Annotated in this window: 56 protein-coding genes and 1 pseudogene; 32 read left to right on the top strand and 25 right to left on the bottom strand. The window is 45.0% G+C overall.

The genetic code is table 11. The features are described 5' to 3' along the window. Positions 1 to 10: 10 nt before the first annotated feature. The 6 genes from QZV86_RS03375 to QZV86_RS03350 form a co-directional block, all read right to left on the bottom strand. Positions 11 to 250 (bottom strand): glycosyltransferase, encoded by a 240-nt coding sequence (locus tag QZV86_RS03375; RefSeq protein ID WP_295624035.1) that lies wholly within the window; start codon positions 248 to 250, stop codon positions 11 to 13. A 75-nt stretch (positions 251 to 325) separates the two neighbouring features. Continuing rightward, a complete protein-coding gene (locus tag QZV86_RS03370) occupies positions 326 to 916 on the bottom strand; it encodes a protoglobin domain-containing protein (RefSeq protein WP_295624033.1) in 591 nt (196 codons plus the stop codon). Positions 917 to 1,101: 185 nt separating this feature from the next. Continuing rightward, on the bottom strand, positions 1,102 to 2,517 hold the full coding sequence (locus QZV86_RS03365; RefSeq protein WP_295624031.1) for an FGGY family carbohydrate kinase: 1,416 nt from the start codon (positions 2,515 to 2,517) through the stop codon (positions 1,102 to 1,104). Beyond that, on the bottom strand, positions 2,490 to 4,079 hold the full coding sequence (locus QZV86_RS03360) for a glycerol-3-phosphate dehydrogenase/oxidase (RefSeq protein WP_295624029.1): 1,590 nt from the start codon (positions 4,077 to 4,079) through the stop codon (positions 2,490 to 2,492). Before QZV86_RS03360 ends, QZV86_RS03365 begins: the two co-directional genes overlap by 28 nt. Further along, positions 4,076 to 4,837 carry a glycerophosphodiester phosphodiesterase gene (locus QZV86_RS03355; RefSeq protein WP_295624027.1) on the bottom strand — a complete coding sequence of 254 codons (762 nt, stop codon included), beginning with the start codon at positions 4,835 to 4,837 and terminating at the stop codon, positions 4,076 to 4,078. The genes QZV86_RS03360 and QZV86_RS03355 overlap by 4 nt, the downstream gene beginning before the upstream one ends. A 15-nt stretch (positions 4,838 to 4,852) precedes the next feature. Beyond that, positions 4,853 to 5,953 (bottom strand): ankyrin repeat domain-containing protein, encoded by a 1,101-nt coding sequence (locus tag QZV86_RS03350; protein WP_295624025.1) that lies wholly within the window; start codon positions 5,951 to 5,953, stop codon positions 4,853 to 4,855. 299 nt (positions 5,954 to 6,252) lie between these two features. On the opposite strand from QZV86_RS03350, the gene pgeF reads away from it, so the two are divergent. From pgeF to QZV86_RS03325, 5 genes are all read left to right on the top strand, one after another. Further along, positions 6,253 to 6,999 (top strand): peptidoglycan editing factor PgeF, encoded by a 747-nt coding sequence (gene pgeF, locus QZV86_RS03345; RefSeq protein ID WP_295624023.1) that lies wholly within the window; start codon positions 6,253 to 6,255, stop codon positions 6,997 to 6,999. Between the two features lie 74 nt (positions 7,000 to 7,073). Then, on the top strand, positions 7,074 to 7,874 hold the full coding sequence (locus tag QZV86_RS03340; protein WP_295624021.1) for a ZIP family metal transporter: 801 nt from the start codon (positions 7,074 to 7,076) through the stop codon (positions 7,872 to 7,874). A 45-nt stretch (positions 7,875 to 7,919) separates the two neighbouring features. After that, complete coding sequence (locus QZV86_RS03335) at positions 7,920 to 8,336, top strand: DUF4019 domain-containing protein (RefSeq protein WP_295624019.1); 417 nt, start codon at positions 7,920 to 7,922, stop codon at positions 8,334 to 8,336. Between the two features lie 246 nt (positions 8,337 to 8,582). Continuing rightward, the gene (locus QZV86_RS03330; protein WP_295624017.1) at positions 8,583 to 9,851 is read left to right on the top strand and encodes an OFA family MFS transporter; all 1,269 of its coding nucleotides are present in this window, start codon (positions 8,583 to 8,585) and stop codon (positions 9,849 to 9,851) included. Between the two features lie 343 nt (positions 9,852 to 10,194). Next, positions 10,195 to 10,659 carry a hypothetical protein gene (locus tag QZV86_RS03325; protein WP_295624015.1) on the top strand — a complete coding sequence of 155 codons (465 nt, stop codon included), beginning with the start codon at positions 10,195 to 10,197 and terminating at the stop codon, positions 10,657 to 10,659. A 14-nt stretch (positions 10,660 to 10,673) separates the two neighbouring features. Here the strand turns inward: QZV86_RS03325 and QZV86_RS03320 are convergent, their stop codons facing one another. Then, entirely contained in the window at positions 10,674 to 10,814 is a 141-nt protein-coding gene (locus QZV86_RS03320) for a hypothetical protein (protein WP_295624013.1), read from the bottom strand. A gap of 1,259 nt (positions 10,815 to 12,073) precedes the next feature. Between QZV86_RS03320 and QZV86_RS03315 the strand changes: the two genes are divergently transcribed. Then, positions 12,074 to 13,678, top strand: coding sequence for an ABC-F family ATPase (locus tag QZV86_RS03315; RefSeq protein ID WP_295624011.1), 1,605 nt, complete (start codon positions 12,074 to 12,076; stop codon positions 13,676 to 13,678). A 1,266-nt stretch (positions 13,679 to 14,944) separates the two neighbouring features. Here QZV86_RS03315 and folE2 read toward each other — a convergent pair. From folE2 to QZV86_RS03295, 4 genes are all read right to left on the bottom strand, one after another. Further along, on the bottom strand, positions 14,945 to 15,751 hold the full coding sequence (gene folE2 / locus QZV86_RS03310; protein ID WP_295624009.1) for a GTP cyclohydrolase FolE2: 807 nt from the start codon (positions 15,749 to 15,751) through the stop codon (positions 14,945 to 14,947). Between the two features lie 65 nt (positions 15,752 to 15,816). After that, a complete protein-coding gene (gene dxs, locus QZV86_RS03305) occupies positions 15,817 to 17,661 on the bottom strand; it encodes a 1-deoxy-D-xylulose-5-phosphate synthase (RefSeq protein ID WP_295624008.1) in 1,845 nt (614 codons plus the stop codon). A gap of 41 nt (positions 17,662 to 17,702) precedes the next feature. Beyond that, positions 17,703 to 18,596 (bottom strand): polyprenyl synthetase family protein, encoded by an 894-nt coding sequence (locus QZV86_RS03300; RefSeq protein ID WP_295624006.1) that lies wholly within the window; start codon positions 18,594 to 18,596, stop codon positions 17,703 to 17,705. Beyond that, positions 18,586 to 18,849, bottom strand: a complete 264-nt coding sequence (locus QZV86_RS03295) for an exodeoxyribonuclease VII small subunit (protein WP_295624004.1) — start codon at positions 18,847 to 18,849, stop codon at positions 18,586 to 18,588. The genes QZV86_RS03300 and QZV86_RS03295 overlap by 11 nt, the downstream gene beginning before the upstream one ends. Before the next feature lie 551 nt (positions 18,850 to 19,400). Between QZV86_RS03295 and QZV86_RS03290 the strand changes: the two genes are divergently transcribed. The 11 genes from QZV86_RS03290 to QZV86_RS03240 all read left to right on the top strand — a co-directional run bounded on the left by QZV86_RS03290 (position 19,401) and on the right by QZV86_RS03240 (position 30,817). Next, positions 19,401 to 19,871: a hypothetical protein gene (locus QZV86_RS03290; RefSeq protein ID WP_295624002.1), complete on the top strand. Its 471-nt coding sequence runs from the start codon at positions 19,401 to 19,403 to the stop codon at positions 19,869 to 19,871. Between the two features lie 92 nt (positions 19,872 to 19,963). After that, positions 19,964 to 21,115 (top strand): N-acetyltransferase, encoded by a 1,152-nt coding sequence (locus QZV86_RS03285; protein ID WP_295623999.1) that lies wholly within the window; start codon positions 19,964 to 19,966, stop codon positions 21,113 to 21,115. After that, positions 21,112 to 21,924, top strand: coding sequence for a nucleotidyltransferase family protein (locus QZV86_RS03280; protein WP_295623997.1), 813 nt, complete (start codon positions 21,112 to 21,114; stop codon positions 21,922 to 21,924). Before QZV86_RS03285 ends, QZV86_RS03280 begins: the two co-directional genes overlap by 4 nt. Next, positions 21,921 to 23,003 (top strand): LPS export ABC transporter permease LptF, encoded by a 1,083-nt coding sequence (lptF, locus tag QZV86_RS03275; RefSeq protein ID WP_295623995.1) that lies wholly within the window; start codon positions 21,921 to 21,923, stop codon positions 23,001 to 23,003. The genes QZV86_RS03280 and lptF overlap by 4 nt, the downstream gene beginning before the upstream one ends. Next, entirely contained in the window at positions 23,003 to 24,061 is a 1,059-nt protein-coding gene (lptG, locus tag QZV86_RS03270) for an LPS export ABC transporter permease LptG (protein ID WP_295623992.1), read from the top strand. Before lptF ends, lptG begins: the two co-directional genes overlap by 1 nt. Before the next feature lie 65 nt (positions 24,062 to 24,126). Continuing rightward, positions 24,127 to 24,780, top strand: coding sequence for a TrkA family potassium uptake protein (locus tag QZV86_RS03265; RefSeq protein ID WP_295623990.1), 654 nt, complete (start codon positions 24,127 to 24,129; stop codon positions 24,778 to 24,780). 2 nt (positions 24,781 to 24,782) lie between these two features. Beyond that, positions 24,783 to 26,147 carry a TrkH family potassium uptake protein gene (locus QZV86_RS03260; protein ID WP_295623988.1) on the top strand — a complete coding sequence of 455 codons (1,365 nt, stop codon included), beginning with the start codon at positions 24,783 to 24,785 and terminating at the stop codon, positions 26,145 to 26,147. Positions 26,148 to 26,249: 102 nt separating this feature from the next. Then, positions 26,250 to 27,482, top strand: a complete 1,233-nt coding sequence (locus tag QZV86_RS03255) for a CDP-alcohol phosphatidyltransferase family protein (RefSeq protein WP_295623986.1) — start codon at positions 26,250 to 26,252, stop codon at positions 27,480 to 27,482. 26 nt (positions 27,483 to 27,508) lie between these two features. Beyond that, positions 27,509 to 29,503 carry a diacylglycerol kinase family protein gene (locus QZV86_RS03250; RefSeq protein WP_295624041.1) on the top strand — a complete coding sequence of 665 codons (1,995 nt, stop codon included), beginning with the start codon at positions 27,509 to 27,511 and terminating at the stop codon, positions 29,501 to 29,503. A gap of 62 nt (positions 29,504 to 29,565) precedes the next feature. Beyond that, a complete protein-coding gene (locus tag QZV86_RS03245) occupies positions 29,566 to 30,210 on the top strand; it encodes a DUF2959 domain-containing protein (protein WP_295623984.1) in 645 nt (214 codons plus the stop codon). Positions 30,211 to 30,280: 70 nt separating this feature from the next. Continuing rightward, positions 30,281 to 30,817: a YaeQ family protein gene (locus QZV86_RS03240; RefSeq protein ID WP_295623982.1), complete on the top strand. Its 537-nt coding sequence runs from the start codon at positions 30,281 to 30,283 to the stop codon at positions 30,815 to 30,817. 95 nt (positions 30,818 to 30,912) lie between these two features. On the opposite strand, the gene QZV86_RS03235 is transcribed toward QZV86_RS03240, so the two are convergent. Both QZV86_RS03235 and QZV86_RS03230 read right to left on the bottom strand, forming a co-directional pair. After that, complete coding sequence (locus tag QZV86_RS03235; RefSeq protein ID WP_295623980.1) at positions 30,913 to 31,266, bottom strand: DUF488 domain-containing protein; 354 nt, start codon at positions 31,264 to 31,266, stop codon at positions 30,913 to 30,915. A gap of 77 nt (positions 31,267 to 31,343) precedes the next feature. Beyond that, entirely contained in the window at positions 31,344 to 31,739 is a 396-nt protein-coding gene (locus tag QZV86_RS03230; protein ID WP_295623978.1) for a surface-adhesin E family protein, read from the bottom strand. A 383-nt stretch (positions 31,740 to 32,122) separates the two neighbouring features. On the opposite strand from QZV86_RS03230, the gene QZV86_RS03225 reads away from it, so the two are divergent. From QZV86_RS03225 to QZV86_RS03205, 5 genes are all read left to right on the top strand, one after another. Then, positions 32,123 to 32,770 carry a MotA/TolQ/ExbB proton channel family protein gene (locus QZV86_RS03225; protein ID WP_295623975.1) on the top strand — a complete coding sequence of 216 codons (648 nt, stop codon included), beginning with the start codon at positions 32,123 to 32,125 and terminating at the stop codon, positions 32,768 to 32,770. Next, entirely contained in the window at positions 32,757 to 33,158 is a 402-nt protein-coding gene (locus QZV86_RS03220) for a biopolymer transporter ExbD (protein ID WP_295623973.1), read from the top strand. Before QZV86_RS03225 ends, QZV86_RS03220 begins: the two co-directional genes overlap by 14 nt. Positions 33,159 to 33,168: 10 nt before the next feature. Further along, a complete protein-coding gene (locus QZV86_RS03215; protein ID WP_295623971.1) occupies positions 33,169 to 34,047 on the top strand; it encodes a hypothetical protein in 879 nt (292 codons plus the stop codon). Positions 34,048 to 34,198: 151 nt separating this feature from the next. After that, complete coding sequence (locus QZV86_RS03210) at positions 34,199 to 35,542, top strand: HD-GYP domain-containing protein (protein WP_295623969.1); 1,344 nt, start codon at positions 34,199 to 34,201, stop codon at positions 35,540 to 35,542. Positions 35,543 to 35,572: 30 nt separating this feature from the next. Then, positions 35,573 to 36,874 carry a bifunctional diguanylate cyclase/phosphodiesterase gene (locus tag QZV86_RS03205; protein ID WP_295623967.1) on the top strand — a complete coding sequence of 434 codons (1,302 nt, stop codon included), beginning with the start codon at positions 35,573 to 35,575 and terminating at the stop codon, positions 36,872 to 36,874. Between the two features lie 280 nt (positions 36,875 to 37,154). Here the strand turns inward: QZV86_RS03205 and QZV86_RS03200 are convergent, their stop codons facing one another. Continuing rightward, positions 37,155 to 37,676 (bottom strand): hypothetical protein, encoded by a 522-nt coding sequence (locus QZV86_RS03200; RefSeq protein ID WP_295623965.1) that lies wholly within the window; start codon positions 37,674 to 37,676, stop codon positions 37,155 to 37,157. After that, a complete protein-coding gene (locus QZV86_RS03195; RefSeq protein WP_295623963.1) occupies positions 37,673 to 38,275 on the bottom strand; it encodes a glycoside hydrolase family 19 protein in 603 nt (200 codons plus the stop codon). Before QZV86_RS03195 ends, QZV86_RS03200 begins: the two co-directional genes overlap by 4 nt. 94 nt (positions 38,276 to 38,369) lie before the next feature. Between QZV86_RS03195 and mutL the strand changes: the two genes are divergently transcribed. The 5 genes from mutL (at position 38,370) to QZV86_RS03170 (ending at position 42,065) form a co-directional block, all read left to right on the top strand. After that, positions 38,370 to 40,163 carry a DNA mismatch repair endonuclease MutL gene (gene mutL, locus QZV86_RS03190; RefSeq protein ID WP_295623962.1) on the top strand — a complete coding sequence of 598 codons (1,794 nt, stop codon included), beginning with the start codon at positions 38,370 to 38,372 and terminating at the stop codon, positions 40,161 to 40,163. A 332-nt stretch (positions 40,164 to 40,495) separates the two neighbouring features. Then, the gene (locus QZV86_RS03185) at positions 40,496 to 40,912 is read left to right on the top strand and encodes a hypothetical protein (RefSeq protein ID WP_295623960.1); all 417 of its coding nucleotides are present in this window, start codon (positions 40,496 to 40,498) and stop codon (positions 40,910 to 40,912) included. Between the two features lie 58 nt (positions 40,913 to 40,970). After that, positions 40,971 to 41,279 carry a hypothetical protein gene (locus QZV86_RS03180; protein WP_295623958.1) on the top strand — a complete coding sequence of 103 codons (309 nt, stop codon included), beginning with the start codon at positions 40,971 to 40,973 and terminating at the stop codon, positions 41,277 to 41,279. Between the two features lie 27 nt (positions 41,280 to 41,306). Then, a complete protein-coding gene (locus tag QZV86_RS03175; protein ID WP_295623956.1) occupies positions 41,307 to 41,510 on the top strand; it encodes a hypothetical protein in 204 nt (67 codons plus the stop codon). A 165-nt stretch (positions 41,511 to 41,675) separates the two neighbouring features. Further along, entirely contained in the window at positions 41,676 to 42,065 is a 390-nt protein-coding gene (locus QZV86_RS03170) for a surface-adhesin E family protein (protein WP_295623954.1), read from the top strand. A 242-nt stretch (positions 42,066 to 42,307) separates the two neighbouring features. On the opposite strand, the gene QZV86_RS03165 is transcribed toward QZV86_RS03170, so the two are convergent. After that, positions 42,308 to 43,765, bottom strand: coding sequence for a catalase (locus QZV86_RS03165; protein WP_295623952.1), 1,458 nt, complete (start codon positions 43,763 to 43,765; stop codon positions 42,308 to 42,310). Between the two features lie 385 nt (positions 43,766 to 44,150). Here QZV86_RS03165 and QZV86_RS03160 point away from each other — a divergent pair, with 385 nt between their 5' ends. Beyond that, positions 44,151 to 44,354 carry a cold-shock protein gene (locus QZV86_RS03160; RefSeq protein ID WP_106705663.1) on the top strand — a complete coding sequence of 68 codons (204 nt, stop codon included), beginning with the start codon at positions 44,151 to 44,153 and terminating at the stop codon, positions 44,352 to 44,354. A gap of 186 nt (positions 44,355 to 44,540) precedes the next feature. Here the strand turns inward: QZV86_RS03160 and QZV86_RS03155 are convergent, their stop codons facing one another. Both QZV86_RS03155 and QZV86_RS03150 read right to left on the bottom strand, forming a co-directional pair. Continuing rightward, positions 44,541 to 45,461, bottom strand: a complete 921-nt coding sequence (locus tag QZV86_RS03155) for a sulfotransferase domain-containing protein (RefSeq protein WP_295623949.1) — start codon at positions 45,459 to 45,461, stop codon at positions 44,541 to 44,543. Between the two features lie 138 nt (positions 45,462 to 45,599). Next, the gene (locus tag QZV86_RS03150; RefSeq protein WP_295623947.1) at positions 45,600 to 46,025 is read right to left on the bottom strand and encodes an acyl-CoA thioesterase; all 426 of its coding nucleotides are present in this window, start codon (positions 46,023 to 46,025) and stop codon (positions 45,600 to 45,602) included. A 176-nt stretch (positions 46,026 to 46,201) separates the two neighbouring features. Here QZV86_RS03150 and QZV86_RS03145 point away from each other — a divergent pair, with 176 nt between their 5' ends. The 3 genes and pseudogenes from QZV86_RS03145 (at position 46,202) to QZV86_RS13775 (ending at position 47,918) form a co-directional block, all read left to right on the top strand. After that, positions 46,202 to 46,447, top strand: coding sequence for a hypothetical protein (locus QZV86_RS03145; protein ID WP_295623945.1), 246 nt, complete (start codon positions 46,202 to 46,204; stop codon positions 46,445 to 46,447). Between the two features lie 231 nt (positions 46,448 to 46,678). Next, entirely contained in the window at positions 46,679 to 47,497 is an 819-nt protein-coding gene (locus QZV86_RS03140; protein ID WP_295623942.1) for an ATP-binding protein, read from the top strand. A gap of 32 nt (positions 47,498 to 47,529) precedes the next feature. Next, positions 47,530 to 47,918: pseudogene (locus QZV86_RS13775) on the top strand (DUF455 family protein). On the opposite strand, the gene QZV86_RS03125 reads toward QZV86_RS13775, so the two are convergent. The 6 genes from QZV86_RS03125 to QZV86_RS03100 all read right to left on the bottom strand — a co-directional run bounded on the left by QZV86_RS03125 (position 47,915) and on the right by QZV86_RS03100 (position 52,737). Then, positions 47,915 to 48,493 (bottom strand): plasmid pRiA4b ORF-3 family protein, encoded by a 579-nt coding sequence (locus QZV86_RS03125; protein WP_295624037.1) that lies wholly within the window; start codon positions 48,491 to 48,493, stop codon positions 47,915 to 47,917. The pseudogene QZV86_RS13775 and the gene QZV86_RS03125 overlap by 4 nt on opposite strands. Before the next feature lie 5 nt (positions 48,494 to 48,498). Next, a complete protein-coding gene (metW, locus tag QZV86_RS03120; RefSeq protein ID WP_295623938.1) occupies positions 48,499 to 49,116 on the bottom strand; it encodes a methionine biosynthesis protein MetW in 618 nt (205 codons plus the stop codon). A gap of 23 nt (positions 49,117 to 49,139) precedes the next feature. After that, positions 49,140 to 50,267: a homoserine O-acetyltransferase gene (locus tag QZV86_RS03115; RefSeq protein WP_295623937.1), complete on the bottom strand. Its 1,128-nt coding sequence runs from the start codon at positions 50,265 to 50,267 to the stop codon at positions 49,140 to 49,142. Positions 50,268 to 50,346: 79 nt separating this feature from the next. Continuing rightward, entirely contained in the window at positions 50,347 to 52,074 is a 1,728-nt protein-coding gene (ptsP, locus tag QZV86_RS03110; protein ID WP_295623935.1) for a phosphoenolpyruvate--protein phosphotransferase, read from the bottom strand. Beyond that, the gene (locus tag QZV86_RS03105; protein WP_293008895.1) at positions 52,071 to 52,340 is read right to left on the bottom strand and encodes an HPr family phosphocarrier protein; all 270 of its coding nucleotides are present in this window, start codon (positions 52,338 to 52,340) and stop codon (positions 52,071 to 52,073) included. Before QZV86_RS03105 ends, ptsP begins: the two co-directional genes overlap by 4 nt. Continuing rightward, a complete protein-coding gene (locus QZV86_RS03100) occupies positions 52,330 to 52,737 on the bottom strand; it encodes a PTS fructose transporter subunit IIA (RefSeq protein WP_295623933.1) in 408 nt (135 codons plus the stop codon). Before QZV86_RS03100 ends, QZV86_RS03105 begins: the two co-directional genes overlap by 11 nt. A 255-nt stretch (positions 52,738 to 52,992) precedes the next feature. Between QZV86_RS03100 and QZV86_RS03095 the strand changes: the two genes are divergently transcribed. Next, entirely contained in the window at positions 52,993 to 54,231 is a 1,239-nt protein-coding gene (locus QZV86_RS03095; RefSeq protein WP_295623931.1) for a diguanylate cyclase, read from the top strand. 147 nt (positions 54,232 to 54,378) lie between these two features. Here QZV86_RS03095 and QZV86_RS13770 read toward each other — a convergent pair whose 3' ends face one another. Next, positions 54,379 to 54,561 carry a PilZ domain-containing protein gene (locus QZV86_RS13770; protein ID WP_366925682.1) on the bottom strand — a complete coding sequence of 61 codons (183 nt, stop codon included), beginning with the start codon at positions 54,559 to 54,561 and terminating at the stop codon, positions 54,379 to 54,381. Positions 54,562 to 54,903 lie beyond the last annotated feature (342 nt).

The raw sequence follows: 54,903 nt of genomic DNA, 5'->3' as shown, positions 1-54,903 counted from the left end.
AGATTTCCACTTAAAATATGGGAAAAACTGTCCAATCAAGTGTGACCACCTCTATCGGCTCAAATACCACTGTCGCGCCGGCTTGTGTAGCGAGTTGTGCCGTTTCGTCAGTTGAATTGTTATCGACGACGATGATCTCATAAGTGAAACCGGACTCTAGGTTTGACCTGATGGACTCTTGGATAGAATTTAAACAATCCAGAATCAGCTGCTCTTCGTTAAAAGCAGGAATAACGATGGATAGGCGCATGTGCCAACAGAATTTTTAAGAAAAAATTTTAAGTGCATCTTTCATGGAGAGTGAAAAAACACTCTCCATGAAAGATTAGAACTCGCCTGATTTGATGTAAGGTTGTGACCATAGAATTACTTGCATCAGCACCGATTTGCGCCATGCATCTTGCATGCGATCTACATCATCACGAGAATGGCCATCTTTTTCCAAGAACGGACGTAGCGTAGTAGTAATCGGAATCAGTAACGCAAAAATATAATGGATATGAATGATGGGGACGGATTTTACGTTGTCCGTGGTATTTTTCTTCGAACTGTGGTGACGTAATCCGATTTCATATTGATAATTGAGCCAGTCTTGATTGTACTCGGCATTGGCGGTATCGAGAATCCATTGTCCAAAGCGTTTGCGTACACCACCCAGGTAATCCATGTTGGGCTGACCGTCGGCCGCATTGGTAAAATAGTGCAACAGGAAAGGGGTTGAGCCGACAAAACCATACCATACATCCAGGATTTGCTCGACCTGATCCTTCAGCACGTCATGCGACATTTTTAGATAACGTATGTCATCATCGCCAAACAGACTGGCTTGTTTCAGCTTGGAAAAATCATCTATGGATACGGGAGATTTTTGCAGCGAAGCGCTGCCATAAGTATAACCAGGTATATTGACTGTCATAAGACTTCCTTTTGAAATGCAAAACATCATCGCACAAAACAATCAACTTTAATGCTATATGATTGATAGCATGCGACTATGCAATGAATGATAATAAATTACAAATAATTTGATTGCGTATAAAAGTGACACTCGCGATGCGGATTTTACAGGATTGGTTATTCATTCGGGTAGACTTTCTAGGATTAACCACGGGGAATTCTTAATAAAGCATCCAACCAATCTTTCCAACGTCGATATTTTTTCAAGAGCGCGATGTTTGTTTGCTTACTTTCTACTTTATGCATTTCTCGGTGGCAGGTTACTTTAAATCCATAGGTCAACACGGCAGTACCTTGCAGACTCGTTTCTTTTTGTTGCAGGTGATAAACCGGAAAGGTAGTACATTGTGCGATGCCATATTGCAAACAGGGTAACTCGGATAAGCCCCCAGACAAATAAGCTCGAGTTAACGGCGCATACTGGTGAAATTCTTCTAGGATGCGCACAACCCGGAAAACAATCGCTTCGAGCAACAGTGAAGCAACTTGCCGTGAGGTAAATCCGGTGACAGGTTGAGAAAAATGAATACCCCAATCCTTGCAAAAATAAGGCGCGCCTAAACCACTGGGTTCAGCCAAACAAAAAATATCGTTGCCTGCCAGATCTTCAAAGCGACACTCATTTACCGGATAAGATGCAAGCGCGGCAGCAATAGAGTTGAGCGTACCTTCAATAGCAAATTGCACGTACTGGTTTTCGTTTTGATAAACCAATGTTTGCAAATAACCATCAAATGCTACTTCCTTTTTACCAAGCGAACGAATCACAAAACCGCCTGTGCCAAGATTGACCAAAGCGTCGCTCTGACTGTTAGCCAAACTGGCAATCAGGGCCGCCGATTGATCGCCAACACTGGCTTTTAAGATTAAGCCATTATTTAAAAGCAGACTCAATCCTGTTGAGGGTCTGATTTGCGGCAAAATTGAATAGGGAATATCGAATAAATGACATAAAGCATTTGACCACTGCTGCTGATAAATATCCATCAGCAGCGTGCGTGCAGCCATAGATGCATCGGTGACAAAATGCTCTTTGTCTGTCCAGCGCCAAATCAAAAATGTATCCAGCGTACCGGTTAGCCATTCGCCTTGAATAAGCTTATCTCGCCATACCGGATTTTCCCGCAACAATACACTCAATTTAGTTGCAAAATAATAGGGTGTTAACTGCAAGCCGCTGAGTTTGTGAATGGTGTCTGACGATGCCTGCAAGTGATCACAACAGCTTGCACCTCGGTCATCTTGCCAGGATATTAATGGCGTTACTGGTTCACCGGTGGTTTTATTCCAGAGCAGGAAAGATGAGCGTTGGCTGCATAATCCTAACGGCGGTTTGTCACGCGTTAGTGCAAGGCATTCTTTGAGTACCCGCTCAGCAGTCGCAACATAGTGTAGCGCATCGCTTTCGTATCGCCCATTCCAATTATCGATGACAGGTGCCGGGTAAGTGACAATGTGCTGGAGCATCCCTTGTTGATCCATTAGGGCAGCTTTGATGGATGTCGTGCCCAAGTCGAGCGCAACTGCCACGGTCACTGCATGCTCCGGTATCTGTCGCAACGCGTAATTTCCTGCGCAATTTGCGTGCTGCTCCAATTCAAAATACCAGCTATGTATTGAGCAATTTTTAGCAATTGATCTTCGGTAATTTTTGACAATATAAGTAAAGGCATGCGACGGCGCAGCAAATCATCCAGATGAATCACCATCTCGGTTGCTGCACAGTGCATCAAATCAGCACGAAGAAATGGTAACGAAGGAATAATGCGTTGCGCCAAATCGGATTCCATTTCGATACGTTGGAAAATTTCTACGCTATGCACACCGTGGCGACGCAACAACCAGTGTGCGCTTTCCGCATCAATGCCTAGTTGTGCCGCTTGGTCAGACATACGGGCAGACCAAACCGTGAAATTTTCTTGCGGCGCCCAGGGGAACAAACGATCCTGAGTTGCACAAGGCAGTGAAACACCCAGCTGTGCGCATATTGCATCAACGATACGCGTAGCGTCCTGGCGCGACGAAGTGATTTTTCCGCCAATGGCATAATGTACGCCGTTGGGCGCGGATTTTAATTCCCAATCGCGGCTAACAGCTGAAGGTGAACTGGAGGAAACTGTCGATATATTTTGTTTAAAAACCCGAACACCCGCAAAGCTACCGATGATATCGCTGCGCGTCCACGGTGTGTTCAGATAACTATTGACAGCGGCGAGCAAATAATCAATGTCGCTGTCTTCAGCCGTAACTTGTTCCACATCGCCTTTGAAATCGGTATCGGTTGTTCCAAGTAGCGTTAAACCATACCACGGAACCATAAAAAATACGCGCCCATCCGATTCGGCGGTCAGTAACAAAGCTTCAGCATTCAACAAAGCAGGCATGACAAGATGAACACCCTTAGCGAGACGACACCATGCACTGCTTGGTGCTTCCTCAGTCAGCCACTGCCCAGTCGTAAAAACAATTTGTTTAGCATCGATCCTTTGTTTATTTTGGGTCAGTTGATCTTGAATGATCGCGCCATCGGCTTTGCCATCTGTTTCCGATAGTTGTATCAATCGACAATAATTGACGCAACAAGCGCCGGCTGTTTGGGCACCTGCAATCAATTCCAAGGTCAACCTTGCGTCATCCGTTTGTGCATCAGCGTAGGTAAATCCTCCTTTCAGGCTATCTTCTCGGATCATAGGAAAATACGCGTTAAATTGCTTGGCATCATAATAACGGTGACGCATGGACGCACTTGTATCGCTGGCCAAATAATCATACAACGACAAGCCCAGCTTCAATTGCAATCGGTTGATGCGCTGTTGTGCGTAAACCGGAACGCCAAAGTGCAGCGGCCATACACGGTGAGGCGCAACGCGCAGCAGCATAGTTCGTTCCTGGAGTGATTTCCTCACTAGCTTGAAATCGTATGTTTCCAGGTAACGCAAACCGCCATGAATCAACTTGGTCGATGCTGAAGATGTCCCGCTGGCCCAATCGTTTTGTTCGATGATAGCCACCTTCAAACCGCGAAGTGCAGCATCATACGCTGTCCAAGCACCGTAAATGCCACCGCCACAAATCAAAAGATCGAATGATTGAGCAGATAATGCTGCCAAATCACGTTTCATTGATCGCGCAGTATCAGTGCTTTGTCAGGTAAATCGCTAATCAAGATATCAACCTCTAGCTGCAAAGCTTTAGTGATTTCAGCCTCACTATTGCAGGTATATACACCAACACATTTACGTTGATCATGCAACAAATTGACCATTGCTTGATCAGTGCTTGCAATCGGCAGACAAAAACCATACAGAAAATCATGGGTAGTCAGTAATTGGCGTGCATCGACGATGGTTTGCTCGATTTCAAAGTTATAAACCAATGGAATCTCTGGCCGATAGCGGTAGGCATATTCCAGACTCGCAAGATTGAAGGAGGAAACCAGTATGCCTTGCTCAGGGTTGTTGCCAATCAAGTCCAGCGTTTGGCGCATTTTTGTTTGGTGACGAGTAGGCGGTTCCCAGTCACGGTTTTTGACTTCGATCAATAAGTGGCAGGATTTGCGATAAGTGATTAGAAAGTCCTGCAGAGTCAGGATGCCTTCATTTTCAGAACTTGAATTAATCAACGTTTGTAGTTGCTGATAATCAAAATCATCAATGCGCTTATCGTTCATTCTGATTTTATCGAGAAAACGATCATGCCACAACACAGCGACTTCGTCCCGGCTCAATTGCACATCGGTTTCAATGCCATCAATAGCATATCGTAATGCTCTGTCAAAAGCATTACGGGTGTTTTCCATAGCTTCCCGATTTGCGCCACGATGCGCAAACACCATACTTTTTTTAGGCAAGGAGTAGTTATGCTCGGACATCGTGTTCATGAGTGGTATTGCGCTTTATTGAGTGGCTTGCAGCAACTCGATGATGGCAGGATCTTTGGCAAGTTCAACCGCGGTTTTTCCGGTTTTGCTTTTAATCTTTATGTCAGCGCCTTTGACCAATAATACTTTTACCGCATCGGCATGGTCGTGCAAGCCTGCCCACATTAATGCGGTTACACCATCGTCATTTTGCTGATTAATATTAGCGCCGCTATCCAGTAAGATTTCTATGACCGGCGCGTGTCCGTTTTGCGCGGCCAGAATCAACGGAGTGAATCCATTATTGGCTTGATGATTCACCGTAGCGCCATGCTTGATAAGAGCTTCTACTACCTCAGCGTTACCCATTAATGACGCCAAAATCAGGGGCGTCGCGTCATTCTCGTCTTTTGCGTCAACTTTAGCGCCCTTTACCAGCAGAGCATTGACAATATCAAGGTGGCCATTTTGTGCAGAGACATACAATGGCGTAGTATTGTTAACCGCTATCAAATCAACAGGGGCGTTTTTTGCTAATAAGGTTTCAACAATTGCCGTATGTCCGTTTCTTGCAGCCATGTATAGTGCGGTAGTATTGTCGGACGCCTGCACATCAATTTTTGCGCCTTTAGCCAGGAGCTTGTCGACGATGGCGCTTCTGCCTTCCAGGGCGGCAATGATTAAGGCCGTAAGTTTTTCCTGAGTTTGCAGATGGATATCCGCACCTTTTTCAAGCAGCGTATCGACGATCGCTTCATGGCCTTTTTGTATTGCCAGCATCAGCGGTGTAATACCATCGGTAGTTTGCGCATTAATATCCGCGCCTTTGGCTAACAGCATATCAACGATGTCAGCATAGCCATTTTTTGCAGCAACGGTCAATGCAGTTACATCACCCGCATTCTTAATAGTTACATCAGCATTTTTTTCCAGCAATTGATCGACAATATCGCCATGTCCAAATTGGGAAGCCACAATGAGCGCAGTAAATCCCATTTCGTTTTGGTAATTAACATTGACGCCTTTTTCCAATAATTGCTTAATAGCTTCTATATTTCCAGAGAATGCAGCTTTAAGAAATTCGCTTTCATCTTCGGTTGAAGCATGGACAAAGGATGTCAATAAAAAGATGAGCATGATTGCGCACACGAAAATTTTGTGCACTGTATTAATTGAGTTTTTTATATAATTCATTGATTACACCTATATTGGACTTGTTATTATCAACTATCGGGGTTATTAACGGGATTCAGTAATCAATGCAACACGCATTGAAATAGATTGTGACCTCATTGATAATATTTTAACTCAGAAATATCTATTTTTAGGTTTAATTCGTTGTGAGCAGGCGTTCTAATTATTACAATTTAATGGCTGCGAGAACTACAAATGATGCCTCTCGATACTTTTCTGAATAATGGTTAAATTCGATAACTATGCATGATTGGATCGTTCCTGATTGGCCTGCGCCCAGCAATGTGAAAGCACTATTTACAACTCGCACAGGCGGTGTGAGCCACGGCGCAAATGGTATTTATGCTTCGCTGAATCTAGCTACACACGTTAATGATAATTTGGCCGACGTTACAAAAAATCGGACTTTATTACGCCGCTACTTACCGGCCGAGCCTAGGTGGTTAAAACAGGTGCACGGGACAGCACCGATCTCGATAGATCAGACGACAACGGAAATTCCAGAAGGAGATGCAGTTTTTAGCCGTAAGCGAAAAACAGTTTGCGCTGTAATGGTCGCCGATTGCTTGCCGGTATTATTATGTAATACAGCGGGCACTACCGTGGGTATCGTACATGCAGGTTGGCGCGGCTTGGCTGGAGGAATTATTGAAAAATCCATCCAAGCTATGCAAGCGGATCATGGTGAGCTGATAGCATGGCTGGGGCCAGCAATTGGCCCGAATCACTTTGAAGTCGGCACGGACGTCTACGAAGCTTTTGTTCAGCATGACCCACAGGCGAAACAAGGATTTGTAGCCAAGAGCGGGCAGAAAGGGGGAAAATGGCTCGCGGATATCTTTCTGTTGGCACGCCAACGCTTGACAAGCAGTGGCATTGCTCAGATTTATGGTGGAGAGATCTGTACTTTCAGTGATTCTGAGCATTTTTTCTCGTATCGTCGGGATGGTGTAACCGGACGCATGGCCGCTTTAATCTGGTTTGAGTAAAACTCTCTTTCTTAACTTGTTATTTATTGCATTGCAACAGCGTATAATCCCGCCTTTCTTTTTTAATTCGTGCTATGTCAACGCTTACCTGGATTATTGCTGTCAGTTTCCTGGGCGGCATATTGAGTCTGTTGGTTGCCGCAATATTGGCATTCAACGCCCGTGTGTCATGGCTCTCAGTACTCATATCCTATGCCATTGGTGCACTATTAGGCGTTGCCTTTTTAAATACCTTGCCCGAAGCGCTTGAGCATTCAGATAATCCAACGCAAGTAACCATCTTTGTATTATTCGGTATCTTAGTTTTTTTTATCCTGGAGAAACTGGTGTTATGGCGACATTGCCATTTAGAGGATTGCGAAGCGCATGATCCGCTACATGGTGTTGCGGCAACCCCGGGCAACCTTCATGAGCATGATCATGGGCGCAGCGGAATGATGATAATCGTAGGGGATACCTTTCATAATTTTGTCGACGGCATTCTGATTGCAGCTTCATTCATGGTCGATGTGCAATTAGGTATTGTGACATCGATTGCAATTATTGCTCACGAAATACCGCAAGAAGCGGGAGACTTCATTATTCTTCTGAATTCTGGCTATACGCGCCGCATGGCATTTTTATTAAACTTAGTGTCCAGCTTAGCTACTTTGGTAGGCGGTGTGCTAGCGTATTTTATGCTGAATGAAATGGATTATTTGATCCTGCCATTACTTGGAATTGCTTCGGCGAGCATGATTTATGTAGCCATGTCGGATTTGATTCCAAGTTTGCATAAACGCCCTGAGATTCATGCCACCATCCAGCAAGTTATTCTTATCTTATTAGGAATTTCTTCTATCTGGCTAATAGGAAATATCTTTCCCCATGCCTAGTCAAGCGAAGTGACAACATCACACGAGAAATTTTAGGAATTTTTTATGATAAAACGATTATTTGCGATATTTTTGTTACTTTTATATATCAATACGGTGCATGCCGAAAAGGGTGATATTCTTGAAAAGGTTGAGAGCAGTGCACGCTCTTGGTTAGGATCGGTTGATCGTGGGCAATATAAAGAAAGCTGGGAAAGCTCATCTCCTCTATTAAGAGCTAAAACACCCGAAGCGGAGTGGATCAAATCAATAACTGCAATTAGGTCATCGCGTGGTGCCATGAATGCTCGATTTATTGCGACGGCAAGTGCAGCAAAATCATTATCAGGATTTCCTGACGGAGATTATGTAATCTTACAGTTCTATACCACTTTTACTGAAAAAGGTTTGATTATGGAGACAGTAACGCTGGCCAAGACTCAAGATGGAATATGGCAAGTTTCTGAATATGCGATCAAATAAATAACCCTAGGGCAAAACCACGGGAAATCGCACGTCTAAAATGTAATCCAAAACCATTAAGCGTAGTTTTTTTCTTCAACAATTTAAGTGTATCTGCGTTCATCCAATGGATTTACGTATTAAATAAATCGAACTCAGGCACAACTGCGTTCCACCCAGTTATCATCCCGATTAAATTCCTGTAAAAAGCAAGCACAACGGTAAGATCACGGCAAAAATCCACGCACTAACTGAAAAAGCAACCTGATGGACAAAGACAGAAATGCGGAACGACAATTGATAATACTGGGCATGGCCGCAGAAAAAGGCAGGTGGCTACTCGTTTCAGTTGGATTTTTGATCAATGTTTGCTTAGGCTCCATTTATGCATTCAGCATTTTCAGAAAACCATTGGAGACCTTGTGGGGAATCACTTCGAGCCAAAGCGGCTATCCGTTTATGGTTTTTCTGGCAGTATTTGCAGTAGCAATGCCGCTGGCAGGCAATCTGATCGCACAATGGGGACCGAAAAAGACCGCAATGCTAGGCGGCATGCTGGTAGCGATAGGATGGATTGCTGCAAGTTTCTCTCCGGATATCTTTACCCTGACCATTTTGTACGGAGTAATCGGCGGCGCTGGGGTCGGCATCGTTTACGGCTGCCCGATTGCGGTAATCGCGAAATGGTTCCCTCAAAAAAGCGGTCTAGCGATTGGTTTAACGATTATGGGATTTGGCGTCTCGGCGCTAGTCACAGCACCCCTCTTGAAAGCGATGATCGACAATCCGGACATAGGGATCATGAACACATTTCTTTATTCAGGGATAGCATTTGGCGTAATCATTATGCTTTTGGCGCAGTTATTGAGTTTTCCACCAGACAAATGGGCTTCTGCAGAATCTGAAGCAATTTCTTCTGCTCATGCAACCGCTACATTGCCAACTTTGAATTTCTCCAGACAAGCAATGCTAAAAACTCCCAGTTTCTATGCGTTATGGGCTACCTACACAATCGGTTGTTTGGCTGGATTAATGGCGATTGGCATAGCATCCCCGGTGGGTACAGAAGTAGCCAAACTGGATGCAACGATGGCGGCGCTGGCTGTTTCACTTTTTGCGGTATTTAATGGCCTGGGACGACCAATATTTGGCGCCATTACCGATAAATTGGGTCCGAAACATAGCGCGATGCTTTCATTTATCCTGATTTTTGCAGCATCCTTAATGATGTCCTTTTTTGGGCAAGAAAACGCAATGCTGTACTTAGTCGCATTCTGCATATTATGGATGTGCCTGGGCGGATGGCTTGCACTGGCGCCCACTGCAACTGGAATTTTCTTTGGAAAGCAGTACTATGCGCAGAATTACGGGATCGTGTACACGGCCTATGGCGCCGGTGCCATCCTGGGAACACTGATATCGGGCAATATCAAAGACATCACCGGTAGCTATTTGGATGCATTTCCCATTGTGGCAGGGTTGGCGCTGCTTGGAATGATCATCGCCGCGATTGGATTGAATCCCGTCAAGCGCTAATAAACCGGCTGAAATACGATTTGGTAAATTGCTATCGTTAGCGTATAAACAGATACAACTATAGCCGATCCGCACATGCCTATCCCCTTCGAATATTGGTTGCATCACGGAATTTTCTACGCATTATTATGCGTGCGGATTACTTGTCATTCATCGAAATTTCAAAGTTAACTACACGCGCAAAATCAATCATTTCGCATTTTCCTTTCTTCCGACTTTACTATCATCCGTCATTGAATACCCCTATAGCGCAACAACATTTTTCATTGATATCATCTGCGTATTCATTTTTCTGACATTTTTTATCGCACCCTTACGCAATAGGATCAGGGTACTTTTTGTGATGTTTTGCTCGTTTGACAGGCCGGAAGATAGACCATTCACATTGATCTGGCTTTACACACAGTTTATCGCCAGCTACTTTATACTCATCCCGTTGCTGGCTTACTTCGAAAGCCGCGACATGCTACCGCTCGTCATGATCATCATTATTGCCAATGGCGTCGGTGACGGTCTGGCGGAACCCGTCGGGATAAGATTCGGCACAAGAAAATATACGACTTATGCGCTGTTTACCCAGCAAAAGTACGTTCGTAGTTATATGGGCAGCGCATGCGTATGGATAACGACGGTTATTGCCATACTGGCATTTCACCCCTATTTCAATTCCGCTCAGTTAGTCGCCGCACTACTGCTAATGCCGATCGTGATTACCTTAGCGGAAGCTTTTTCTCCTCATACCTGGGACAGCCCGCTCATCTATGCCACTGGAGGCATCTCATTGATCGGTATTTTTCATTATTTGTAATTCGATAATCGTCATTAAGCCACAGCGTGAATTATTTCGGATCGTACCGGATAGGAATACGTTAGAACGATGTTGGGATTCTCAATGTCATCCTCACTAACCGTGATGATTCTGATGACAGGTATTGATTCAAGACCCGCTACCTTGGTTGCCATGACACAACCACCTCAGTACGTCTTCTGCTCCAGTGTAATGCCCGTGATTTGAGCATATATAACTTCCGCCTTACGCGAGTTATGCATTTTTACCAGCCTCTTATTGAACGCAACTTAGCTTGCAATGACGTTGATAAATCAGCAAGCCCTTCGCCATTTGGCAAATAACGGATATGGCGTAAGTGGCGAAGGTCAAAAGGTATATCATGCTCAGATTGAGTTATTAGTATCACTTCTTTGCCTATTGCATGAGCAATGCCCGCCTCATAGAAAACATTAGGATTTTTTCCCGAGCAATCGCAAACCACAACCTTGGCTCTAGCAATGATGTTTACGATATCCTGAATTATTGCATGGTGCTCCCAAATATCATTTGCCCGTATGCAAGAAAAGCCTATTGAGGTTGTTGCTTGCTGCAGGGCTACGTATACAGGATTAAATCAGCACTAAAGGGCATCATTATAGAAACAAGGTTTTCATCCTGCGCGTATGCAGCTTCTAGAGAAAATACCTTTGGACTAACAACCCTTTTTTGTTGGTTCTGTAGTAGCAGCTTATATAAGTCAACATCACATACGCTCCAACATGTATGCGATAAACCGAAACGCCCTAGACGTAACTCAACCGAGTGGCCTTCCAACTCAGCGTTGGAGATTAGAAAAATACTATTATCAACTGCGTACTGAATTGATACCTCTGAGCGTCCGAACGTAACATTTATGATATGAGCCACTTTGGCAAATTATGGCCCACTCCCCCCCCGTTTCAGTAACTAAAAGTGCAGGATATTGTTTTAGTTTCTCTAGATTAAGTTGACCGTTTGAACAAAACCTACTGCCAACAGGATCGTCTTCTCTAATATAAAATCGGCTCGTTGACAATGTTCCACCAGAATCTGGCCACCCCTGATAAGCAACTAGCAAATGAAACATATTTCTATTCAATATTCCTATGGCTCATGGTTTTTTGTGCATAACTATATTTAGACGTTGCTAAATGATATAAATATTACGTCAGATGTAATAACTAGCTCTACAGAATTCATTCTATATCATTATTTTTTATAATATTTCTACTGTTTTTAGCTTCATCGCCGGAAGATATTAGATCCATTCCAAAAATTCCATACTTGCAAAGCATACCCTTCAACCTCAGTTTTATGCAATTGATATTAACATCCACCATAACCCAGCAAACCTGTTGAAAAACGTTTAGAATATGCCCCCCTTTGTTGCAACCATCATCCTCAGGTACCTACTTTGATTACAACCGCCAATATCACCATGCAATTCGGCGCCAAGCCGCTCTTTGAAAATGTTTCCGTAAAATTTGGTAACGGTAATCGCTATGGTTTGATTGGCGCCAATGGTTGCGGCAAATCGACATTCATGAAGATTCTAGGCCGAGATCTTGAACCCACTTCCGGTAATGTCGCGGTTGATAGCGGCGAGCGCGTGGGAAAGCTGCGCCAGGATCAATTCGCTTTTGAAGATTGTTTGGTGATTGATACGGTGATGATGGGACACGCGGAATTATGGCACATCAAGCAGGAACGTGACGCCATTTATGCCAACCCGGATGCCACCGAAGAAGAATATATGCATGCTGCCGAGCTTGAGTCGCAATTCGCCGAGCTGGATGGCTATTCGGCGGAGGCGCGCGCCGGAGAACTATTGCTTGGGGTGGGCATTCCCTCTGACCAGCATCAGGGATTGATGAGCGCGATTGCGCCGGGATTCAAGTTGCGCGTATTATTGGCACAGGCGTTATTTTCCAATCCGGATATCTTATTACTGGATGAACCCACCAATAATCTCGATATTAATACGATCCGCTGGCTGGAAGATGTCATCAATACCAGCAAAAACACCATCATCATCATCTCGCATGATCGGCATTTTCTGAACAGCGTGTGCACGCATATGGCTGATCTGGATTACGGTGAGCTACGAATCTATCCCGGCAACTATGATGACTATATGACTGCATCGACCCAGGTGCGCGAGCGCATGTTGGCGAATAATGCCAAGAAAAAAACACAAATTGCCGATTTGCAGTCGTTTGTCAGTCGTTTCTCCGCCAATGCGTCGAAAGCCAGACAGGCAACCAGTCGCGCACGGCAGATTGAGAAAATCAAACTGGAGGATGTCAAGCCATCCAGTCGCCAATATCCTTTTATCCGTTTTGAAGTGGATGACAGGGATAAACTGCATCGTCTGGCCGTTTCCATCAAAGCAATCAGCAAGAGTTTCCCTGGATTGGATAAACCCCTATTCGATTGCTTAAGCCTTGACATCGAAGCTGGCGAAAAAGTCGCCATCATTGGCCCCAACGGCATCGGAAAAACCACGCTGCTACGATGCCTTGCCGGTGATCTGATGCCGGATTCCGGTGAGATCAAATGGCCCGATAAGGCGCGCCGTGGCTATTATGCGCAAGATCATGCGGCTGATTTTGAAGAAGAATTGCCATTGACCGAATGGATGGATCAATGGCGACAAGGTAATGATGACGATCAAACGATACGCGGCACCTTGGGTCGGTTACTATTCTCAGGCGATGACATCAAAAAATCCACCCGTGTGATTTCCGGTGGAGAAAAGGGGCGCATGCTTTTTGGCAAGTTGATTCTGCGAAAACCGAATATTATGCTGATGGATGAGCCGACCAATCATCTGGACATGGAATCCATCGAATCACTGAATAGCGCACTGGAGAAATTTACCGGTACCTTGGTTTTTATTTCACACGACCGTGAATTCGTCTCTTCACTGGCGACGCGGATTCTTGAAATGAAGCCGGATGGCATTAATGACTTCAAAGGTAATTATGAAGATTATCTGAGATCACAGGGGATTGATTAATTTACGATACATTCCAATTTCTCATTGGTTTTCCATATTTGTCTTGTAGATAGCCCTTCGCTTGTGCGCGAAGATCTCAGACGAATTAACCACAAAAAAACTTAATCAAGTGACTATGAAGTGAAAATTTAAGAAATGAAGTTACAGCTAGTGCAAGAAACATAAAAAGAAGAATAAGAATAAACAACATATCACCAGCCCCATGAAATCCAGCAGTGACATTTCTATGAACCTCCCTCCATTGCGGCGGGAAATAATCATCAATTAGGTATTTCCTGAGAATGTTGATGCGGGATGAATACAATAATAAGTAATATAGAAAAAAAATAAAAACAAAAAATGCAAACATTAACAACGGAAAAATGTATAGGGATGCGCTCTGTGACTCATCTTTCGTTGCCATGACTCCGGCAATAAAGAAACCCATAATAGTGATATACCAAGATACGCACTTGTGATGGAATTCTTTGTAATACTTTTCCATATCCTCCACAGATTTACGATCGGCATTCTTTTTATGGTTTTCGAACATAGGCTATTAATTATTTAACCATGATTAAACTTCCAGAGTTCAGTAATCCTTCATAGCACTTGTCAATGCTGATAAAGGCATGCCCATTAAACTTTATCATATCAAACTTCATCAACCCCACAATAAGCACCAATACAATTCGCAACGATCAGTCACTATACTTCCATCACAATATGATATTTCGCGCAATCAATCGAACGGAATTCTAATTTCTGATAAAGCCGTAAGCGCCTTGATTGGCATGCAGAACTCTCAGGCACAGTGGTAAATAGTGTATGTGCGCTCTGATGATCAATCACCTAATCATTTCGGCGCCATGCCTTCACGAACAAGCCCAATTCCTCGTTATCATCCTAGTCACTGAACTCTTCAGAAAAACAGTTCCAGCCGTAAGACTTTGTGAATCATCCTGCTGCGATGATTCCAGTTCATGCATGCATGAGACAAGCAGAATCACGCTTTACTCAAAAAACTACAGTACGATTTGCCGCCGTTATTAGGGAAATTCGAAACGATCAATGATGAAATGTGAATACCTGAATCGCACACACAAAGACAGGAAAAATTCCATTGATGACATACATTATTCGACGCAGGGAGGCCAATTTTTTGGGAACCGCCTGTTCTTACTGAAAAAAGGTGGTCAGCGTTTTGTGGAAGTTTTACTGATCGGATAAAATTTTTGAAGTTGCGCAAAAATCGGCTGTTAGCTTAGTGCAACCACGACGCCATTACTACCCACGCTGCTTCTTGTCGTTCTCAATCAACGCATACGCGGAATGGTTATGAATTGACTCAAAATTCTCCGACTCCACAACATACGCATCAATCCGTTCATCATGATTCAGCACTTCCGCAATATCTCTTACGATATCCTCAACAAACTTTGGATTATCGTATGCCTTCTCGGTCACATATTTTTCATCTGGCCTTTTCAGCAAACCGTAAAGCTCGCATGATGCATTATTCTCAGCAATCTGGATAATATCTTCAATCCACACAAAACTATTAGTACGCACAGAGATGGTGACATGCGAACGTTGATTATGCGCGCCATAATTGGATATCTTCTTGGAGCAAGGGCATAGGCTGGTGACAGGAACGATGACTTTCATGGTAAATAGATATTCACCGTTTTTAATCTCGCCTATGAATGTCACTTCATAATCCAGTAAGCTTTTAACTTGTGAAACAGGCGCCGACTTATTGATGAAATAGGGAAAAGTCATTTCGATATGACCAGAATCCGTCTCCAGCTTTGTAATCATCTCCTGTAAGATGATTTGAAATGACTCTACCGAGATTTCCCGCTCGTGACTATTGAGGATCTCAACAAAGCGAGACATGTGCGTGCCTTTGAAATTATGTGGCAAATTAACATACATGTTAAAAACCGCCACAGTATGTTGCACACCATCATCTTTATCGGCCACAACCACAGGGTGACGGATCGCCTTAATCCCAACTCGATCTATTGCTATGCGCCGGGTGTCCAATGAGCTCTGCACATCGGCGATTGGCATATCTATCTGTTTATTCATATTCCCTCCTGTACGACCAAGTGTTCCTGCTAACAGCAAATCAAGCAACTGATCGATTGTAATGATTATTCAGGCAATACTGCTCGTACTGATTTGATAATGCCGCCGCTGTCTAATCCGCAGTCTGCGAGCATCTGCGCATGATCGCCCTGTTCAATAAAAATATCCGGCAATCCAAGTTGCAGCAATCTGACTTGGATCTGCTGGCTGCTAAGCGATTCTATAACAGCACTGCCAGCACCTCCCATCACGGTATTTTCTTCCACCGTCACCAACAAATCATGACTGGCAGCCAGCGATGCCACAAGATCATCATCCAGCGGTTTAATAAAACGCATATTCACCACTGTGGCATTCAGTTCATCTCCTGCAGCTAAGCAAGGTGTCAACATGCTGCCAAAAGCCAACAAAGCAATTTTTTCCCCTTGACGTCGGATCTCTCCCCGTCCTATAGGCAATGCCTGCATGTCCTTTTGAGCCTGTACACCCGCACCAGTTCCCCTGGGATAGCGAACGGCCGTTGGCGTGTCCAGTTTAAAGGCCGTATACAACATTTGCCTGCATTCATTTTCATCTGCAGGCGCCATCACAGTCAGGTTCGGAATACAGCGCAAATAGGTTAAATCAAAACTGCCCGCATGCGTTGGCCCATCTGCCCCGACCAAACCAGCCCGATCGATGGCAAATATCACAGGCAAGTTCTGGATCGCCACATCATGAATCAATTGATCATAGGCGCGCTGCAGAAAGGTTGAATAAATCGCCACAACTGGTTTTAAGCCATCGCATGCTGCACCTGCCGCGAATGTGACAGCATGTTGCTCAGCTATGCCCACGTCAAAATAGCGTTCGGGATACTCTTGAGAGAAACGGACTAACCCTGAGCCTTCCCGCATTGCTGGCGTCACGCCGATCAAACGAGAATCCTGCGCCGCCATATCACATAACCAATCGCCAAAAATTTGTGTATAGGTGGGTTTGCCATTTGCTTTAGCCACAATCCCTTTTTTCGGATCAAACTTCCCCACACCGTGATACAAAATGGGGTCTTCTTCCGCAACCTTGTAGCCCGCGCCTTTACGAGTTACTACATGCAGAAACTGCGGGCCCTCCAGTTGCTTGATATTTCTCAGGGTAGTAATCAATACATCCAAATCATGGCCATCGATCGGCCCAATATAATTAAACCCGAATTCCTCAAATAAAGTACCCGGTGTTACCATACCTTTGACATGCTCCTCGGCACGCTTGGCCAATTCCAGAACAGTCGGAACAACCCCCAATACTTTCTCACCTGCACGCCGCGCGGTTGCATAAAATCGTCCTGACATCAGCTTGGCCAGATAATTATTAAGCGCTCCTACCGGGCGGGATATTGACATGTCATTGTCATTCAGGATAACCAGTAAATTCGCATCCATCACGCCAGCGTTATTCAGCGCTTCAAATGCCATACCTGCGCTCATGGCACCATCGCCAATAATCGCGATAGCTCGCCGATCAGTCCGATTTAATTGCGCAGCAACCGCCATACCCAACGCAGCACTGATCGAAGTACTCGAATGCGCAGTACCGAATGCATCGTATTCACTTTCATCTCGACGTGGGAAACCAGCCAACCCATCTTGCATGCGTAATTTATTCATGCCATTGCGACGACCCGTCAAAATTTTATGCGCATACGTCTGATGCCCTACATCCCAAACCAATTGATCATGAGGTGTATTAAACACGTAATGTAAGGCAATAGTTAATTCAACCGTACCTAAGTTGGAAGATAGGTGCCCACCCGTTTTTGCGACTGAATCTATCAAGAAACCTCGTAATTCTTTAGCAAACTGCGATAACTTCTTTTGCTCTAATTCGCGTAATTGGAAGGGTAAGTTAATGGTATCTAACAATGGATACATTCAATGCCTGAAAATAGAAAATGTAGAAAAAATTCTTGGAATCAGAATTCACGTTTAATTATAAAATCAGTTACCTGGCGCAATCTTAACGCAGCTTCATTAAAACCATCCAAAGCCTGATAAGCATCCTGCTGCAGTTTTTCAGCCAGCCCACGCGCTTGACTAATGCCCAGAATACTGACATAAGTTGGTTTATTATGCTCAGCATCCTTTCCAGCGGTTTTTCCTAATGTCGCCGTTGTTGCCTCTGTATCCAGCAAATCATCAACCACTTGGAATGCCAGACCGACACATTTAGCAAAATGATCCAACCTAGCCAATTGTTCGCTGCTCAAACAGCTATTGCACCGCGCACCCAACATCACGGCAGCACGAATCAATGCGCCGGTTTTATGGATATGCATAAATTCCAGTTCTGGCAAACTCAGCATCTTACCGACACTATCCAGATCAAATGCCTGTCCTCCAGCCATACCACGAGAACCCGATGCCAACGCCAACTGCGCGATCATCTCCAGTTGCGTCCCAGGCACATCCGCCAGAGGCTTTTCCGCCAACAATTCAAATGCAAGCGTTTGCAGACTATCGCCTGTCAACAACGCAGTGGCTTCATCATATTCGATATGACAGGTGGGTTTTCCTCGACGTAAAATATCGTCATCCATGCAAGGTAAATCATCATGCACCAAAGAATAAGCATGAATCAGCTCCACTGCAGCAGCTACAATCGTTACACGCTCAAAATCAGCGCCGGCAAGCTCGCCCGCCGCAAATGATAATAATGGACGCACCCGCTTTCCACCACCCAGCACCGAATAGCGCATGGCTTTATGCAACCGTTCAGGAACACAATCGGTAGCCGGCAATCTCGCTTCCAAAAATGTTTCGATACGCGCCTGACAGCTACTCGCCCAATTTTGGAAATCAGGACTCATCGCTATCAGATCGAGTAAAGTTTTTTAACTTCCCAGCTTCAAGCACACGCACTTGCTGCTGCGCATTTTGCAATTTATCCTGGCAATATTGCAACAACTCTGCGCCGCGCTGATAAGCTAAAAGTGAAGCTTCCAGTGACATCTGCCCGGCTTCCATAGCCACTACTATTTTTTCAAGTTCAGCCGATGCAGCCTCAAAACTTTCGGGTTGAGATGAAGTGGCATTACTACTACTAGGCTTTTTGGGTACCATAACAAGATTGATATAATTTAGGCGCTTATCTTCCGCGATTACAAAACTAGTAAAAATAACGCAATTAGCACTATTAGGTCAATGCAAATTTTGGGCTTACAACAAATATCACTGTTATAGGTTAACAATAACCAGCTGAGAAACCCAATGAACTGCTAGCATGAAGAATAGCCATTACTTTGTCAAAAACTAAAATTCACCTCTAGAAGCTTGATAAACTCCTGGTTTCGCGCTCGAACAAGAATAACTGACTGATATAAGAGTTCGTTAATCAACTATTCAACGAAGATCCTATAAATTGAGCTGAGTGCGCTTAATATCGCAGCGCAAAGGTGAAAATTAAATGAAAAAAATTGGCATTTGAACGATTGCTGCTCATCAGACACATTTTCGATAGGGAGCAACTAATTCGGCAATACTTGTTAAAACGGAATACGTGAAAATGCCCATATTGATCCATGTGCCTTACTATGGCAAGATACGACGGTATATTGCTTCAACACAGAAATATTTTATCTAATACATTTATTAACTAGAAACTAGGGACGACTTTGAACGAATATATTGATCAAATCTCCGGATATTTTGAAACTGTCCCACTATGGCCTTTTGTATTATTTGGCTTATTGGGGATAGTAGCCATTATGGTAGATATTGTTAACCGTAAGCGCCGCGCTTTGGCCGTCGATAATTTCCGTTATACCTTTGAAAAAGAGTTGGCCGATATGTACCCAGAGCACAAACGGTGGCCAAAAAATATTAACCATTACCTCACATCCCGTTTACCGGAAATGCATCAAAATTTTGAGGTACTCCGCGTTTTCATTCCACAGGATAACTTACGCGAATACAACATAGATTGGAACAATTTCCGTGATTTCTGTCGCGATATTACCGATGAAAAAATTGCCATAGCTGAGCAAAGAGCAACTGAAAACAATCAATCCGCCAAGCAGGAATCCGATCCAAAAGAAATTTTTCAGAAGCTAATTTCAAAACTATTAAAACATACTGAATTATAATAATATTTCCTTAGCCTCCAATCAAAATAGCAAAAAACTGTCATAGTTAATTCTTCACAGCATAATTATCAAAACAACGCTTACTATGTACCATGATTAAACACGATAAACCGGGCAATCCCAGAGTGACGGTGCGACCGGTGGTGACATATCGTGACATGAGTAAGTTTATTGATGTGCCCTGGCACATATACGCTAATGACCCGATGTGGGTGCCGCCATTGCGTTTGGAACGACGCTTTCATTTTTCTCGTTACAACCCTTTTTTTAAACATGGCGAATGGCAAGCCTGGGTAGCATTTCAAGACGATCGACCTGTTGGGCGTATCAGCGCACAAATCGATTCATTACACCAGGAACGCTACGGCACAGACAGCGGTCACTTCGGTTTGATGGAATGTATCGACAATTCGGAAGTATTTGCTGCGTTGATACTTAACGCGGAAGCATGGTTAGCTTCCCGGAAAATTCGGCGTATCAGCGGCCCGTTTAATCTTTCGATAAATCAAGAATGCGGCATATTGGTGGATGGATTCGATACGCCGCCTGTGATCATGATGCCGCACTCAGCACGCTGGTATGACCGTTTACTGGCGGAGCAGGAATATCATCCAGTAAAAGATTTATTGGCTTACCGCGTCAGGGTTGATTTTGAAATACCACGCGTGATGCAGATGTTGATTAATCGATTTTCCTCGAAAATTACAATACGCACAATACAACGCCATAAATTTGATGAAGAAATGGAAGTGCTGCGTGATATCTTCAACGACGCCTGGTCTGAAAACTGGGGGTTTATTCCATTTACGCAAGAAGAATTTGCCGAATTGGGAAGTAGTCTGCGCCTGCTGGTATCAGACGAATTCCTCCAAATTGCCGAGGTCAATGGCAAACCTGCGGCATTTATGGTGGGGTTACCCAATCTTAACGAAGTTTTAGCTAAATTGAACGGAAGCTTGTTTCCGTTCGGCTGGCTCAAGATCATCAAAAGTATTAGAAACCATGAGATTCGTTCAGGCCGTATACCGCTGATGGGCGTACGTAAACAGTTTCACAATACACCCATTGGTCTGGCATTAGCTTGTTTGGTCATCGACGCGCCCCGACAGGCTACTATTGCCCGTGGCATTCAGGAGGTTGAAATGTCATGGATACTGGAAGATAACATGGCAATGCGCAACATTCTCGACACTATTGGTAGTAAGCAGCACAAACGCTATCGTATCTACCAAAAAATATTATGAGTAATGCACCCAATCCGACATCGCAGCAATTTGTCGCGCTGGTTCTAGCCGCTGACCGTACCGGCAAGGACCCTATCACGCAACATACTGGCGCAGCCTGCAAAGCCTTTGCGCCGGTTGATGGCATTCCGATGATTATCCGTGTTCTGGATACGCTGATGGCTTGTGAGCAAATCTCCACCATCATTTTATGCGGCCCACCGGAATCATTACACGTCCATTGCCCGGAATTAAAACAGCGCATCGCTTCAGGGCAAGTAAGCTGGCTCCCCAATCTGGACTCCCCCAGCCGCAGCACTGAGAGTGGCCTGAGTCAAGTACCTAGCGACACACCGGTATTATTAACCACTGCCGACCACGCTCTGCTCACACCCAGCATTGTGCAGAATTTCTTGCAAAGATCACTAGCAGCAAAAAGTGATGCCACAGTCGGCGCAATCAATCAAAACATTATTGCGGCTGCATTCCCAAATTCCAAGCGCACTGTAATTCGTCTACGAGACGGTGGATTTTGTGGCTGCAATCTATTTACTTTCAAACCATCAGGTCGTCCCATAGTCAAATTCTGGCGCAAAGCAGAAGATTTACGTAAATACCCATGGCGCTTAATTGCACAGGTACTGGGATTGAAAACGGTATTGTCTTATTTATTCGGATCCTTAACCTTGCACCAGGCCTTAACAGCCGTATCGGAAAAATCAGGAGTAAGCATACAAGCAATTATGCAGGATGACCCACGCGCAGGAGTAGACGTGGATAAAGTCGAAGACTTAGCGCTAGCTGAATCGATACTCAAAGCAGATTCATGAAATTAATCGAGCGCTACATTGCACGGGAAATAATGCTACCGTTCACGGTAGTCATTCTCATTCTGATCGGATTGTTCGCCAGTTTCAGCAGCGCCAGGCTTCTAGCTGGAGCCGTCACAGAAACATTAGGAATCGCCGGTTTAATTAAACTGGTTTTTTTAAAAACTCTAATCGCATTGGAAGTGCTAATCCCCATTGCTCTCTACATTTCAGTCATTATTGGCTTAGGCAGACTCAACAAAGATCAAGAACTGAATGTTATCCGTTCAGTAGGTATCAGCGGCAATCGTATCGTTCTTGCAGTACTGACCGTTGCTATACCGATTGGTATCATCAGCGGCATGCTGTCATCGTATGTTCGTCCTTGGGCCTACGGAGAAAGTTATGTCCTCGACGCACAAGCCGAGGCGGAACTCAACACTAACCGGTTCCAAGCCGGACGGTTTTATGGTAGCGAAAAAAGTGGCAGAGTCATTTATGTGCGTAATAAAGATGATAGCAATAAACAAATGCAAAATATTTTTCACTACATCAAGAAACCTGATGTCAGTGAAATCGTCATTGCTAAGCAAGCTCGACAGATTAAACCAACAACTGAAGACGATAGACCGCACATTCAGTTATCAGAGGGCGTCATTTACCAATTAACCAACACGGCCAGCACTGATGATGTCATTCAGTTCAGAAAATTGATGTATTTCATCGATAATGATTTTGTTATGAATTACCGGCGCAAAGCAGCCGCGACAAGAACACTGTGGGAGTCCGATCTGCCGCGTGATATCGCAGAGTTACAATGGCGTATCTCACGTCCGCTGGCTACCATACTACTGGCACTGATTGCCTTAACTTTTATTCGCGCCGCTGCTCCACGTCAAGATAAAACGGAGAAAACCTATCTCATTGCTGCTTTGATTTTCGCCGCATACTACAATCTAAGCGGGTTAGCAAAAACCTGGGTTGAACAAGAAACTGTTGGCAGCATACCCGGTGTATGGTGGCTAGAGCTGCTCATGCTTCTTGCGCTTATCCTTTATGCCCTGATTGTTAGACAAAAACAATTATCGCGCCCGGAATAATGATTTATCGATATATCTCAATTCAAGTTTTTATCGGCTTCTTGATTGCCATCGCTGTATTATTGCCGCTTTTCAGTTTCTTTGACTTACTGGAGGAATTAGATGATGTAGGTAGAGGCACTTATCGTATTAGTGATGCATTTCTCTATACCGCTATGCTGTTGCCACGCAGATTTATTCAGATCGCCCCTTTCGTGGCTTTATTAGGCACTGTCTCGGCACTTGGAAAACTAGCGATACATTCAGAATTGATTGCCATGCGAGTTGCTGGACTTTCTCCCTGGCGCATTAGCATCGCACCTTTAAGTATCGGTATTTTACTCTTGCTGGGCGTTGCCATTTTAGAACAATTTGTTGCACCGCAACTACAACAAAAAGCAATTACTTATCGAGCTATTGCACTGGAACAAAGTGCTGAACTCGGCGGAAACCTGGGAATCTGGACCCGCAATGAGAAGAATATTCTGCGCATCGGTCAAATCATCCACAATAAAAAAGCAGCCGATATTGAAATCTTGCAACTGGATCAAGAGGATTTTTTAGCCGCACATATCCAGGCTCAAACCGCAGAGATTGTTGACAATGAAACCTGGGAACTTAGCAATGTTATTGTCAGAACTTTCGAAAACAACCAAATCTCGGCCATTCGTCATAACACTTTAAACTGGGCTTCTTTTGTCAGCCCGGAAGACATCGCCACACTGACCAAACCACCAGAAAGTCTGTCGCCACTTGAGTTGTTCCGGCATGTTGAATTTCTTCGCAGCACCGGCCAGGACGCAGATTCTTACGCACTAGCACTATGGCGGAAAATCGGTAGTGTGCTAATGACCATCGCAATGCTGTTATTATCCATTCCTTTTGTTTTCGGATCGATTCGCAGCGGTTTAAGTAACAAACTAGTATTTGCTTCGTTGATTGGTATTGCAGTTTATTTAATCGATCAAATTATTGCAAATACGGGGCTGATATTGCAATTAAACCCAGCGCTGATTGCATTGGCGCCTGGTTTTACTATGATTATGGTAGCAAATCTATGGCTACGTAAAACTCATTGATCCAAAAACTTTAGTAGAAAACAGCACACCAAGATGCAATCTTAAGACTACACAAATACGAAAAAATGGGACACTTTGCGGTAATAGGTTTGGGTCGGTTTGGTTCAGCGGCATCGCTGGAATTAATGCGCCTTGGTCATTCAGTAATAGGCGTGGATATTAACGCGAAAATTGTGAATCAAATAGCAGATCAATTGACCCTTGCCGCAGTAGCAGACGCAACGGACGAACACGCGCTTAAGGATATGAACATAATAACCTGTGATGCCGCACTGGTAGCAATTGGAGAAAGTCTGGAAGCCAGCATATTGTGTGTACTGCTGCTCAAAAGCATGGACATCAAAGAAATTTGGGTCAAAGCCACTTCAAAACCACACCATACCATACTCTCCAGAATCGGAGTTTCCCGAATCATCCATCCTGAAGAAGAAATAGGCATGAAAGTGGCTCAATCGCTCAGTTACCCTATGGTAAACCAGTACATGCCGATTGGTCATAGTTTATATGTAGTTGAAATTAAAATAACTGAGCAATGTAAGGGCATATCAATTACAGAATTGCTAAGAGGAGTTAAAGACTCTATCGATCCTTTATTCGTGCGGCGAAAAAAAACCATCTTTAAGCTGATTGAACCGAGCTTTATCTTGGAAACAGATGACTCTCTCGTATTAGCAGGATCATTAAATGCGCTTAAAACAATCGCACCAAGGCTAGCTTAATCATGAAACTATGGGACCCCCATGTTTCGCCTTACAAAATATCTGCAGCAAAAAAATACGTATTTAACATTAGTCCTCCAGCTGCTCTATTTTTCGGATTCATTTTGCTCATCGCAATCGGCTCCCTACTACTAAAACTACCATTCGCTACGCATGCTGAAACCAGTTGGTTACAGTCTATATTTACTGCAACTTCAGCAGTGACAGTTACGGGTTTGGTAGTTCTCGATACAGGCACCCATTTTACGTTATTTGGCCAAATCGTCATTGCACTGCTGATTCAAGTAGGAGGACTGAGCTTCATGACTTTTGCAATTGTTGCGGTATTAAGTTTAGGTACAAAACTTGGAATTGGCCAACAAATGATTGCGCAAGAAGCATTTAATCAAACCAGTCTGGAAAAAGTTGCTCACACTGCGAAATATGTATTGATTTACTCTTTGTTAATCGAATTAGTCGGGTTTATATTGCTAGCTGTAATTTGGATAGATGACTTGGGACTAGGCAAAGCTGCCTACCATGCATTTTTTTATACAATCTCAGCATTTAATAATGCTGGCTTTGCGCTAAATAGTAATAGTCTTATGCTTTATTTTGACAATTTATCGGTCAACTTAGTAATCACCGCACTTTTTATTATTGGCGGCATTGGTTTTCTGGTATTGATAGATATCAAAACACAAAAGAAGTGGCATAAGCTAAGCGTGAATAGCAAAATTGTATTAATCAGCACATTAATTATAAATTTCTCTGGATTTGTACTTATCTGGATTCTCGAAGCTCAAAACCCAGCAACATTAGGCCATTTGTCTATCACCGATCAAGCAATAGCCTCTTGGTTTCAGGCGGTAACACCTCGGACAGCAGGTTTTAATACCCTAGCTATCGAAGACTTGACTAATGCCACAACAACACTGATGATCTTGTTAATGTTTATCGGCGGGGGCTCATTAAGCACCGCCAGTGGACTTAAAATAGGTACATTTGTGGTCTTAATAATGGCCACTTATACCTTCCTGCGTCGTAGAGATGAGGTGGTTATATTGCAACGTACTATACCGCAACGACAGGTCATGAAAGCGTTAGCACTAGCAATTGTATCTATTATCATAATATTTATTGGAATTTTTATATTGACTGCAATTGAAAAAGCACCGTTTATTGACATTGCTTTCGAGGCAGTATCCGCACTCAGCACTGTAGGTTTATCCAGAGGACTAACCGCTCAGTTGAGCCTGGGAGGGCAGATATTGATTATATTTATGATGATCGTTGGTCGTGTAGGACCACTAACTTTCGCGTATTTTCTAGCCACTCCGAAGAAAAAACATATTAAATATGCCAATGCAGATATACAGGTAGGCTAATTCTATTGATCAAGAATAATTTTTGATCCGTTGGCGACCAAAAAACATTTAGCTGAAAGATACTTATAAACATACAACCCAATAACTATTACACCACACCATATGCCGATTTCAACCTATATTCATATTTTCGGTGACAATCAAATAACCATTTGGGGATTAACAGGGCGCGAACGTTTGCAACGCATGCTGAAAGCACACGAACAAGTCACTCTTGTCGATGATGTCGAGAAAATCCCCATGCATGCCAATGCATTATTCCTGAATGCCAACTTCCTGTTTGATGCACGCGTGCTTTCGGCATTGCTCGGACTGGATAAGAGAATCGCTTTATACAGTGAAGAAGGCTGCCCGGCTGCGATACGCACCGATGGTAACCAGGCATCGCGGTTACTTAAAAATCTTAACAATAACAAAAGTCAAAATTATAAATTCGTGTTGCTGACCATGCCACGAATTGATTTAAATGATTTGAAAATTGACTTTCAACAGAATCTAAAAAAGAAAGACCCACCGTACATACTGTCTATCAGCGAGGAGAATCGCTCATTACTGGAAAAAGAACTATTCTCCGGATCATACAAAGGTGTCACCGATCTCGTTACTAAATGGATTTGGCCATTACCGGCATACTGGACTACACATTTTTGCGTGCGCCGGGGCTGGCAACCTAATCACGTAACGTATCTCAGCATCGTACTTGCCATTCTAACCGGGCTGGCATTCTGGGCGGGGTTCTTCGGCATTGGATTGTTGATGGGATGGCTCATGACTTTCCTCGATACAGTCGATGGAAAATTGGCACGGGTCACAGTCACTTCAAGCCGTATTGGAGACGTCCTGGATCACGGCCTGGATATTGTCCATCCACCGTTATGGTACCTGGCATGGGGAGCGGGATTAGCGGGGACACAAACAGCTATTCCCGGTCTGGAAATTTTCATGGCACTGATGTTTCTAGGTTATATCGGCGGACGATTGTGCGAAGGCACCTTTCAACTATGGTTAGCGCCGTTTGATATGTTTATCTGGCAAAAACTGGATTCATTTAATCGCTTGATTACAGCCCGACGCAACCCCAATCTACTCTTTCTTAGCTATGGTTGGTGGGTTGATCGTCCGGATATCGGATTGTACCTGGTCGTGTTCTGGCACTTGATTTCGACCGTGTTTCTCGCATGGCGCGTGCTAATAGCTTGGCGAACCAAAAATGCAGAAGGAACACTGAAATCCTGGTTACAGGATGTCGATCCAACACGTGACCGGGAAATACTCGCTGTCAGAATTTTTACGCGCGCCCCGATTGATCTCAGGAAACCGTTCCCGCTATCCTGAAATTTAACGACTTACAACAACACTTGATGACTTTACAATCGCGGATTGATCGCATAACAGCCGGAACAGCCAAGGTCGGTTGCCTACTTAACCCTATGGGCGGTCAAGTACGTAAACACAGCCTAGCCATCCGGCAAGCATTGGAGACAATACCAAGTATTCTCATATATGAAGCCAGCGATGCTCCCGGTTTTAAAACTGCGATTAATCAGTTCATCCGAGTAAAAATAGACTTGCTGATCATCGTTGCAGGAGACGGCACCACACACGCTATTTTCGGTCATCTATTCACGTCACTGCCACCTGAACAATGGCCACTCATCATGATTGTTCCTGGCGGAACCACCAACATGACACCGCTGGATCTTGGAGTCCGTGGTAAACCGGAAAAAATCATCCGGCAATTGCATGACTATCTGCTCGAACCAACCGTGCCCAAACTGGTACAACGCCCGGTGTTGCGTATCGAGCAAACAGGAACAAACCCCATTTACGGCATGTTCTTTGCCGCTGGACTGGTCGCACGCGGCGTCAAATTTTCGCGCAGCTCGGTAAAGCAAATCGGAATCACCGGTAGCATTTTTACCTTCCTGATTATGCTACGATCCCTTGTCGGCATCATTACCGGAATGATACTAGGCCGCCAGCAAAAGGAGTGGATGCCTGTCAAAATGACAATGACGGAAGCAAATGGTCGGATTCACCAGGGCACCTATTTATTTGCACTCGTCAGTGCATTGGACTGTCTGTTGCTCAATATCCGTCCCTATTGGGGCGAAGAATCAGAACCACTCCATGCAACATGGGTTGATCAGCAATCCAAGCGCTTGTGGCGATCATTGTGGCCGCTACTTTCGGGTGGAGGGAAGGTGCTACAGGAAAAAGATGGCTACTATAGCCATAACACCTCCGCTTTGACTGTACACATGAATGATGAATACATTGTGGACGGCGAATTGTATCAATCAATCAATACACAGAATCCCCTGCGAATTACCGCAACTAATCCCATTACATTTTTAGTACTCAAGGACACCGCTAGCACCATGATCTCTTCTACACCACTGTCCACCCAACAACTACCCATTCGGCTGATTAACGAAGTTTCTTGGGAAAACAACAAGGAAACATCACCTGATCTTGTACCTTTGATAGATTCCCTTACGATGCGTTTCGGTAAATCACTGGATGCCGTAATGCTTTATGGATCCTGCCTGCATTCCGCTGTCAGTCTGGACGAAGGTATTGTCGATTTGTATGTCATCGTTAACAGCTACTACCAAGCTTATCCCGAGCGATATTTAGCCAATTTAAACACTTGGCTGGCACCCAATGTTTTTTATCTCGAAGTACCGTATCAAGAACGCACATTACGCGCCAAATACGCCGTTATTTCAACCAAGGATTTCGAACGTGGCGCGCAATTCTGGTTTCATCCGTATATCTGGGCGCGCTTCGCGCAGCCATCGAGAATGCTGTATTTTCGTGATGATGCCGTACGGGAACGTCTCTATGTAGCACAAGCCCATGCTGTGATTAATTTCCTGAAATCAGGTGTCGTAACGATCGACGCTGGCATCATTAATGTTGAAGAAATTTGGACTCGCTGCCTGATGCTCACCTATGCAGCTGAATTACGTGCTGAGCGGGAGACACGCGCACGCCATCTGGCCCAAACTAACCTGGATGCATTTACCCGTCTGACCGATGTCGCGAGCCCCATGCTGGAAGGAATATTAGAAAAACAAGACAATGGGAAATATCGCTGTCTAACCACACCAGAAATGCAGCAACGGGCGTTATGGCATTGGCGTTGGCGTCGCTGGCAGGGAAGAATCCTTTCCATCCTGCGCTTATCCAAAGCTACACTAACATTTAGTAATAGCGTAGATTATGCCGCATGGAAAATTGAACGGCATACCGGTGTGCGCGTGGAAGTCACGCCGAAATTACGCCGCCATCCTATTCTGTGGGGCTTAAAGGTAGCCTGGCAGTTATTAAGACGCGGCGTGGTACGCTAGAAAGATTAATCACCCGCTGCGCTGTATATACTCACAAACTGGACTTTCTTAGGGAGATATTTATGAATCATTTAAATCGCTTATTCTTACTTCCGGTTCTCTTGCTGCTGACCGCTTGCACCACGATGTATCTCGAAGGCTTGGAAAAAGTCGGCATTCCCAAACGGGACGTCATGGTCTATCGAGTTGAGAAAGCGCGTGACACGCAAGAGGAAACCAAGGAGCAGTTCAAGTCCGCCTTAGAACAATTCACCGCCGCCACCAACTTTCAAGGCGGCGATCTCGAAGCCACTTATAACAAGCTGAATGATGCCTATGAAGACAGCGTGAGCAAAGCCGAGGAAGTTAACAGTCGCATTGCTGATATTGAAAGCGTTTCTGAAGCATTATTTACCGAATGGAAACAAGAAATCACGCAATACAGCAATGCATCAATGAAACAAAGCAGCCAAAAAAAACTCGACACCACGCAAGCGCATTACCACCAATTAATTGCCTCGATGAAACAAGCCGAGGCCAAGATTGAACCAATCCTGCGCGTTTTCCAGGATCAAGTCATGTTCCTCAAGCATAATTTGAATGCACGCGCGATTGCCTCACTCAAGAATGAACTGGGCACGATTAAGTCTGATGTATCCGCACTCATTGCTTCGATGGAACGATCGATCAATGAAGCCAACGCGTTTATCAGCACGATGGAAAAATAAATCATCTCAGGAAACTTCGGAATAGCTCATCAGGTACTGTTCCGACACTCCCAGCAATCAGGAAACACCAGTGGCTTTAAAACCAACCATTTATAAATTCAAGATTGCACTAACGGATCTCAATCGCAATTACTACGACACGCTCAACCTGACCATCGCCCAGCACCCATCCGAAACACTTGAACGTATGATGGCGCGCATGCTCGCATTTTGCATTAATGCCCAGGAGTCGCTCGCGCTTACTAAAGGATTAAGCACCGCGGAAGAACCTGATCTATGGGCACATACTCCGGATGGCCGAATTGCATTGTGGATCGACATCGGCGAGCCTGCCCCGGATCGAATCAAAAAAGCTACGCGGCTCGCTCAGACTGTCAAAGTATACAGTTTTAACTCCAAATCGAATGTGTGGTGGACACAAGAACAAGCCAAATTTAATGCATTGACGGCAGCTATTTTCCAGTTTCAATGGCACAACATCCAAACCCTGGCAAAACTAGCGCAACGAACAATGGATATCTCTGTCACGATTTTCGAGGAATCTGCTTATATAGCTACAGAATCGGGTGAATGTGAAGTGGACTGGGTATCGTTAAGCGTTAATTGATTCTTTAATGCGACTCAACTCTTGAGATTGAATTATCCTTCAATTCCCAATATCTGAGTTAGATCAGCTTCAGAAATGCCGCCCTGGCTTGTCAGTCACTTCATATTTTCAAGATACTCTTTGAGTACCACAGCATGATTATGCTCCGTATCCTTCGCACCGTATACGAGTGTAACCACCACATTATGGCGCACGTGCCCGACAAGTTGCTCAACCGCCTCCGTGTTATGACAAAGTTCCAGAAAATAACGATCTCGAAATTCGATCCATTTCAATGGATCGTGACTAAACCACTTGCGAAGAGGAGTGCTTGGCGCCACTTCCTTAAGCCATAAATCAATATGTGCCAAGTACTTGGAAACTCCTCGCGGCCAAAGCCGATCCACAAGGATTCGAAATCCATCGCTTGGCGCGAATGGTTCGTATGCTCGTTTAAGCAGGATAGTCACTAGTTTACCAAAGTAAATTGGTAGCAAGAAAAATGATCGAATTGAGTAAACTAACATTTGTTTTGATTAAAGCCTACTCAATCAATACAAACCGTCTCCGCTATATGCCAAAACATAGAATTAGCCGAAAAACCAAACCAGTCTCTGGATTCTTCATGGTGCGCACCAATCACCCTACCTGTGGCTTGTTTATCCGGATACAACAACATCGTGAGTGAACGGGATTTGTGATGAGCGCAATCGAATTCATACAAAGTTTTAACTGCATGATGCCCTCCTTTTTGCTTCTCATCGTAGCTGGAAAGTACCCAAACTTTTCTGAACCGATCATTTTTCTGTATTGTTTCAGGTTCAAAATAATGGGTTTCTCCTTGTTTGGCAGTCATATCCAACTTAATCCACTTGGCTTGTGCAGGCATGGCAATAAATAGCAGGAATAGCAGGAATAGTACCGATAAATATTTCTTCATCATTAATTGCTATGATTTGCTCGTTTGATCTGTCTTTTCATTCTACAGAGTGTCTAAGCTATGGATAACTCGGATAGGTTCCGCCTTTCTGCAACAAAACCATAAATGTAAGGCATTTTGCCATTAAACAGTTTCAACTGCTGGGGTTTTCAACTATTCTTAGCATCCATATATCTTGCAATACTGAGTTTTTTATCCACAGGTTATTGAAAAATAACACGATAATACGTCGGTTGCAGATTTATTGATGGTTGGGATGAACCTGTATTTTGTAATGATATTTTGCAGCGTATGAACGCCGCAGGATTTTCTTGTACTAAAACAATCATCCAATGAATACAAGCAGCGATAGATTTATAAATAGCCTTAATCTGGAGTTACATATAATGGAAGAATTGAATCAAGCCTGGATCATGTTAAAGCTTGGTGGATTTATTATCATTCCGCTGGTTTTACTGGGTGTTATTGCGGTGGCGATTATGCTTGAAAAGGCATTTATCTATTGGCGCTATGCGCGTCTTTCCAGCGACTTGCTCAATCTGGTGGAAACCTATGGCTTCAAATGGAACGATCTGGAAAAAATACTTTCCGGACTGGACAGCCGTCACTATTACAAGCGTTTCTTTGAAGTGGTAATTTCCAACCGACATCAACCCGCTTGGTGGACGGAATCCCGTGCTGCCGATGAGGCGCAAATTATTGAGGAATCGCTGGCACGTCGATTATGGGCGCTGGAAACCATTGTCACCGCCGCACCGCTGCTTGGATTGGTGGGTACCGTGATCGGCATGATGCGCGCCTTCCAGGTGATCGGCAGTGAAGGCTTGGTTAATCCCACGGCGGTCACCGGTGGAGTTGCCGAAGCACTCATTGCTACCGTAGTAGGGTTGGCAATTGCACTGGTAGCTTTGTTTGGATTCAATTACTTTTCCCGTCTGCAATCACTAACAATGGATGAAATGGAACGCCTGGGTACGCGACTGATCGACAACATCCGTCGGGATCAACAGGACTATCACGATGAAACTACGTAAATCCCGCGTCATTCCGAAAGGAAAAATCGAAATCATTCCGATGATCGATGTGATGTTTTTCTTGCTGGCGACATTTATGCTGGCTTCTTTATCGATGCAAAATTTGGATTCATTACAGGTCGATTTGCCCGAAGGACAAGCAGAAAAGCTCAGCGCGGAAAAACCGGTTACATTGACATTAACTAAAGACAGTAAAATCTATATCAATCAGACAGCAGTCACGTTGGACACGCTGGCAAGCACACTCAAACCGCTACTCGCCGATTCCAAGCAAAAATTGATCGTATCCGCGGATAACGAAGCGCCTCAAGGTATCGTCGTGCAAGCCATGCTGCGCGCTCGATCCGCCGGAGCCCAGCATTTTCTGATTGCAGTTAAACATAAATAACACGTTAAGAATGGCAAGTTCCCGATCGAGAGAAATTCGCCTGTGGTGGCCGTTGCCATTGGCCACGCTCGTCTGGCTGCTGGCCATCTGGGGCCTAGGATTTTTTATGTCGCTACCGGAAGTGGAAATTGAAACACCACCGCCCATAGCCGCCAGCTTCATCGACGTAAATGAATCCGAAGATGCTAGTAATTCTCTACCCGCCTCTCAACCAAGCGCGTCCGCCCCACAACCCAAAAAGCCTCAAGTAGCTGAAGCGCAATCCGCACCTAAAGCACCACCGACACCGGCCCAACCACCACCATCAAGACCTCCAACCAAGCCCAAGACAGCCGAGAAGCCGAGCCAACCCAAAGCACCTATCCCAGCACAGGAAGTTGCCAAAACCAAAGCGCCTCCGGAACCTCCTGCGGATGCGCCCACTGATCTGTCTGAGTATATTAATCAAGCAAAAGCGCGCCGCCGCGCCGCGGAAGGAATCTTCGACTCACAGGAAAGTACTGCATCCAGCAGCACTGCAAATCAACCTTCAGCAGACGAGATCCGTATGGCGAATGTACGACGCAATCTGCAAAACCCTGGTACCAGCGGTATATTCCAAATTCTTCGCATCGGCCCGCGTACGGCGGAATTTTCATTTCGTGCCTGGACTACCGGTCAAAGCAATCCACGGTTACAGATGATTCGGGTCGAAACTGGGTCGGATGGCGATATTGAACGTGCCATCATTCGCCGTATGATCCAACTGATTCGGGAACACTACAAAGAAGACTTTAATTGGGAATCGCATCGCTTGCACCGTGTCATCGTCTTATCTGCGAGAGAGAGAGATAGCGCAGGATTGGAAGATTTCTTAATGCGTGAATTTTTCATCAATCCAACACGTTAAATCTTGTTCAAATTATTATAAATCACCTCAAGTAACACACGAATAAAGTCGTAACTATCAGACACAGAGAACAATTCCGTTTCTCTATGTTTTTATTGTAAATACCAGCTGATTATGAGCCACACTTTATTATTCTACCAATTTTTCTGTAATGATAAGCGATAGTACCATTGAGGTTTCCGTTAATGACTTGCAGCTCGGCATGTACGTCAGTAACCTTGATCGTCCTTGGCTTGAAACAGCTTACCCAATTCAAGGCATCCTGATTCAATCACAGCATGATATTAACGAGCTCCAGCGCTACTGCAAACATGTTTACGTGGACATCGACAGAAGCGAACCATTCGCTGCTCAACAACACTTCTCAAGTACCCCCCACCACCCTCAGGCTGCTTCAAATCAGGGTAAGCCACTAGCATCGCATGAACCGAGCGCCTCATTCCATGTCACCTCCACAGCTTCAGATCGTGGCAAGCCACCAACATTGCATGAAACTGAATCGCTCGACTCACGACTACAACGCGTTAATACCTACAGCGACATCTGCACAGCAGAGCAAGAAATTCCTGCGGCTACCAAAGCGTATAATACCGTTTCCACGTTATTTAGCGATATCAATACCAATCTGGAATGCAATATTCAAATCAATATGCGCGTAGCACACGAAGTAGTCGACACATTACGCGAAAGCATTATCCGTAATCCCGATGCAGCATTGCTGCTGGCACAGCTTAAAACCACCGGAAAAGAACTCTATGACAATGCCATTAAGACTTCGGTGCACCTGCTTGCCTTCGGCCGTCATCTCGGCTTGCCCCACACGGAATTGACAATTCTTGGCCTGGGTGGATTACTAATGGACATCGGCAAACAACGCCTGCCTAAAGAAATCCAGGGTAAAAGAAATATATCGCTCGCACCGAATGAACGCAAGTTGATGAAACAACACATCGCATATGGAGAAGATATTATCGCGCAGCTAACTGATGCACCGAAAGAAGTCGTCAAAATTATTTTACAGCATCATGAACGCGAAAACGGCAACGGCTATCCTTCTGGATTATACGCCAACCAATTACATCCTTATGCGCGTATGGCCGCCATTATCGATTGCTATGAGGAACTTATCTGGGGAGAATCGCGCATGCCAGGTATGAAACCTTTTCAGGCGCTAAAAGAACTTAAAGATAATGCGCAAAACGGACTCAATTATATTCTGGTGGAGCAATTTTCTCAGTGTATCGGCATGTTCCCGGTAGGCAGTCTGGTTGAACTAAACAGTGGCGAAATTGCTATTGTCCTCACCCACAATCGCACGCAACGATTTCTGCCTCAAATTATGATCATCTGTGACGCCCAGAAGAAACCCTATGAGTACCCTATAACCTTAGATCTAAGAACCGCTGGCAAAAACCCAGGAGGGGCTGCATACGCCATCATAGATGATCTCCCCCAGGGCGCATACGGAATTGATCCAAAGAAATATTATTTATAAATATCCAAAATCTATCATTACATTAAATCTATGACTATCCTCGCTTATCAACACTTTCTGCAACAAGCCTCACGAAGATTACATGATGAATGCCAATTGGGTCGTCGCAATGCCGTGCTGATCATCAACTTTGAGCGGCTAGTAGAATTGGATGGCATCCTTGGATTTACCATTGTTGATAATATCTTGCAGGAAATTGCCCAACAATTAAAAAATGCTCTGAACTCGGGCGATCTGGTCGGCATCACCGGACGATATCAAATAACCTGCTTACTGGTCGATTTACTTACCGATTCGCATGCCATGCTGGCTGCCCATAAAATCCTACGAATCCTAGCACCTCCGTTCGAGCTTGATAGAAAAAATATCATTCTGGTTCCGCGTTTTGGCGTAGCAGTCAACAGTGAAAGCGGTTGCGCGTTAGATCAACTGATGTGTAACGCAAGCGCGGCTGTGCGCCAAGCAAAACTGGAACAACTTCCGATCAAGCTCTTTCATGCCGAAATGCAAGATCCGCTGATGTTCCAAATTGATCTCTGGTCAGATTTAGGCAACGCTATCGAAAATGGCGGATTGTATTTAGGTTATCAACCTCAAATCGATATTGCCAGTGGCAGGATCAAATCCACTGAAGCCTTGCTACGATGGCATCATCCACATCATGGACCGATCCGTACCGATAAATTAATCCAAGTTGCTGAAGGCACCTCACTCATGCCCAAACTCACGCTATGGGTTTTCCATACCGCATTAAGGGAATGTTCCGAATATCGCAGAGCAGGATTAAACGCCGGTATTTCGATTAATTTTTCTGCTGATGACCTGCGCGATCCTGAACTCACCGAACTCGTTCTACAGGGCTTATCTCTCTGGAACGTACCGCCAGAAGATATCACCATTGAACTGACCGAAACAGCTGTTATGGACAATCAAGCAGGAACACTGGATACCTTATGTCAACTCAAGGATATGGGACTAAAACTGGCCATGGATGACTTTGGAACCGGTTATTCATCGATGGCACGCATGCTAGACTTACCTCTGGACGAAGTCAAAATCGACATGGTATTTGTCAGACATATGACAACGCATCATAAACATGACCGGATCGTCGACTCGATGATCAATCTTGCGCACCGGTTGAATCTATCCGTAGTTGCCGAAGGCGTGGAAGATGTTGCAACCTATGAACGCCTGCGCACGCTGGGGTGTGATGTGACTCAAGGTTACCTCTTTGGCAAGGCCATGCCGCTGCCGGAACTCATCAGAACTACTAGCAGCGATCAATCCCCGACCTACCTCTTACAAACAGCATCGCAAACAATTGCATAAGTGCAATCTCTGACTGTACTTGGATTGACAGTTATGCAAGAAGCGCTTCAGGAAATAAAAACGGGAGTCAAAGCCAATTTAAGCATTTTTCTCATTTTATTTTCCCCTTTTTATTTGATTAAAATCTCAAAAAACCTTTACAATATATAAAAATCAATAACTTACTCAATTACCTATCAACCAGAAACACCCTAAAACCATATCATCTTTCGTGGTCAGATTTTCCAGCGCTTCTACCATACCCATCCGTTCCACGTGCTCTAGAAATGCTGGCTCTCGCTTAATCAAGCCCCGGGATCTCAAATTCATTTCGATCAATCGACAAGCCGGCGCGAGTAAAAAACTCTGTACTGATTTCTGAGACAGGCACATCCTGGCATTCGAGATTGGCGATCAACTGATGTTTTCTCTGCACCGCAACACCGTCTTTCGTTCCCCAACCCTTGCCGATCGCGGTATACACGATGTAATGGTACCACCCATTGATAAAGCGCAAGTAACCGCCGCCACCGCCCGCAAACATCAAACTGCGTGCCTGGATGAATTGAGTAGCCGGAGCTGATGCGTCATTCACAGTCGGAAATGACAGCTCAAGCATGTCAAGTGGCCCAAATCGATATTGCAGATAGCCGCTGTTCGCGGAGAAATCATTCGAGGCGCAGACTGAAACTGTTTTCTCGCCCAGTGAACAGGAAAATATCACTTGCTCCTGCTCTTGGCAGTGCGATTCCGCTGCATCCACAACAGCAACCAAAGAAAACAAGGTTATCAAGCCGCCAAAGCAAGCAGCTACCGTTCTCAAGTCAGTAAAGCGTAATAATTTTTAAAATGCTCAATGCGATCCTCCAAGCCATTGAGACCACCATTTACTTTCTTGGTTATTTTCGTCACCACCTCATCGCTGGCACCTGCATCGGCCAATGCGTTGAGTGACCGAGTATCCCAGAACCATGCCGCCGACAACAAAGGGTATTGCGATGCCACTAAATCGGGATTGCCCAAAACATCCTCGCTGACACTGTTAGCAAAAGCACTGTAGTTGTCTTTGCCAGTCAGCTGAATATACCCTCTGCCGCGGTATTTATATCCCTCCTTGCTGGCTTCGTTGCCATTACCTATTCTGCCGCCATAAACTCGTGATGCTATTTTCTCTGGCTGACGCGCATAATTTTCCGCTAAATTCCCCGGAAAATACCTGGGGAATATTTTTTTCAGACCTGCAGCAGAATAATTCAAATTTTCTTCTCGTGCTTTAAATGCCGCGCTCTCATGCGCACACTGCGCAAGAAAGTGTGCCAGGCGCAAGGGTGTATTGATATTAAACTTTTCCGCACAATCAGTAACTTGATCAAGCACAGCATCTGGAACATGGGTTTTTAATCGATCTAGCGCTAACATCATCCCCCCTCAATTTTATGCAGTTAATGATTCTGCCAAAGTACAATGGATACTCAGTTACGCATTATAATCACAATTTTTAAAGCCCCTGCTGAATATGGCCACGATTAAACCGCTTCCCGAGTTGTTAATCAATCAAATCGCTGCTGGCGAAGTGGTTGAACGCCCGGCTGCCGCGCTTAAGGAAATTCTTGAAAACAGTGTTGATGCCGGCGCCAGGAAAATTACCGTACAACTTCAGCAAGGTGGCGTGAAGCAAATTCGCGTCGCTGATGACGGCGCTGGCATTGCCAAAGATGAATTGCAGTTAGCCTTGATGCGCCACAGCACCAGCAAAATCAGCACGCTGGAAGATTTGCACCAGATCACCAGCCTGGGCTTTCGTGGTGAGGCGTTAGCCAGCATTGCAGCGGTTTCACGCTTGACCTTGACTAGTCATCACGCTGAGCAAAGCCATGCCTGGCAAATTCTGGTAGAAGGCAAAACAGTCTCTCGGATTACGCCTTCGTCGTTGGCGCAGGGCACTACGTTGGATGTCAGTGATTTGTACTTCAATATTCCTGCCAGACGCAAATTTCTGAAGTCGGAAGCCACTGAATTTGCACACTGCGACGAGACCTTTAAGCGCATTGCCTTATCGCAAGCGAGCATTGAATTTGTTCTACAACATAATGGTAAAATACGGCGGCATTTACGTGCAGGCGATTCAGCGCAAAGAATTGCAGCGGTGTTAGGGGAAGAATTCAAACAAACCGCCGCCTGGGTTGACGAACAGTCAGCCGAGATGCATTTACACGGCATGGTTGCGTTACCGGCTTATGCGCGTTCATCGCGCGATACGCAGTATTTCTTTGTCAACCATCGTTTTGTCAGCGACAAGCTGATTTCGCATGCGCTGCGCGAAGCCTATCGGGATGTGCTGCATCTGGACCGGCATCCAGCTTTTGTTTTGTTTCTTGACCTCAATCCGGAAGGCGTTGATGTCAATGTGCATCCGACCAAAACAGAAGTGCGTTTCCGCGAACCACGTGCGCTGCATCAATTTATTTTTCATGCAATCAACAAAGCACTGGCTTCACCGCAAACAGAGTCACAGTCTAAAGAACCAACACCAATCGCTCGATCTTATCCGGCTTATCCAAAAACTGGCCAAGCTCAGGCTGGTATGGTATCGCAACCGACCAGTTTTTACGGCACCTTGTTTGGCACGGAAGCCCGTTCTATTCCTACAGCCTCGACTAGCCTAACTCCTGTCATGCCGACAGCAAGGACTGATCAATCCATCGCATTGGAAGAAACTCAAGACAACCATCCGCTCGGTTTTGCGTTGGGGCAACTGCACGGCATTTATGTTCTGGCGCAAAACGTGCGAGGACTGATAGTTGTCGACATGCATGCCGCACATGAACGGATTATGTATGAGAAACTCAAACAAGCGCTTGATCAGCACGAAATACCGAGACAACCGTTGCTCATTCCAGTCACCTTTTATGCCGATCAACTGGATGTCACCGTGATCGAAGAAAACCAAGCAACCCTGGATCAATTGGGATTTGAAATCGCAGTGCTTTCGCCGACTACAGTGGCAGTGCGCGCAGTGCCAGCTACACTACAACATGCCGATATTGCACAGCTTGCGCGCGACATTTTGCACGAAATCCGCGAATACGGCGCCAGTCAGATTCTAACCGCCAAACGCAATGAAATACTGGCAACGATGGCTTGCCACGGCGCAATTCGCGCCAACCGCAAGCTGACCCTTGAAGAAATGAATGCCTTACTGCGTGAAATGGAAATAACCGAACGCGCCGATCAATGCAACCACGGCAGACCCACCTGGTTTGAAACCAGTTTGGCTGATCTGGACAAGTTGTTTATGCGCGGAAAATAAACAAGGCGATACAACTGATACTCTTATAGCTACAGCAAATTAAAGCCCAAGTTGTGATACAGCTTAATAAACGTTAAGCTATCATGCAGCCGAAGAACCACCAAGTCTCCAATACCCAGGATAAATGCGATGAATGTAGATGAAACACCTGACTCTATTCGTAAGACAATCCATCAACCTGAACAATCAGAGAGCATACGTTCTGAGGAACAAAAAAATCCGAATCTGATGCGTCCACGTCTCTTGACCGCTTAATAGCTTCCATTCCAACGCAGATTAAAAACAACTGGTTCTGGATTCTTGCTGACAGCCTCAATTTTATTTATTTCGTCGTGGCATTGATACGCGCCAATCTTGGCGATGCCTCATTGACGATTCCGATACTGCCAGGAATGATCTTCACTTGCATTATTTTCGTGCAAATTTATTCCGATCAAATCAAGCCTCCTGCAATGGAAGGGCTCAATCAAGAGCAGAAAAAGGAACTGGAAGAAAAAAGATCCCGGCAACGAGATAAATGGATGATCTTTGCTTACAGTTTTATGTTGCTGTCATTGTTGATGACTTTTTATCCCTTCATCACATCATTCGATCAACCCAATGCCACTGAAATATTTCGTGACCGGGCGATTTCGGTTTTTGTCGACTGTTCTCTGGACAGCAAATTAAGCAATCTGAGTTGTTTCAAATCGGACTCAGAATCTGACGATACTCGAGCAATCATCCTTATTTTTATGGAAAATCAATAACTTGAGAAGTCATCGGAGGCCTGCTGCCCCCCTTTTTTATTTTATTATTCTTGCATTAATGGGAGGCAGTATCAGCCTGACCAGGCGGTTGCCAGAGCTGCAAAAGCAAGCCCGTGCGAAACATATCGCTACAGAAAAGCAACCCAAACTCACACAATATGAGTTCCGCGAATATTTGACCTTTCAGATGGTGCAATTCATTTCGGCGCCATTTCTGGCCATTCTTGCGTACTACCTGATCGAACCGAGCAATACTACCAATGCGGTCGCTTTAGCATTCACCGCTGGATTCGCATCCGAAACGATCCTGCTGATGGTGCGATCCATCGCCAATAAAATTTTCCCGAACAGTCGTTCTGGGCCTTAATACGGCGCCGTTGCCGGGGTTGTGACATTGAATAACAAAGATGAAAGTTTCGAAAAACCGGCACAAAAGGCTGAGGTATTGTTATCTGAATCACCACAAATTCATTCGATTACCGATGAAAAAGGATTCTATATCCTCGGAAATGTCTCAGTAGGCGAACATAGCATCAGTATCGAATACACAACCCAAATCAATAATAAATCAGAAGAAAGAGTAAAAAAGACACGGTAAAAATTGAACGCGTACAGACAATTGTTAAAAAAATGTTGCCCTCACTGCAGAAAACTCAACACAACAATAATACTGATGCATCCGCTATGATTGTTACTAAATAAGCGGTACTATTAAGCATACTGTTCTTCATACAATTATCTTGATAACAAACAAAATCGAAACATGATAAAACTATTAGCTTTAGCAATAATCTTTATTAGTACCAGCGCGATGGCGGAATGGACCAAAGTAGGTGAAAGTAATCTTAGAGGCGGCTTTACAGCCTACGCTGATCTGACTTCAATCAGCAAGGTCGGCAACCGAGCTAAAATGTGGGCTTTGTTTGATTATCAGACAAAACAAAAAACCTCCGGTGTTGAGTATCTATCGGAAAGAATACGCCGCGATTACGATTGCAAACAAAAGCAAATGCGCAAACTGTCTTACAAGTTTTTCAGTTGGAACATGGAAGGCGGCGAACTGATCCGCTCTTATACCCAACCGCAACAATGGGTACCGATAAAACCAGATAGTGTCGATGAAGCGGAATGGAAGGTGGCTTGTAGTGACTAACTGTAGTACATCTCAATACATACCATTTGCCCAAGCAGCAGGTAGATTCGTAGCAGCTGCGAGAATTTCCTGATTTTATGAGCTATCTCGTCAAGCAGCGCATAAAACTTGTGCTGCTCTCTCTGCTGCTCCCATGTTAGTCGGCCATTGAAAAACCACTTTCGAAGCAGTTGAGGCAACGCAGATAGTTTTTCAACGACTTGTCAGAGCTTACCTCGATGACTGCCCAGGGCTACTCTACCCTAGGCAGTAACATCCGATAACGAAATACCCAAAGCGTCAGCGATGCCTTTTCCATACGCAGGATCAGCCTTCAGGCAATGCCGGATATGACGGATCTGGATCTCGCGCGGAGCGGCGCTGATCGAATTAGCCGTGTTTGCAAACAAGGTTTGTTGTTGCGCTGGCGTCATCAAACGGAATAGAGCACCGGGTTGTGAAAAATAGTCGGCATCTTCACGATGATTCCAATGGTCGGCAGCACCTTCAACCGATAGTGGCGGTTCACGAAAATCCGGCTGCTCCTGCCATTCGCCATAGCTGTTGGGTTCATAACCGAGCGTACCGCCGTGATTACCGTCAACACGCATCTGACCATCGCGGTGATAGCTGTGAAACGGGCAGAGCGGCGCATTAACGCGTATTAAATGATGATTGACACCAAGCCGATAGCGTTGCGCATCGCCATAAGAGAAAAGACGGGCTTGCAGCATTTTATCCGGCGAGAAGCTGATACCAGGCGCAACGTTAGCTGGATTAAAGGCTGATTGTTCGACTTCGGCGAAGAAATTCTCCGGATTGCGATTGAGTTCCATCATACCCACTTCGATCAGTGGAAAATCCTTGTGCGGCCATACCTTGGTCAAGTCAAACGGATTGTATGGCACTTTGGATGCATCAGCTTCCGGCATGATCTGTATTTGCAATGTCCATCTCGGGAAGTCGCCACGTTCAATGGCTTCATACAAGTCACGCTGATGACTCTCGCGATCCTTGCCAATAATCGCCTCGGCTTCTGCATCGGTCAGATTCTCAATACCTTGCTGGCTTTTGAAGTGGAATTTAACCCAGAAACGTTCGTTGCTAGCACTGATAAAGCTAAAGGTGTGCGAACCGAAACCATGCATGGTGCGGTAACTGGCGGGAATGCCGCGATCAGACATGACAATGGTGATCTGATGCAGCGCCTCCGGCAACGAAGTCCAGAAATCCCAATTGTTTTTTGCGCTACGCATGTTGGTGCGCGGGTCACGCTTGACAGCATGATTCAAGTCGGGAAACTTGAGTGGGTCGCGCATGAAAAACACTGGCGTGTTATTGCCAACCATGTCCCAGTTACCTTCCTCAGTATAAAATTTGACTGCGAAACCACGAATATCGCGCTCAGCATCGGCCGCGCCCCGCTCACCGGCAACTGTGGTAAAGCGCGCAAAAAGATCGGTTTTTTTGCCTATGTGCGAAAAAATTTTAGCGCGCGTGTACTGAGTGATGTCGTGTGTCACAGTGAACGTGCCGTAAGCACCAGAACCTTTTGCATGCATGCGTCGTTCCGGGATCACTTCGCGATCGAAATGCGCCAGTTTCTCGAGCAGCCAAACATCCTGCAATAACGCGGGGCCTCGTGGCCCGGCTGTCATAGTATTTTGATTATCGGGTACGGGTACACCGGCGGCTGTAGTCAATTTTTTTGAATCACTCATAGCAATCTCCTTCAATCCCCTTTTAACCTAAATTGGCAATTTTCAATTGTTAAAGCTAAATAGACAACGAATTTAGGCAAATATCTTCGGCAATATTATTTCTTCATACCTATAATTTGCTCGTTGAACTATCTGCCATACAGGTTCTTAACCAATTATTATCATGAAGTTGTGAATCTTCATAACGAAGACTTAATCTTCACTATGCGAATCAAAATAATAAAAACTTGAACTTTGCCAGTAAACGTGTATCGTGTACGGGTCTTTTGGATTCAAGTTGTGAAATGTGATGCGATTGCTTGAGCTTTTTCCTTGATATTCGATGACTACTATGGAATCTCATAGTTGCAGCATAAATTATTAATTATTAAGGAAATAGATAGATATGGCAACAGGTACAGTAAAATGGTTTAATGATTCTAAAGGTTTTGGTTTTATCACACCGGACGATGGTGGAGAAGACATATTTGCTCACTTCTCTGCAATCACCAGTGGCGGTTATAAATCACTACGAGAAGCTCAGCGTGTTACCTTCGACATCACAACTGGCCCTAAGGGTAAACAAGCATCCAATATCGTACCGCAGTAATATAGTTTAAAGCAGCATTAATAAAAAATCGACCGCTTGCGGTCGATTTTTTATTATATCTTTTCTCCTAGAAATTTTCTAATGGAGAACCTGAGTTATATGCAAACTTATTATACCAATTATGTATGGTTCAATCAGGCTGTCTTACTTTGCTTTGATGTTAACGGACAACAGTAATTTTTCAAATCAAATCGTTCCTCCATTCTCAAGCCATTCCCGGCAATCAGGCGTCAACGCGCGTTTGCAAGCGGCGTCATAGCATACCAACTCTTCATCAGAGAGAACGTCGCGCCAGCGGTTATTGGTGCCTTTGTGCATGAAAGTATCCGCCCCGCCCTTCCAGAGTTGACCGCCTCCCGGCGCATACAGCTCGCCTTGGCGTTTCATCTCGGAAAATGAAACGGCCTTGATGATGTCATCCCAAGCTTGCTCGGGCACATCGATCCCCAGAAAAGCGGCGATGCGACGAACCTCGCGCTCGGTGTCCGCGAGCATGTCACTATAGTGGAACAACTGAATATTGGGCAATTGACGGAAATTCCACCAAGACTGAACATTGGCGAGATGCGACCAGTACGGCCAACCATCCGTTTCCCACGCAAAAGAACCACGGGATATCCAATTTTCCCAGAATTCATGAATATCCTCTGGTGCAGGTGGAAGTTCATCGCCCGCGCGACCAGGCAACATATTAAACAGCATGAAAATTTCTTCCTTCATCTTCGCATAGTGATTCCACAAAGACATGAAAACATCACGGGCATCGCGGGCGACATAGAGATATTTAATTTTTTCACTATATGGCACGCCATCGAGCGGCAAATGTGTCTTGATAAAGCGACGATGCTGCTGCGCCTTCAAGTTGTTCAAAACCACTTCGAGCGGGACAATCCGCATGTCCAGCCACGGCGACATTTGCGCCGGCGGAACCGGAAAATTCCCGTCCGGAAAGAGCAGATGCGCAACAATCGCTTGCGTCCATGTCGTACCCGCCTTGTATGAGGTTGCAATTACGATATCATCATCACGCGACTGAAAATAATCCCAGCGTGTGCTGTCGAAATGATGATTCTGATAGATATGAGTACGTTGAGGTAAATTCTGCATTTCGGCAACCTGTTATTAAATGTTGTTAACCTTTAGGGACACGCTCGAGTTGGCAAGCAAACGCCACGAGCAGATCATGAATTGTAACAAATCTGCGGTCGACTTAATGGGCAATCGGCTTGCATTCAACGCATCATATTACTCCCGCGATACGGCTCTTGGTCGCCGGTCGTTATCGATCGCCACATAAGTTAGAACGGCTTCGGTCACTTTGATGCAAATTTCATTACCCCCTTCGAGCACGCCGCGTTGCGCGTATACCGCCACATCAACGGTAACCGAGGTTCGCCCAACCTTAATGATGTCGGCATAGAAACTGACCAGATCGCCAACAAATACCGGTTGCTTAAAAACAAACGAATTGACCGCAACTGTGACAACCCGCCCGCGCGCTTGGCGAATCGCCGGAATGCTTCCGGCGATGTCCACCTGTGACATGATCCATCCGCCGAAAATATCGTCGGCATAATTAGTATCAGACGACGTCGGCACCATGCGCAATATGGGCTGTCCTTCCGGTAACGGGGCATAAAGTGCTGAATCGTGGGTTATATTGTTGTGCATGACAAGTGCAAGGCGATTTATCAGACAATAGACTATCAGATAATCTATACATGTTCAAAATCCTGTCAATCAGCGTGCAAAACTATCCAGAGCTGAGTGGAAAACAGCGTTGAAAAGTATCCGCTCTGAGATGATAAATTACCGGCATTTTGCTGGAGAACTCTGGAGTGATAGCGATGGATATAATTACCGAAATCAGAAGGCGACATTTTGTCAGTACGGAAAAAATCAGTTCGATAGCGCGATCGTTAAAGCTATCCCGTACCACAATCAGGAAGCATTTAAAGACGGAAGTTGAACCGGTTTATCAGCGCCAGACTCAACCATCGCCGAAGTTGGGTGAATACAGAGAATTGCTGAGAAGGAAGCACAGTTACCCCAAAAGCAGCGGCGTACAGCGAGGCGGTTATATGATGGCCTAGTTGGCTTAGGTTATACAAGTGCTTATGGCAGTATTCAGCGCTTTGTAAGGCACTGGAAAGCTGAGAATAAGGATACACCAACATCTAAGCAGGCATTTGTTCCTTTGGCGTTTCAGCCTGGTGAGGTCTGCCAATTTGATTGGAGTCAGGAAGTTGTTGATCTAAGTGGGGCGGAACAAGTCGTCAAGATTGCACATTTCCGTCTGTGTTACAGCCACAAAATGTTTGTAGTTGCCTACCTCAGAGAAGCGCAGGAAATTCAACCGACGGTTTATGTCATTGGCAAACCATTACTTATTTGAACCTGTTGCCTGTACACCGGCAGCCGGTTGGGAAAAAGGTCAGATAGAGAATCAGGTGGGTAATATCCGAGAATGGTTGTTTACACCGTGCGCAAAGTTCGAAACCCTGGATGATTTAAATCGCTGGCTGAAGCAACGTTGCCATGAACTGTCGGCTCGACAACACCCTGACTTTCCATCACTAACCATTGCTGAATGTTATCAGCAGGAACAACCACTGCTGCGGCAGATTACAACCCCGTTTGCAGGTTATGTTGAACACCTGACGAAAGTCTCCAGAACCTGCCTTGTCCGTGTTGACCGGAATCAATACAGCACCCCGGCACAATGGTCAGGGAAGGTGGTTTCAGCCAGGTATACGCGACGCCTGGTCTGGGACCAGATGAAGGCCGCAAAGTTTCCGATTCACCGCGATCTGGTGAAATTCGACTGGAATGAAGCGTCATTCTCACGCCAGCAAGTAGAACAACTTTCAACTGCTGGTTTTATGGATGATGCGCATAACCTCATCCTCGTCGGTGACACCGGTACCGGCAAAACCCATTTGGCCACAGCCTTGGGCGTTGCAGCTATTCATCATGGAAAACGAATACGATTCTTCAACGCCGTTGATCTGGTCAACCTGCTGGAGCAGGAAAAACAGATGAGCAAAACTGGCAACCTGGTTAGAAGACTTGTTCAAGTCGATGCGATTATTCTCGATGAACTGGGCTATCTGCCTTTCCCAGAGACAGTTTATGGGATATAGCTAGGCGCACAAGCCTTCGATCCACTGGACGGATGGCATTGGTGCCACGTGTGCTGGAAGCCAGAGGGCTTGACATAACGCCTGGCATCATAAAACGATTAAGTCAAGCAGGCGATAAAAAACAGTTGCGGTACTGGAGATCATCCTGTGCGATGAAGTTAGGCATGTCGCCATCGGTTCACGCTGGTTCAGGTTTTTATGCCAACAACGTGGATTGGATTCAGAACAGATATTCCGAGAACTGATGCATCAATACTTTATCGGGCAGATTTGCGGTCCTTTTCACTATGAAGCCAGACAAAAAGCAGGATTTTCTGCAGCAAAACTCAGCGTTCTGGAGCACATGGAGAAAACTATTACACGCTCTAAAACTCAACCCTATGAATTCATGGCTAAGACTAAGATAATGGCTACAAATTAACTCTGCAGCAGTTGATTTACTTCAGCAAGATCAAATGCTTCTGGGTCAAATGGGCCTTCAATATCCTCAGCGATCCATTCCAGCATGACTTCATGTTCCGGGTGTTCCGGATCAGAAATTGCATCTAGAAACATCATATACCCTCCAATACCTCCGATATCTTCCGGCGGACAAGCACGGCATCCTTTCAGACAAATGGGCAAAGCAGCACTGGTTTCAAAGGGCAAAACTTTCTCCAGAATCACCTCGTGTTCCCAACCATCACCAAAATCATAAATATAGATCAGCTTTTCCTTTTCTTTCTTCAATATTTGATCTAACCGGTATTGCGTTTCATCTTGAGCATCTGAAGGAAAATCCTCATCCGGCTCACCATAACGATCCCGCCCTTGAATAAACTCGTGCAAGTGGGAATTGGTCCAGCCCATCACGATTTGCAAAATGAGATGAATATCATCCAGCTTAGTCGTGCTCGCAACTAAAATCCTGCGCCATATTGGCGGACGCATGCCTTTCAGGGTTACTTTAAGCTGATAAATGGAGCGTAAAGATTTTGCTGTTAAATGTGTTGTCATCACTATTAATCTCTACTTTCAAAACGGTAAAATGCCAACATTCCTCTTAAGTTTGGCAGGAAATTTACTGGACGATAATGATTATTCATCACACTGCGTTCCAAAATTCGCGCGTTACACTGTTGGCACAATGCCTCAAAATCACCCAGCGTGCAAAGGTGAATATTCGGCGTATCGTACCAATTATACGGTAATGTTTCTGACACAGGCATACGTCCGGAAATTACTTGCACGCGATTTTTCCAGTGACCAAAATTGGGGAAGGAAATAATCCCTTCCTTGCCGACCCGCAGCATTTCCTGAATGATACCCTCGGTGTTCCGCACAGCCTGCAAGGTCTGCGACAGAATAACATAATCGAACGAATCCGATGCAAAGCTGGACAATCCTGCTTCCAGATCATTATGAATTACATTGATACCATTGCGGAAGCAACTGAGAAGATTATCATCATTGATTTCCACACCGTAGCCAAAGACGTTACGCGTATCGCGTAAATAGCGCAATAACGAGCCATCACCGCAACCCAAATCGAGTATTTTCGCACCAGGATCAATCCACTCCGCAATGGCGGCAAAATCCGGGCGTAACGCAATGGTTGATGGTGCTATGGTATCAGTCATGATTAATGATCAGGTTGATTTAGTTAGATAGAAATATTGTCCATGTACGCCCGCATCAGCTGATGATAACAAGACGTTGTCATCAAAAACGAATCATGACCATGACTGGAAGTAATTTCCGCATAACTTACATTTAGCTCATTTTTTAATAAGGCTTTGACAATTTCCCGAGAGCGCTCGGGTGAAAAGCGCCAATCCGAGGTAAACGATATCACCAGGAAATTTGCTTTGGCCACCCGAAATGCCAAGTTCAGATCGCCATCATAAGATCCTGCTGGATCAAAATAATCCAGTGCTTTAGTCATCAGCAAATAGCTATTGGCATCGAATAAATCAGCAAATTTGTCGCCTTGGTAACGCAGATACGACTCGATTTCGAACTCCACATCAAAACCGAAAGAAAGTTCACCGTTGCGTAAACTACGGCCGAATTTAGCCGCCATCGAATCGTCGGAGAGATAAGTAATATGCCCCAGCATGCGTGCCAGCCGCAAGCCACGTCGCGGCAGGGTATCATAGGCATAAAAATTACCTCCGTAAAATTCCTGGTCGGTCATGATCGCCTGGCGGGCAACATCATTAAATGCGATATTTTGTGCGGTCAATTTGGGAGCCGCCGCGATTACCAACGCATGGCGAACTTTTTCCGGATAATCCAGTGTCCATTGCATCGCTTGCATACCGCCCAAGCTACCACCCACCACTGCGGCAAACTGCTCAATCCCTAAATGTTCAGCCAATTGTGCTTGCGTCTCGACCCAGTCTTCCACCGTCACTACGGGGAAGCTCGCGCCATAATGCTTGCCAGTATGGGGGTCGAGACTGGCCGGGCCCGTAGAGCCGTGACAACCACCCAGATTATTCACGCCAATGACAAAAAGCCGATTGGTATCAATCGGCTTACCCGGGCCGACCATATTATCCCACCAACCGATACTCTTCTCATTTTCCGCATAAACACCAGCCACATGATGAGTGCCGGAAAGTGCATGACAAATCAATACTGCATTAGATCTTGCAGCGTTCAGTTGTCCGTAGGTTTCATACACTAAATGATAGCTATCCAACGACAACCCGCTTTTCAGCTGCAATGGCTTATCAATCTGTACGTATTGGGGAATTACTATACCCACTGATTTTGAATCTTGCATTTGTATAAAAGGAGAATTCCAGTGAAACAACTGAACATTTTGCCAGCTATTATATCGTCAATAAATCAGCGCATACTAGTTAGTCATTCAATTTAGCCAGCAACGCAGCCATCTTTTCCGGTTGGTCCGTTTTGATGATTTTTTGTGCTAGTGGAATAATATCAGGCAAATGGCTTTTCAGAATCTGGTTTTTCACCGTCAGCAATTGCGACGGATACATGGAGAACTGCTGCAATCCAATACCTAACAACAATCGCGTGAACTGTTTGTCACCTGCCATTTCGCCACAGATAGCTACCGGCACTTTGGCCCGATTGGCACTCTGGATAATATGCGAAACCAACCAGAGTATGGCCGGATGGAAGGGATCGTACAAATGCGCCACCGTATCATCAATCCGGTCAACCGCCAAAGTATACTGAATCAAATCGTTAGTGCCGATCGATAAAAAATCCAGTTTGCGCATAAAAGATTCAAGACACAAGGCAGCCGCTGGTATTTCTATCATACCGCCGATTTTAATATGCTCATTAAACTGAATTTTGTCATCGCGTAAAGTCTGTTTGGCATACTCAATGTAATGCAGTGTTTGATCGATTTCCGCAACATTGGACAACATCGGCACCAGAATACGCACTTCGCCGTACCTGGAAGCACGCAAAATAGCGCGCAATTGCTTGTGAAACATTTTGGGCTCTGCCAGGCTCAATCGAATCGCGCGCAAACCCAATGCCGGATTAGTCGCAACTTGCTCACTCCCCTTGAGACTCTTATCCGCACCTAAATCGAATGTGCGTATGGTGACCGGCAACTTATGCATTTTCGCCGCCACTGTGCGGTATGCTTCAAATTGCTCATCCTCACCCGGCAAATCATCGCGATTCAGAAATAAAAATTCACTGCGAAACAATCCGATTCCGGTAGCGCCGCTTTCTTTGACTTGCGCAATATCCTCCGGCAGTTCAATGTTGGCATGTAAATCAACCTGCGTGCCGTCCAATGTCACCGCAGCAACACTTTTAAGGCGTTGTAACTTTTTCCTTTCCAATCCGAACTGGCTTTGCCGCAAACGATACTCATCCAGAACATATTTATCCGGATTTACAATTATGATGCCGTGAGTCCCATCGACAATCAGCCAGTCATTTTCAAGAATCAACTGATGCGCGTGGTGCAATGCCACGATCGAAGGAATATTGAGACTGCGCGCAACAATCGCAGTATGCGATGTCTGGCTGCCCAAGTCGGTCAGAAAAGCGATGAATTGATGTTGTTTGTACTGCATCACATCGGCGGGACTTAAGTCATGCGCAACCAAAATACTGTCGCCAGTCAACTTCGTCGCGATCGGTAAAGAACTGGGATGTCCCAACATCGCTTTGAGTACACGTTCAACCACTTGCTTCACATCGGACTTACGTTCGCGCAAGTATGCATCCTCAATTGCTTCAAACTGCGCCAACAATTCCTGCATCTGTTGCGTTAATGCCCATTCGGCATTGCAATAGGTCTGCGCAATCATGCTGCGAGTGGCTTCTGACAACATCGGATCATCCAAGATCATCAAATGCAAATCGAGAAATGCACTAAACTCCGCACGCGCATGCCCATCTGCAACAGATTGTTGCAACGCCTCGAATTCTTTCCGCACCACGGCAAAAGCACTGTTCAGTCGTGCAATTTCTTTCTCTACCTGATTTTTTGGAATCAGATAGTGCACCACCTCCAAAGCAGCAGGATCAGCCAGATGCGCGTGACCGATTGCGATGCCTTCCGATACGCCTATGCCATGTAAAATAAAGCTCATTCGCCCTCGCCAAAATAATCTTCAACCAATGCGACCAGTGCTGTCATCGCCTCAATCTCGTCATCGCCCGTAGTTTCTAGCTGTATACGCGAACCCTTATTGGCCGCCAATGTCATCACACCCATAATACTTTTCGCATTGACGCGGCGGCTATTACGCGTCGCCCAGACTTCACTGTTAAACTGACTGGCCAGTTTGGTCAGCTTTGCTGATGCTCGCGCATGCAAGCCCAGTTTGTTGACAATTTCGACTTCCTTAATCTGCATGATTTGATTCTTCCGCATTAATTTGCATCACGCCACTCTGACCGCCACTTAACCCTTTCTTAATGACATCAGATAACGACTCATTCCTATAAGTTATCATACGCACCAGCATCGGCAAGTTGACACCGACAAGACATTCCACTTTCCCAGACTGCACCAATCGACTGGCAATGTTGCAGGGTGTCGCACCCAACATATCGCTCAATACCAGGACGCCATCCCCACTATCCAGTTGTTCTATCAATTTGCGTGCTTTGACTAATACAACTTCAGGATCATCCTGGATAAAAACACCTAAATGCGACAACTGCCGCGGTTTCATGCCCACCACATGACTCGCGCAGCGAATCAAATGATCCCCCAAATCTTCATGCGTGAGCACTAAAATCCCTATCATTTTGTTTATTTACATCTCTCTTGAAATTCAGCTAAAGATTTTAGCATTGGCGGTACTTAAATACCTTATTGGTCAGACATTATCCTGAAAATATTTATATGCAAAGACATTTCATCAATGTTGCATTTTGGAGGAAAATAGAATCCAATGAATTATTGACCTACCGATCACTCAAAAGCTGGTGAAGCCGTTAATAAAATACGCACCTAACTATCTTGACTCACAAAACATTGTCATTTAATGGATTGCGAAAATATGAAAAAGAATGATCGAATCCAGGCACTACTCAAGGCGGCTGAAGCAATGTCTCAAGGCGATCTCACATCGGATATTCCAACCGGCGATGACGAAATTGGTCGCCTCGGAAAATCACTAGAAAAATTATCCAGCTATCTTCAGAAACAACTAAAAAGAAACCAATCTCTTTATAAGATTATGGTCGAATGCAACCGTAATCTTCATTTAATCGATGTTTTGAACCATATCTATGAATCCTTCCAGGATCACCTGTCTTACGACCGGATTAGCCTGGCATTGCTCGAAAATGATGGAAACAAACTTAAATTAAATTGGTCACGCGCCAGCTATGAGCCATTGATATTAAACACCGGACTCACTATCCCCACCTCCGACAGCAGTCTACTAGCGCTTATAAACCCCAGAGACATGCTAATTATTGATGATGTAAATGCACACTTGGAGAAACACTCAAAATCCCGCCTTACGCAAGCCATTTTTAGCGAAGGTATCCGCTCCTGTCTCATTTGCCCTTTGCTTGCCGGTGGCAAACCAACCGGGTTTATTTTCTTTTCCAGTCGCAATAAAAATGCCTGCAAAGATTTACATTCACAACAAGATATAGCGTTACAAATCGCCAGCCAAGTATCTATTCTGATTGAAAAAAACAAATTATACCAAGGAGTTAAATTAAACAAACAACTCAAGGCACAGAAAAAATCACTCGAACAACGTGTCACACACGATGCGCTAACCGGCTTACTCAACCGCCCCGGTATATTTGACATTCTGCACAAACAAATCCAACGTGCTAAACGAGGAGGTTACAACACAGCAGTCATCATGATCGATATTGATCGCTTCAAAGCCATAAATGATACCTACGGCCATCCTGCAGGGGATGCAGTATTATGTGAAATCGCCAACCGGCTGACTCAGTCAGCCCGTTCTCATGAATACATCGGACGCTATGGTGGTGAAGAGTTTCTGGCAATCCTCTCGCCGCATAATCTGGATGGCGCGTTAAAAGCTGCAGAAAGATTTCGTAATGCAATCGCTTGCAAAGAAATTAAAATCAATGAGACCTTTGTCTCCATAACAATCAGTTTAGGCGTGGCGATCGGTGCAGAAACAAAAACACTGAATGAGAAATCGCTATTAAAAAAAGCAGACGAGGCGCTTTACCAAGCTAAACATAAAGGTAGAAACCGGGTTGAGCTGGCAAACCATACAATAACCAGCAGAAAAGTCTCTTAGCTCGCACTGCCAGGATTGAGCTTGAACTGAACTACGGCAAAAATAAAGTACCTTACCGCAAGCGCGGAGTATTAACTCCCCTTTTCAATCAGCTTCCGCCCCAAGGAGCGGGGCAACCCCACAGAGATTAAATTTCAGCGACTCAACTTAACCAAACATCATCTTAGTAAACTGAACCGCAATTCCATATCCTTGGTCTTGCTTATCTGCCCTGATTACCTTTCCTTCACATTGCACAATACATTCTTTATTAAGCTGAATCGTCAGATGAATGACTTCACTCTTGTGCAAGCTTTGCTGAACCACGAAATAGATTCCTGTCGAACTGATGTTTTTTGACCAATTACATTCCTCCGCAGCATTGATAAATGCACCGCATCATAAAACGCTCACTGGTCTTTTTCCAAAAAAGTTGGCATACTGAAACAAACACCTCAGAAGAAATTCATTTTAATTAACAGGCTGTTGAAAAATATTCTTGCAGCTGTAATGCAGTTAGTGTTCCGACGCCTGTTAATACCGTGCTTTCTAGATACTCACCAAAATGATTCACCGGAAATATTAAACCTTATCGGCCAATGCAGCATTGGCCGACTGTATATTCAAACTCATCATTACTACTACAAAGACAAAAGCAATGCTCAGTTTCTTACTGATGTCCGCAATCCCTTC

The organism is uncultured Nitrosomonas sp., assembly GCF_902826915.1.
Taxonomy (GTDB): domain Bacteria; phylum Pseudomonadota; class Gammaproteobacteria; order Burkholderiales; family Nitrosomonadaceae; genus Nitrosomonas.
The sequence above is the reverse complement of the archived record's forward strand: the minus strand, read 5'-3'. Positions and strand labels throughout refer to the sequence as shown.

Excerpts from the sequence above, each read along its gene's own strand:
- QZV86_RS03335 (WP_295624019.1), top strand. The coding sequence starts at position 7,920 with ATGATAAAACGATTATTTGCGATATTTTTGTTACTTTTATATATCAAT.
- QZV86_RS03375 (WP_295624035.1), bottom strand. The coding sequence starts at position 250 with ATGCGCCTATCCATCGTTATTCCTGCTTTTAACGAAGAGCAGCTGATT.
- QZV86_RS03320 (WP_295624013.1), bottom strand. The coding sequence starts at position 10,814 with ATGGCAACCAAGGTAGCGGGTCTTGAATCAATACCTGTCATCAGAATC.
- QZV86_RS03195 (WP_295623963.1), bottom strand. The coding sequence starts at position 38,275 with ATGATGTTAGCGCTAGATCGATTAAAAACCCATGTTCCAGATGCTGTG.
- QZV86_RS03225 (WP_295623975.1), top strand. The coding sequence starts at position 32,123 with ATGGAAGAATTGAATCAAGCCTGGATCATGTTAAAGCTTGGTGGATTT.
- QZV86_RS03350 (WP_295624025.1), bottom strand. The coding sequence starts at position 5,953 with ATGCTCATCTTTTTATTGACATCCTTTGTCCATGCTTCAACCGAAGAT.
- QZV86_RS03355 (WP_295624027.1), bottom strand. The coding sequence starts at position 4,837 with ATGAACACGATGTCCGAGCATAACTACTCCTTGCCTAAAAAAAGTATG.
- metW (WP_295623938.1), bottom strand. The coding sequence starts at position 49,116 with ATGACTGATACCATAGCACCATCAACCATTGCGTTACGCCCGGATTTT.
- QZV86_RS03205 (WP_295623967.1), top strand. The coding sequence starts at position 35,573 with ATGACTATCCTCGCTTATCAACACTTTCTGCAACAAGCCTCACGAAGA.
- QZV86_RS03280 (WP_295623997.1), top strand. The coding sequence starts at position 21,112 with ATGAGTAATGCACCCAATCCGACATCGCAGCAATTTGTCGCGCTGGTT.
- QZV86_RS03245 (WP_295623984.1), top strand. The coding sequence starts at position 29,566 with ATGAATCATTTAAATCGCTTATTCTTACTTCCGGTTCTCTTGCTGCTG.
- QZV86_RS03250 (WP_295624041.1), top strand. The coding sequence starts at position 27,509 with ATGACTTTACAATCGCGGATTGATCGCATAACAGCCGGAACAGCCAAG.
- QZV86_RS03170 (WP_295623954.1), top strand. The coding sequence starts at position 41,676 with ATGATAAAACTATTAGCTTTAGCAATAATCTTTATTAGTACCAGCGCG.
- folE2 (WP_295624009.1), bottom strand. The coding sequence starts at position 15,751 with ATGAATAAACAGATAGATATGCCAATCGCCGATGTGCAGAGCTCATTG.
- QZV86_RS03215 (WP_295623971.1), top strand. The coding sequence starts at position 33,169 with ATGGCAAGTTCCCGATCGAGAGAAATTCGCCTGTGGTGGCCGTTGCCA.
- QZV86_RS03180 (WP_295623958.1), top strand. The coding sequence starts at position 40,971 with ATGGGAGGCAGTATCAGCCTGACCAGGCGGTTGCCAGAGCTGCAAAAG.
- QZV86_RS03330 (WP_295624017.1), top strand. The coding sequence starts at position 8,583 with ATGGACAAAGACAGAAATGCGGAACGACAATTGATAATACTGGGCATG.
- ptsP (WP_295623935.1), bottom strand. The coding sequence starts at position 52,074 with ATGAGCTTTATTTTACATGGCATAGGCGTATCGGAAGGCATCGCAATC.
- QZV86_RS03285 (WP_295623999.1), top strand. The coding sequence starts at position 19,964 with ATGATTAAACACGATAAACCGGGCAATCCCAGAGTGACGGTGCGACCG.
- dxs (WP_295624008.1), bottom strand. The coding sequence starts at position 17,661 with ATGTATCCATTGTTAGATACCATTAACTTACCCTTCCAATTACGCGAA.
- QZV86_RS03300 (WP_295624006.1), bottom strand. The coding sequence starts at position 18,596 with ATGAGTCCTGATTTCCAAAATTGGGCGAGTAGCTGTCAGGCGCGTATC.
- QZV86_RS03370 (WP_295624033.1), bottom strand. The coding sequence starts at position 916 with ATGACAGTCAATATACCTGGTTATACTTATGGCAGCGCTTCGCTGCAA.
- QZV86_RS03155 (WP_295623949.1), bottom strand. The coding sequence starts at position 45,461 with ATGCAGAATTTACCTCAACGTACTCATATCTATCAGAATCATCATTTC.
- QZV86_RS03220 (WP_295623973.1), top strand. The coding sequence starts at position 32,757 with ATGAAACTACGTAAATCCCGCGTCATTCCGAAAGGAAAAATCGAAATC.
- lptG (WP_295623992.1), top strand. The coding sequence starts at position 23,003 with ATGATTTATCGATATATCTCAATTCAAGTTTTTATCGGCTTCTTGATT.
- QZV86_RS03210 (WP_295623969.1), top strand. The coding sequence starts at position 34,199 with ATGATAAGCGATAGTACCATTGAGGTTTCCGTTAATGACTTGCAGCTC.
- QZV86_RS03325 (WP_295624015.1), top strand. The coding sequence starts at position 10,195 with ATGTTTTGCTCGTTTGACAGGCCGGAAGATAGACCATTCACATTGATC.
- QZV86_RS03150 (WP_295623947.1), bottom strand. The coding sequence starts at position 46,025 with ATGCACAACAATATAACCCACGATTCAGCACTTTATGCCCCGTTACCG.
- QZV86_RS03165 (WP_295623952.1), bottom strand. The coding sequence starts at position 43,765 with ATGAGTGATTCAAAAAAATTGACTACAGCCGCCGGTGTACCCGTACCC.
- lptF (WP_295623995.1), top strand. The coding sequence starts at position 21,921 with ATGAAATTAATCGAGCGCTACATTGCACGGGAAATAATGCTACCGTTC.
- QZV86_RS03145 (WP_295623945.1), top strand. The coding sequence starts at position 46,202 with ATGGATATAATTACCGAAATCAGAAGGCGACATTTTGTCAGTACGGAA.
- QZV86_RS03230 (WP_295623978.1), bottom strand. The coding sequence starts at position 31,739 with ATGATGAAGAAATATTTATCGGTACTATTCCTGCTATTCCTGCTATTT.
- QZV86_RS03295 (WP_295624004.1), bottom strand. The coding sequence starts at position 18,849 with ATGGTACCCAAAAAGCCTAGTAGTAGTAATGCCACTTCATCTCAACCC.
- QZV86_RS03115 (WP_295623937.1), bottom strand. The coding sequence starts at position 50,267 with ATGCAAGATTCAAAATCAGTGGGTATAGTAATTCCCCAATACGTACAG.
- QZV86_RS03360 (WP_295624029.1), bottom strand. The coding sequence starts at position 4,079 with ATGAAACGTGATTTGGCAGCATTATCTGCTCAATCATTCGATCTTTTG.
- QZV86_RS03160 (WP_106705663.1), top strand. The coding sequence starts at position 44,151 with ATGGCAACAGGTACAGTAAAATGGTTTAATGATTCTAAAGGTTTTGGT.
- QZV86_RS03340 (WP_295624021.1), top strand. The coding sequence starts at position 7,074 with ATGTCAACGCTTACCTGGATTATTGCTGTCAGTTTCCTGGGCGGCATA.
- QZV86_RS03265 (WP_295623990.1), top strand. The coding sequence starts at position 24,127 with ATGGGACACTTTGCGGTAATAGGTTTGGGTCGGTTTGGTTCAGCGGCA.
- mutL (WP_295623962.1), top strand. The coding sequence starts at position 38,370 with ATGGCCACGATTAAACCGCTTCCCGAGTTGTTAATCAATCAAATCGCT.
- QZV86_RS03100 (WP_295623933.1), bottom strand. The coding sequence starts at position 52,737 with ATGATAGGGATTTTAGTGCTCACGCATGAAGATTTGGGGGATCATTTG.
- pgeF (WP_295624023.1), top strand. The coding sequence starts at position 6,253 with ATGCATGATTGGATCGTTCCTGATTGGCCTGCGCCCAGCAATGTGAAA.
- QZV86_RS03260 (WP_295623988.1), top strand. The coding sequence starts at position 24,783 with ATGAAACTATGGGACCCCCATGTTTCGCCTTACAAAATATCTGCAGCA.
- QZV86_RS03125 (WP_295624037.1), bottom strand. The coding sequence starts at position 48,493 with ATGACAACACATTTAACAGCAAAATCTTTACGCTCCATTTATCAGCTT.
- QZV86_RS03255 (WP_295623986.1), top strand. The coding sequence starts at position 26,250 with ATGCCGATTTCAACCTATATTCATATTTTCGGTGACAATCAAATAACC.
- QZV86_RS03095 (WP_295623931.1), top strand. The coding sequence starts at position 52,993 with ATGAAAAAGAATGATCGAATCCAGGCACTACTCAAGGCGGCTGAAGCA.
- QZV86_RS03105 (WP_293008895.1), bottom strand. The coding sequence starts at position 52,340 with ATGCAGATTAAGGAAGTCGAAATTGTCAACAAACTGGGCTTGCATGCG.